This window comes from Catenuloplanes sp. NPDC051500 (assembly GCF_044454585.1).
Taxonomy (GTDB): domain Bacteria; phylum Actinomycetota; class Actinomycetes; order Mycobacteriales; family Micromonosporaceae; genus Catenuloplanes.
This window is the reverse complement of the sequence record NZ_JBITDX010000008.1, coordinates 1-55,260: the sequence shown is the minus strand read 5'-3', so window position 1 is coordinate 55,260 and position 55,260 is coordinate 1. Positions and strand designations below refer to the sequence as shown.

Sequence of the window (55,260 nt, the reverse complement as noted above, 5' to 3'; positions counted from 1 at the left end):
CGTCCGCTGCCGACGGCGTCGAGCGGGCGGTCCAGGCGAACATCAAGGCTCAGGCCGCGGCGATCGTGGCGCAGAGCGAGATCGTCCGCGAGCGCGTCGAGGCCGGGACGACGGCGGTGGTCGGCGCCCGCTACGACCTGGACGCCGGCGTGGTCTCGCTGGTCCACTAACCTTCCACCACCGAGGGTTGCAATGTAGACACTTTCTGCAATCCTCGGTGGGGGAGGTCTTCGATGCTCGAACGATCCGAACCGAGCGAATTCAGTAAGCCTGAGATGCGGGAAGGCGATGACGAGTGGCCCGACCGGTCCATCTTCACCAGTCTGGGCCACAACGGTGTGGTAGCCGACGAGCCCGAGGCCGGCGAACCTCGGGACCTGGACGATGAGCCCGGCCCTGCCGAGGGTGATGGAGGCGGCGGCGAGCCGGCCGGGGAGAGCGCCGCGCCACTCGAACACCCCGGCTTCCCTCCGGAACGGACTGCCGTGCAGGAGGCGCAGGAGCCCGGCCTCCCCCGTATCTCTGACGTTCCGGGGCTCGAGGAGCCGTGGTCGCCCCAATCCGAGATCTGCGATCTGCCCCTGACCACGTTCACCCGCGAGGCGTGGGAGTCCGAGCTTCTGGAGATCAGGGAGCAGCGCGATCTGATCGACCGGATCGACCGCCTCACCGAGGGCATCGACGCCCTGCGCTGGCTGCCGAGTCACCGCGACACGATTCGCGACCTGCGAAGCCTCGACCTCGGTGACCTGGACGGCCGCCTGCGCACGATCGGAACGGTGCTGAAGGAACTTCTTCCGGCGGCACACGTCATAGAGCGACCCTGGTCATCCGCGGAGGAGCGGATCACGCTCCTGGAAGCGGCACTTGCGGTCATCACGAAGCGCGGTGCACCCGAGGTGATCGTGCTACCGGCGCCGGACGGCCGCATCGACGGGCGGATGCCAAAAAGCCCGGTCGGCGCGGTAACGGTCGAGGACTCACGGGCGGTGATGTACGGCGCGGACGCGACGCTCATCGTCGTGCATGACTGCGAGATCAAGCGTCCGGTGATCGAGATCGCTTCGCTGATCGATTACGTGGATGAGGAGCGGCGCTGGACGTTCTGGAGTTTCGCGCCGCCACCCGCCCGGCCCGCTACTGCGCAGGGCACCGATGGCATGAAAGTCGAGATCACCGGCTGTCACGGTGTCTCGATCGGTGACGGAAATGTCCAGCGCACCGTGATCCGGCACCGACTCACCGGCTGCCCGGTCGACATGGCGTACCTGCTGGCGCAGCAAGAGATCCGGGATGCCCTGGCGATCTGCCGCGACACGTCACTGAGCGCCCCGGACACAGAGGCGGCGCGCCAGCAGCTGCGCCACGTCGTCACCGCGCTGGTACGGGATCTGACCGACATCGATGCGCTCCTGCCACCGAGCATGATCGCCGCCCACGCGGCCTCAGCGGCCCGCCGTCCGGCGGTGCGTGGCGGCCCGGCCTCACTGCGCGTCATCCATGGCGCAGGCGTGGCAGTGGGCTGGCGTCCCAGGGTCAGGAGCGAGACCCGGACCCGGGTCGGTCACTTCCACGTGCGCTGAGCCGGCTCGCCCAAGCCGCGTGCAGCGCCCATGACGCCGGGCCCTGGTCAGAGCGCATCTCCTGCCTCGGTGTCCGACCAGTGCACAGGGCCGGAGTGGTCGCGGAGGGTGGCGACGGCGGCGCCGGTGATCACGAAGAGCAGCAGGCAGAGCAGGTTCGCGAAGACCAGGTGTTTGATCAGGTCGGAAGCGCCCTCGGTAAGCATGACGGTCCAGAACTGGGCGATCACGGCGGACACCAGGAACAGGCCGGTGCCGCCGGTCGCACGACGCCGCCGGTCCGCGGAGAACGCGGTGAACGCGCAGATCCCGGCGCAGGCCAGCACCGCGAGCACGAGCAGCGCGGACGCCCTGCCGATCGTGCCCTTCCAGACCGTCTGCACCACGCAGACGCGGCATTCGGTCGCCTCCGGCCCGCGCCCGGCCGATTCCGGATAGGAGAAGACGTAGGTGGCACGCAGCTCACCCATGCCGTCCAGACCGCGCCCGAACATGCCGAACAGCCGCCCGGGGCTCGCCGCGTAGACGCCCAGCCGGTCGGCAAGCCCGGCGTGCGCGGTGAACGTGTAGAACTCGGGGTCGTGGGCGGCGCTGCCCTCCGCGTTGACAGGCAGCCCGGCGGACGACGTCCAGCGCTCCGGCAACCCGAGTCTGCGCAGGTCGGCGGCGGCGTCCGGGCTGTGCGGCAGCATCTCGACGAAGACGGCCGCGTAGTCGTTCTGCACGGTGAAGCGCTCCGGCTGCGCGCCCAGGAAGGTCACGGCGCCGATGGTCAGCGCCAGCGATACGACAATCCGGGCGACGAGCGGAACCCCACCCACCAGAAGCAGCAGGGGTACGACAGAGGCGAGCAACGAAACCGTCTGTGTCTTCGCACCCATCGTGAACGCGGCCGCGCACGCCACCAGCAGCAGTCCCCACAAGCGCGGTTTCCGCAGGTAGAGCAGGACGGCCGCGACAAGCGCAAGCAGGCCCACGAAGCCGGCCGGCTCGCTGTAGGCGGAGATCAGGTACCCGGCGAACGTGCCGTCCGCCATGATCAGGGTGAGCGCGCCGGCCACCACCACGCGGCCTCGCGGGACCGCCATCGCCACGCCCGCGATCGCGAGCCCGGTCAGCAGCGCGCAGACGACGCCCAGAATGCGCAGGTCCAGGCCCTGCGTGGCGGTGAGCGCGTGTGTGAGGGCCTTCGCGAGCCAGGCGAGCCACAGCTGCGTCGAGTGGTAGGTCTCGCCGGTGCCGGTCGCGCCGCAGTCCTCGCCATACCAGGTGTGGTCGTACCAGATGAGGTAGAGGTAGTCGGTCGTCGAGGAGTTGTAGGGGTTGCCCTGCCGCAGGCCCAGACTGCACAGTAGGCGGTTGCCGTCGCCCTGGTCAGAGAGCCCGATCGGGCCGCCGAGGAACAGGCGCGCCAGCAGCACCGTGGCCGCGGCCGCGGCGAGCACCGGAAAGAGCAGCCAGCCGGGGGTGGCCCGGTTCTGCACGCGCCGGGGCCTCGCGGGCGGTGGCGGGTCGAGGTGGATCATCTCGCTCCGGTGCCCCGCATGCCTGCCGGTGGAGGTGAAACGCTCGCTCACCTGGCCACCAGACCGGCGCGTACCGTGCCGGTGGTCGTGGTCTCGCCGGTGATCCAGCACTCGGCAGTGCCGCCGCGCAGCGTCACCGCGGCGGGGACCGGGCCGCCGGCGTAGGCACGGGCGGCGTCCTCGCAGCGGGCCGTGCGGTCCGGGTCCGCCCCGGAGGCGTCGACGTCGCCGGCCCGCTCCCCGTCGTGCGGCAGATCGCAGGTCACCATGGTGTCGCCCGCGCGGCACATCCGCAGCCGCGCCGAGTCGGTGTATCGCAGCGCGTCCCGCAGCGGCAGCACTGTGCGCGGCGGCCCGCCCGTGCCCACGGCGAGATCACACAGCACGGTACGGACGCCGGCCGTCCATTCCGCCCGGGTGGGGAATTTGACGAAGACCTCGATGCCCCAGGTCTGGTCCGGCGCGGTGGCGCCGAGGTAGGGCCGGATCGGGTCGTAGGAGCAGGCCTCGGCCGCCACGCCCGCCAGGATCTCCGGGCCGGGTCGCGCCGGCCCGAGCGCCTTGACCGCGTCCGGAAGCGTGCCGGTGCCGTAGGTCTCAAGCGTGTGCGGCTCCGTGCACGGCACGGCCGGTGCGCTGTCGCTGAACCCGGCCATCTCCTCCGCGAGCGTCTTGTCCTTGCACGTCCCGACCTGCACCTCACCGGTCGCCATGGCAGATGGCGCCGGTGAGGCACAGCCTGGCAGGACGGCGATTCCCGCGATCACGACAACCGCCAGACGCCGCATATCCGCCTAATCGGATCGCTTCGGCCGCGCCTTAGCGGTCCTGAGGGCTACTCAGGAGAAGTTCAGCTCGCCGGTACGGGTCCGCTTGATCTCGAAGAAGTTCGGGAAGCTCGCGAGCGCCACCGCGCCGTCGAACACGCGGAGCGCGTCGTCGCCGCGGGGGATGCTGTTGAGGACCGGGCCGAAGAAGGCGACGCCGTCGATGTGCAGCGTGGGCGTGCCGACGTCGTTGCCGACCGGGTCCATGCCCTCGTGGTGGGACTTGCGCAGCGCGGCGTCCCACCTGTCGCTGGTGCGGGCCTCGATCAGCGATGCGGGCAGGCCGACCTCGGCGAGCGCCTCCGGGATGACCGTGTCCAGGTCCTTCTTGCGGCCCTGGTTGTGGATGCGGGTGCCGAGCGCGGTGTAGAGCGGGCCGAGCACCGCGTCGCCGTGCTGCTGCCAGGCCGCCGTGACGACCCGGACCGTGCCGAGCGACCGGTTCGTCGTCTCACGGTAGTCGGCGTCGATGTCGCGGTCCTCGTTGAGCACGAACAGGCTCATCACGTGCCAGCGCAGGTCGACCTCCCGGTGCTTCTGCACCTCGAGGATCCACCGGGACGTGATCCAGGCGAACGGGCAGGCCGGGTCGAAATAGAAGTCAACGGTCGTCACCCCGGCAGACTATGACGTCATACCGATCATCAGAGATAGGAACAGTCGGTTTACCGTACTCTTCACACTCCGATCCCACCGGGAATGATCTCCGCCCGCCGGGAGTTGGACGCCCGCCGCACCTGTCAGTCCTGGGCGGTGGCGCGCACGGCGATGTCGTTGACGTCGACCGCGGGCGGCTGGGCGATGGCGTACGCGATGGCCTCACCGATGGACGCGGCCGGGATGGCGATGCGGTCCTTCACCGCGGCGAGGGAGGCGCGGAGCTCGGCGTTCGGAATGGTGTCGGTGAAGTCGGTCCGGACGAAGCCCGGCGAGACGACAGTGACGCGGTAGGCGCCGGCCGACTCCTGGCGCAGGCCCTCGGAGATGGTGCGGACCGCGTTCTTTGTGGCGCCGTAGACGGCCATGCCGGGACGGACCGCGAGCCCGGCGACGGAGACGACGTTGACGAAGTGGCCGGCCCCCTGTTCACGGAAGATCGGGAGCGCGGCGGCGATACCGTGCAGGACGCCCTTCAGGTTGACGTCGATCATCGCGTCCCACTCGTCGACGTGCAGGTCGGCGAAGGGCGAGATCGGGCCGATGCCCGCGTTGCTGACCAGCACATCAAGGCGGCCGAAGCGGGACCGGGCCAGCGCGGTCAGTGCGGCCAGCTCGTCGCGGCGGGTGACGTCGGTGGGAAGGAACGCCGCCTCACCTCCCGCACCTGTGATTCGGTGGGCGACCTGTGCGAGGCGGTCGGCGCGGCGGGCGCCGAGCACGACGCGGGCGCCGCGGGCGGCGAGCAGCTCGGCCGTGGCGGCGCCGATGCCGTCGCTGGCGCCGGTGATCGCGATGACCTTGCCGGTGATTCCGGACATGAGACACCCCTTAGAATCCAAGCGGACAGTTGTCCGCTGACGTCTCCGACACTAGCGGACAGTTGTCCGGTTAGCCAGCGAGAGGGGTGTGACCATGGCCCAGCGGTCGGACGCGGAGCAGAACCGGGCGCGGATCCTTGACGTCGCGCGGGAGGAGCTGTCCGCCGCGACCGACGTCAGCCTGCACGCGATCGCGAAACGGGCCGGCGTCGGGCAGGGAACGCTCTACCGGCACTTTCCCAGCCGGGAGGCGCTGCTGATGGCGGTCTACCGGGAGGACGTGACAGGGCTCGTCGACGCGGCCGGGACACTGCTGACCACGCACGACCCGATGGCGGCGCTCCGGCTGTGGCTGGACCGGCTGGCCGCGTTCGGCCGGGTCAAGCACGGGCTGGCGTCGGTGCTGCACGCCGCCACGTACGCGGACCTGAGCACCGAGCACTACCAGCCGGTGACCGCGGCGATCGACCAACTGTTGAGCGCCGGCCGCGACGCCGGCGTGGTGCGCGACGACGTCGAAGCCGGAGACCTGCTGTTACTTGTCGCCTTCCTGTGGCGCGGTGACCGGGGCGAGGAGTGGGAGCGCCGTTCCCGGCATCTGCTGGAGATCGTGCTGGACGGGTTGCGGCCGGCTCACGCGTGCGGCTGCGGGTAGTACGGCTCCTGCGGCACGGTGTACGACTGCGCACGGGCGGCAAGCGAGTCGCGCACGTTCTTCTGCACCGCGACGGCCGCGAACAGGCTCATGCCGAACGCGAGGCCGTAGAAGCCCTTCTCACTGAGCGTCATCCCGGCGCTCCACAGGCCCACCACGAGCATCACCACGCCCAGCGCCATCGCCACCCAGGACAGCCCGAGGTAGATCGCGGAGACCGGGAGGCCCTCGGCGCGGTCCCGGACCGACTTCTGCACCGACACCGCGGCGTAGACGCCGAGGACCAGAACCGCCGCGTAGAAGCCCTTCTCGCTCCGGGCCATGCCCGAGTTCCACAGGCCGGCCGCGAAGCAGACGATGCCGAGCAGCAGCGCCGCCCAGGACGCGCCGACGAACGCGGGAGTGGGCTTCGAGGTGTTCATGGCGACGTCTCCGAGGGGTGAGGTGGCCGGCCCCGTGCCGGCGCTTCACACAGCCTCCGTGAAAGCGCAGCTCAAGCCCATGAGTAGTGGTACTCAAACCTCGATCTCGGCCGCCACCCCGTAGTGGTCGGACAGGAACGCCGCACGCCCGCCCGCCAGCCGCACCGGATCCTGGAAGACCAACTCCGCGCTCGCGCGCAGCCCGGAGCCGACAAGCACGTGGTCGAACGCGGGCGGCCTCGGGAACTCCGCCGTGGGCCGGTAGGTCGGCCGGGTGTCACCGGCGAGCACGTCCCGCAGGCCGGTCGCCGCCAGGAAGTCCCGGAGAATCGGCTTCGTGCGCGGCACATTGAGATCGCCGACCACCACGACCGGCCGGTCCCGCACGATCCGCGACGCGAGAAACTCAAGCTCCACACGCTGCACCCGGGTGTAGCGGTTGCCGTCCGACCAGTCGTCGTCCCGATTCGCGGACAGGTGTGTGTTCACCACGACCAGCTCCCCGGCCGTCACCACCTGAAAGCCCTTGCGCATCAGCCATTCGCCGCGCACGTGACCGGCCACCGGGTACCGCACGAACCGCTGCGCCGCGATCGGCACCCGCGACAGCACCACAAGCCCACCGCGCAACAGCGGCGCCCCGGCGTAGACGTGATGGCGGTAGCTCGGCGCGATCCGGCGCAGCAGCCCCGCACTCCGCCGGAACATGACCTCCTGCAGGCACACGATGTCGTAGTCGGAGCGCTCCAACAGCCCGCCGAGCACCCGCAGCCGCGCCCGCACATCGCCCTTGAACAGCGTGTTGAAGGTCAATATCCGCATCGCCGCAGCGTACCCACGGCCCTCAAAGATCAAGATCTTGATCTTCCCACTCCCGCCGTGGCCCGGCCCGCACGCTCCCGCGGGCCCCGGCCCCGCGGGTGGCCGGGAAACCCATCGGTCTCCCGGTAGGCGCAGGAGCGCATGGTTTCGGGTGAGAATGGCGCCATGCGGATTTTGATCTCGGCCGATATGGAAGGGGTCTCCGGTGTGGTGCACCCGGCGGAGACCAACCCGGAGCGGTACGACTACGAGCGTGGCCGGGCGCTGATGACCGCCGAGGTGAACGCCGTGATCGAGGGCGTGCTGGCGGCGGCACCGAACGCGGACGTGCTTGTCGCGGACGCGCACGGGCCGTTCCGGAACATCATCACGGAGGAGTTGGACCGGCGGGTGCGGCTTGTGCGGGGGCGGCCCCGGCCGCTGGGCATGCTGGGTGGGCTGGACGAGCGGACGGACGCGGTGATGTTCGTCGGCTATCACGCACGGGCCGGGGCCGGGCCGGCAGTGCTGGCGCACACGATGAGCGACGGCGTGCTGTCCGCGCGGCTGAACGGCCGCACCTACGGCGAGATCGGCTTCAACGCCGCGATGGCCGGGCACCACGGCGCGCCGGTCGCGCTCATCGCCGGTGACGACGCGGCCTGTGCGGAGTTGGCCGAGCTGTCGCCGGGCACGGTGACCGTGGCGGTCAAGGAGGCGCTCGGGCAGGCCGCGGCCGTGACGCTGCATCCGGCCGTGGCGCGTGAGCGGCTGCGCGAGGGTGCGGCCGCTGCCGTGCGTTCGGTGGCGGAGATCGAGCCGTTCCGGATCGACGGGCAGGTGACGCTCGAGATGGACGTGTGGGGTGCGACAGTCGACCTGGCGACGTTGATCCCCGGCGTGGAACGGCTGCCGGGTGGGCGGACGATCTCGTTCCCGGCCCGGGACCTGCCGGAGGCGTACCGGATGATGCTGTTGATCGTGGCCTTGGGGCAGGTGCCGCGGTAACGCTTGACCTCAAGCGCTTGAGGGCTGGTTCGCTTGCCGCATGGACAACACGGAAACCCTTGTCACAGGCGGGTCCGGCTATCTGGCGGCGCATCTGATCGCCGCCTTGCTGCGGGACGGCCGGCGCGTGCGGACCACGGTCCGGTCGGCGGGCCGGGAGGCGGACGTGCGCGCGGCGGTCCGGCGCGGCGGCGCGGACGACGCCGGGCTCACAGTGGTCGTGGCGGACCTGCTTCACGACGACGGGTGGCCGGCCGCGCTGGACGGCTGCGCTGAGGTCCATCATGTGGCCTCACCGATCCCGGCCACGCAGCCGGCCGACCCGGACGACCTGATCGTCCCGGCGCGTGAGGGCACGCTCCGGGTGCTGCGGGCCGCGCGCGACGCGGGAGTCCGCCGGACCGTGCTGACCTCGTCGTTCGCGGCGGTCGGCTACTCGCCCAAGGCGGTCCCGGACTTCACCGAGGACGACTGGACCGATCCGGACACGCCGGGCCTGGCCCCCTACCCGCGGTCGAAGGCGATCGCGGAGCGGGCCGCGTGGGAGGTCGACGGCGTCGAGCTGGCGGTGGTCAACCCGACGTTCATGCTCGGTCCCACGCTCACCACCACGCTCGGCTCGTCGCTGCAACTGATCACGGCACTGCGCGACGGTACGATGCCTGTCGTGCCCCGGGCCCGGTTCGGCATCGTCGACGTGCGGGACGTGGCGGATCTGCACCTGCGCGTGATGGCCGCGCCCGAGGCCGCCGGTCGCCGGTTCCTTGCGGTCAGCGACGACCCGGCGACCAGCTATCTGGACGTCGCGGCCGTGCTGGGCCGCCGAGTCGAGGAGGCGCCAGGTGACGAGCCGCGGCGCCCGGTCATCCACAACGACCGGGCCAAGGCGCTCGGCTGGCGTCCCCGCGACGCGCGGACCACGATCCTGGAGAGCGTGGTCATGCCGGGCTGAGCGGCAGCGCCGCCTGGATCTCGCCGTGCGTGACCGTCACTGTCGCGCCGTGGCGCTGGAACATGCGGCGGGCGCGGTCGTTGCGGGCGCTCGCGTACGCGACGAGCGTCTGCGCGCCGTCCCGCACAGCGAGCCGCATCAGGTGCCCGACCAGCGCGGTGCCGACCCCCGCCTCCTGCCACAGATCCTCGACGAGCACGGCCAGCTCCAGTTCGCCCGGTTCGCCGGTGTGGGACAGCGTGGCGTATCCGATCGGGTCGTCGGCCGCCCACGGCGCGAACGCCAGCAGGCAGTGGCCGCGGGCCGGGTCGGTGAGCCGCTGCCATTCCCGCGGCAGCAGCCCGGTGCGGGCGGTCAGGTAGCGCGCCCGGCGACTCGCGGCCGAGCAGCGGGTGTGCAGCGCGTTCACGCCGTCGAGGTCGTCGGGGCGCGCGTCGCGCACCCGGATCTGCGACCCTTTCCGGGTCGCCGATGGGCCGGCGGTGATCGTCATGGTCGCCATGGTGACGTGCGTGTGTTGACAACGACTTGAAGCCTGTACCGCCCGGCAGATGATCCGGCGGCCCCGGACTGTCACAGCCGGTCGTTAGAGTTGCGCCGTTCCGGGTCCGATGTGGTGTCCGGCCCGACCGAAACCCGGGAGACGACGCATGATGCCGCTACCGACGCTGCCCGCCCAGGAGGCTCCGGCGGACGCCCTGCACGCGGTGCTTGTCAATCCACCGTGGACGGTGACTCGCCGGCCCGCCGCGCCGGTCGTGGTCACGGGCCTGCACGTGGATCTGCCCGCCGAGGCACGCTGGGCGCCCGGCGAGCGGGAGCGGTTCGCGGAGTCCGACGATCCCCGGTTCCGGCCGGGCCGGGTGATCGACGACCCGGCCACCCTGACAGCGCGCGTGCGGGCCGGTCAGGTCGGCTACGGGGAGGATCTGGACCTGCTGGCGTTCGGCCCGGCGGAGGCGGCCCTGCCCGTGCTCGTGGACTGGGATCCGTACCTGTACGCGCCGGACGGGTGGCTGCCGCCGATCGTGGCCAGGTGGGGTGCGGCCGCGCTGCCCGCTGTGCTGCGGATCGCGCGACGCGACCGGGCCGCGGCGCCCACGCTGATGCCGCTGGTCAGCCCCGAGGTGGCGACGCTGATGGCCGACTGGTTCACCCGGATGAAGTCGTTGCGCGGACTCGCCCGGACCTGGCTGCTGCGCCACCCGGACGCGGCGGCCCGCGCGCTGATCCCGGCCGCGCTCGGCAGACCGGGCCCGGCCCGCCTCGCCGCGCACACCGCGCTCCGGATCCTGGACCGGGCAACGATCACCCAGAGCGCCCGGGGGTACGGCCCGGAGGCGGCCGCCGCGATCGAGTCCATCCTGGACACTGATCCGCTGACGGTGCTGCCCACAAAGATCCCGCAGGTGGAGTGGGCCGATCCGGAGACGCTGCCGCGCGTGCGGTTGCGCGACGGCTCCGGCGTCCTTCCGGCCGCCTCGGCCCGGCACCTGCTCACCATGCTTGCCATCTCCCGGCCCGGCGTCTACCCGGGCGTGCCGATCGCCCGGGAGCTGCTTGACACCGGCGACCTGGCCGAGTTCGGCTGGGCGGTGTTCCGGCGGTGGCAGCAGGCCGGCACACCACCCGCGGACGACTGGGCGCTGACCGGCCTCGGCCTGATCGGCGACGACGAGACGGTCCGCCGGCTGTCCGCCGTGATCCGCGCCTGGCCCGGCCAGAACGGGCACACCAAGGCCGTCGCCGGGCTTGAGGTGCTCGCCACGATCGGCACCGACACCGCGCTGATCCACCTGAACGGCATCGCGCGGCGCGTCACGTTCAAGGGGCTGAAGGAGCGGGCCCGGCAGACGATCGCCGAGCTCGCCGACGCGCGGGGCCTCACCGAGGAGCAGCTGGCCGACCGGATCGTGCCGGATCTCGGCCTGTCCGCGGACGGTTCGCTCGACCTGGACGGCTACCTGGTCCGCTTCGACGAGCAGCTCCGGCCGTACGTGACGGATCCGGCCGGAAAGCGGCGGAAGACCGCGCCGTCCCCCCGGTTCGCCGCGTTGAAGAAGGACGCGCGGGTGCTTGCCGCCGACCAGATCGCCCGGCTGGAACGGGCGATGGTCGAGGACCGGCGCTGGACCGGCGCGGAGTTCGGCCGGTTCCTGGTCCGGCATCCGCTGCTGTGGGCAGTGGTCCACCGCCTGCTCTGGGGCGCCCACCACCCCGACGGCACCGTGCGGGTCTTCCGGGTCGCGGAGGATCGCACCTTCGCCACCCTCGACGACATGGCGCTGGCCGTCGCGGACGACGCCGTGATCGGCCTGCCCCACCCGGCCAGGACGGACCTGAGCGGGTGGGGCGAGGTGCTCGACGACTACGAGATCATCCAGCCGTTCCCGCAGGTGGCACGCGAGGTGTTCAGCACCGGCACCGAGGCGTTCGCGGGCGCCACGGTGGAGACCGCACGACTGCTCGGCCTGGAACGGCGCGGCTGGCGGCGCGGGGACCCCTTCGAGGGCGGCGTCCAGATCGACATCACACGCCCGCTGCCCGGCCGCCGGACCGTCGCGCTCACCATGGAGCCCGGCATCGTCATCGGCGATCCCACCCGGTTCCCGGTCCAGAAGATCGACGGCCCGTTCGTCACCGAGGCGCCCGGGGACCGGCACCTGCCGTTCGGCCGCCTGGACCCGGCCATCGCGTCAGAGGTGATCCGCGACCTGCGTGCGGTGATCGGCTAGCCGGCGCACGCCGCCAAGCGCAGGACAGACCTCGCACCCCGCTTTTCCCGGCCACCGCGGAACCGGAAGGGAGGCCCCCGGGGCCGACCGGGGCCCGCGGGAGCGTGCGGGCCGGACCACCCACAGAGTGGGAAGATGCCTCTGCTCTGGATTGTGGGGTGGGGTCAGCGGGTGGCGAGCGCGCCGGAGGCCTCGTGCAGGAGGTTCAGGAAGATGTCGGCCAGGGGGGTCAGGCGGGTGTCGGCGAGCGTAACGGCGTAGAGGGTGCGCTGGAGGCCGGCGCCGTCGAGTTCCCGGTGGGTGATGCCTGGGGTGTTGGTGAGCGCGAGGCGCGGGGCGAGCGTGACGCCGGCGCCGGTGGCGACGAAGGCCTGGGCCACGTCGTAGGAGGCGGCCTGGTAGCGGATGTCCGGGAGGTAGCCGGCGGCGGCGGTGACGCGGTCGAAGTGCTCGCGGGCGTCGGCGCCGGGGGCGATCGCGACCCAGGGCTCCGCGTGCAGCTGGTCAAGCGCGATCGGGTCGGCGGTGGCGGCGAGCGGATGGCTCTCCGGGAGGACGACCACGAGCGGGTCGGTGATCAGCGGGTGCAGGGCGATGTGCTCCGCGGCCTTGGGCGGGCCGTCCCAGGTGGCGATGACCGCCACGTCCAGCTCACCGTCCTCGATCACCGGTACGGCCTGCTCGGTGCGCAGGTCGGCGACGGACAGGTCCGCTTCCGGGTGGCGGTGGCGCAGGCCGGTAAGCGCGGGCGGCAGCAGGTGCGTGGCGGCGGTCTGGGACGCGCCGATCCGCAGCCGCATCGACATCAGGCCGAGCAGCTCCTCGAGGCCGGCCGTGGCCTGCGCGGTGTGCCTGTCGATCTCGGCGCCGTGCCGGGCGAGCAGGTGACCGGCCGCGGTGAGTGATTCGCCGCGCGGGCCGCGCCGGACCAGCGGCACACCGCAGTCGCGTTCCGCGCGGGCGAGCTGTTGCGCGACCTCGGCCGGCGTGATCCGCAGCTCGCTCGCGGCGGCCGACGTCGAGCTGTGCCGGCTGATCAGGGACAGCAGGCGCAGTTGTCCGGGCTCCAGATGCATTGAGAAATCTTAGTCCGTCCATTCGGGAGCCCTCACACCCCGTCACCGTTTTCGGGACGAGCCTGCCGGTTCTCGGTGCGGGAAGACAGGTCAGGAGGCGATCGGGAGGCCGGGCGAGGTGAAGGCCTGGCCGTCCTCGGTGACGGCGGCGGAGTGGTACCCCTCGGCGGCGAGTTTCTCCAGGTAGGGCAGGCCGTCGGCGTCCATGGCGAGCGCGGCCGTGGCGTAGGCGTCGGCGAGCGTGAGGTCAGGGCCGACGACGGTGACTGAGCGCAGATACGCCGCCGGGCGCCCGGTACGCGGGTTGATCACGTGACCGCCGCGTTCGTAGGTGCCGGACGTGGCGACCGCGCCGTCGGTGACCGAGAGTTTCCAGGCGAGCTTGTCCGCCTGCCACGGGTGCCGGATGCCGATCCGCCACGCACGGTCGCCACGGGCCCGGATGTCGCCGCCCGCGCCGATGTAGTGGGTCGGGCAGCCGGCGGCCGCGAGCCGCGCGGAGGCGACCTCCACGGACCAGCCCTTGACGTAGCCGGACGGGTCGAGCGTGCCGCCCGCGTAGGCGTCGAAGAACCCACCGGTCTCACGCCACAGGTCCGCGCACGCGCCGAGCACGTGCCGCAGATCCGGGTGGCAGCCGTCGTAGGTCAGCTCGCCGCGTCGCATGCGGCTGACCTCACTGTCCTCTTTGTACGTGCTGAACCGCGCGTCGACCTCGTGCAGCCATCCGCACACGTCCGCGATCAGGGTGCGCAGCTCGCCGGCGGGACGGTCGTCGGCCAGCTCGATGCTTACCGCCGTGCCCATGACCTGCTCGACGTGGCGCACCGGCTCAGACCTTCGCCTTGTCCAGCGCGGACTGCAGCGACTCACGGTAGGAGCCGGTGGTGAACGTGGCGCCGGAGACCGCGTCGACGTCGTCGCCGGTCTCGGCCTTGAGCGCTGACGCGTTCAGCTTCTTGACCGCGGCCGGGTTGATTGTGGCGCTGTTGCCGGCGGTCGGGTAGGTCGCGTCGGCCGCGCTGATCTTCCCGTTCTTCACGGTGATCGTGACCTGGATCGTGCCGTACGCGTTCTTCGCGCCGGCACCCTTGAACGTGCCGTCGGTCAGGCCGCCGGCGGCCGCGCCACCGCCGTCCCCGCCGTCCTCGTCCTCGTCACCGGCCGGGGCGGCGCCGTTCTTGTCATCGTTCTTCCCCGCCGCGGGAGCGTCGTTCGCGGGAGCGTCGTCCTCGGGAGCGTCGGCCGCCGCGTCCTCGGCCGGGGTCTCCGCGACGGGCACGATCTGCGTGGGCACTGTCATCCGGACGCCGGCGATCATGGCAACGCCGGTCAGGGTGCCGAGGACTGCTGCGGTACTGCGTCGCACCGGACGATCTCCTTAACGTCAAAACAAGGTCACCAGGGGGTACGGGAGGCGCGTCCACACGGTTCAACGGGCTCGGTGCTCAGCCGGGTCAGAATTCGAACGGGTCGAGGTGGATCTGGCCCTTCGGCACCTCGAGGTCGCGAAGCGTCTCCACAGCGGCCTCGACCAGGCCGGGCGGCCCGCACAGGTAGACGTCGCGGTTCGCCACGTCCGGCACCAGCTCGCGCAAGCCGTCGGTGGTGAAGAGCCGCCGCGGGCCGGGCTCGGTGCGCGAGCCGACCACGTAGAACACCTGGGCGTCGCGCTTGCGGGCCAGCTCCTCCAGCTCGTCGCGGAACACCACCTCGTCCGGGCGGCTGGCCCGGTAGATGACGATCGTCCCGGCCGGCATGTCCTCGAGGAGCGCACGGATCGGCGCGATGCCGCTGCCGCCCGCGATGAGCAGCCCGCGCTTCTGGGTACGCCGTTCCGCGGTGAACGTGCCGTACGGCCCCTGCAGCCACACGCGCGTGCCGGGCTGCAGCTCCTTCAGGTTCGCCGTGTAGCCCCCGACAGCGGTGATAGTGAGACGGAGCCACTGCGCGTTCGGCGCGGCGGAGAGCGAGAACGGGTGCGACTGCCACCACGCGCCGCCGGCCAGGAAGCGCCAGCGCATGAACTGGCCGCCCTGCGCACCGAGCCTCTCCAGGCCACGGCCGTCAACGTAGACGCTGAAGCTGTTGCGGCCCTCGTTGACCACCTCGACGACCTCGAAGCGGTGCCGCAGGTTCATCCAGAGCGGCTCGACGACCCGGCCCCAGACCACCGCGGAGATGACGAGCGCGGTCAGGCTCGGCCAGAAGACGGACGCGAACCGGCCGCTGAGATCCGCGCCGCTGGCGACCTGGTGGCCGTAGCCGAGCAGCAGGATCAGGTAGGCGCTGAGGTGCAGGCCGTGCCAGATCTCGTACGGCAGCAGCCGCCGCAGCCCACGGATCGAGATCAGGCTGATGAAGATCATGATCACGGTGGCGGCAAGCGCCTCGACCATCTTCGGGAACGTGGTGATGATCGTGAAGGTCTGCGACACCACGTCCGTCTCGGCCGTCAGCGCGTAGCCGTACACGATGAAGACGATGTGCGCGACCACTGACACACACAGCGACGTGCCGAGCCAGCGGTGCCAGCGCAGCAGGTCCCGGGCGCCGACCCAGTCCTCCAGCCACGAGGCACGGCTCATCATCAGCAGCTGGATGAAGAGCAGGTAGCCGCCGATAAGCCCGGTGACGCGGCCGACCGCGAGCATCAGCGTGGGCAGGTCGTTGATCGCGCCCGGCTGCGTGTCGAAGATCCAGAGCGAGACGCTGGCACCGAGCCCGGACAGGAACAGCAGGACGGTGAAGAGCCGGTTGCCACTGAAGGGGTTGGCAGGCTCGTCACCGGGCGCGTCCACGGTCCGGGCGTCGTTGCGGTAGCGCCCGGCGGCGGCCGCGTCCTCGTAGGCGTCCGGCGGCTGGCGGCGCCACGGCTGAGCGCCGCCGCCCTCGCCCTTGTCGTAGCCGCGGACCTGCTGGTAGCCGCCGGTCTGGTAGCCACCGGCCTGCCTGTCACCGGGCTGCTGGTACGCGCCGGACCCGGCCTCCCAGGCGGTGGTCGGCTGGTCGTACCGACGGTCGTCGCGGGCCTCGTAGCCGCCCCGGTCGTCGCGGGTCTCGTAGCCACCCCGGTCGTCGCGGGCGCCGCGACCGCCCCGGTCGTCGTAGCCAGTGCGGTCGTTGTAGCCGGTGCGGTCGTCATACCCGTCGCTGTCGCCGCCTCGGGAGCGGCGTGCGCCCCCTCCGGCGTCGTCGTACCGTACCCATGAGGTCGTCGGCGGTCCCTGCGCCACTGTTCCCTCTACCCCCAACAGTCGTCCGCGCCCGCTTCAGAAGGGGCCGTCTGCTGGAGATACGCGGCTCGGGTCCGGTGCGATCAACAAGATCCAGAAAATCACCTGCGGGTGGTCGACTTACCCATCAATGGGCGATTTTCCCGTCTTACCAAACGACCTCCTCGTCGCGGGAGACGAGCCGCCCGGACCGGTGCCCCGGTCCCTCCGTGGCCAGCGCGACGATCGCGTCCGTACCCTCGGTGACGGTCTGGTGCCCGCTGTGCCCGTTGAGGTCCGTGGCGGTGTAGCCCGGGTCGGCCGCGTTGATCCGGATGCCGGGCAGCGCCTTCGCGTACTGCGCGGTAAGCATGGTCAGCGCGGCCTTCGACGCGCAGTAGGTCGGCGCGATCGCGCCGGACTCGGGCCGGGACGGGTCGTGCGTAGCCCCGAGGTCGCCCATCCGGCTGGTCACATTGATGATCACCGGGTCGGGCGAACGCTTCAGCAGCGGCAGGAACGCGGTGCTGGCCCGCACCACGCCGGCCACGTTGACGTCAAGCACGGTCAGCACGTCCGCGCCGGTCAGCCCGCTCGGGTCGCCGAACTGACCGTGGATGCCGGCGTTGTTGATCAGGACGTCGAGCGCACCCTCGTGCGCCTCGACATCGGCGGCGGCCTTCGCCACTGACTCGTCGTCGGTGACGTCGATCTGGACGAAACGGGCACCGAGGTCGGCTGCCGCGGCCGCGCCGGCCTCCGGGTCACGCGCGCCGAGCAGCACCGTGTGTCCCGCCTCGATCAGTCGGCGGGCGGTCTCGCGGCCGAGGCCCTTGTTGGCCCCGGTGATGAAGGTGATGGTCATGCCACCATCGTTCGCGCAGTTCAGACCCCCAACCAGAGAAGATCCTTACCACCATGGGGTACGCCGTGCGCGGCACAATCGACTCATGACCGAACTCGGCGTGACGCTGCGATCGTGGCGCGACCGCCTCTCCCCCGCCGCCGTGGGCCTGCCGAACGGCCGGGTACGACGCGCGCGCGGCCTGCGGCGGGAGGAACTGGCCGAGCTGGCCGGCATCTCCGTCGACTACGTGGTACGGCTGGAGCAGGGCCGGTTCGCCACGCCGTCCGCGCAGGTGGTGAGCGCGCTGGCCCGGGCGCTGCAGCTCACCGGCGCCGAGCGCGACCACCTGCACCGGCTGGCCGGCCTGGTCCCGCCGTCCGGTGGGGAGATCTCCGACCGGGTTCCGGCCGGCCTGGCCCGCATGGTCGACCGGCTCGGCGGTGCCGCGGTGGCGATCTTCGCGGCGGACTGGCAGCTGATCCGGTGGAACGCCACCTGGGCGGCACTGCTCGGCGATCCGGCGCAGACCCCGCCCGAACTGCGCAATTTCGCCCGCGACACATTCCCGCCCGACGCGTTACCCGGCGGTCTGGCCGGCGGTTCGCCCGGCGGTTCGCCCAGCGGTCTAGCCGGCGGTTCGCCCGGCGGTCTAGCCGGCGGTTCGCCCAGTGGTTTGACCGGCAGTTCCCCCGGCGGTCTGGCCGGCGGTTCGCCCGGCGGTCTGGCCGGCGGTCTGGCCGGCGGTCTGGCCGGCGGTCTGGCCGGCGGTCTGGCCGGCGGTCTGCCTGACGCTTTGACCGGCGGTTCGCCTGACGCTTTGACCGGCGGTTTGACCGGCGCGGGGCCGCTTCGAGGCGGTGCGGGCTCGCTGGCCGGGTTGCCGGACGGTGAGTTCTCCGGCGGCGCGATCCCACCCGCCGCCGCCCCGGCCGCCCCGGCCGCCCTTGGCCGCCCGCGGATCTCGCACCGGCGGGTGATCTCCCTGACCGGCGGCTCGGTCGAGGCCGCGATCGTCTCCGACCTGCGCCGCGCGACCGGCCGGTTCCCGCACAGCCGCCGGCTGACCGCGCTGATCAGGGCGCTTTCCGAGAGCAACGCCCGGTTCGCCCCGCTCTGGGCGGAGGGCGGCGTGGCGGCGCACCGGGAGGAACACAAGATCGTCGACCACCCGGACGGTCCGATCCAGGTCGACTGCGACGTGGTGACGGACGGCGACGCGGAGCTGAAAGTCGTGATCCTGACCGCGGCGCCCGGCTCACCGGACGAGGCCATGTTGCAGCGACTTACCGAACCTGTGCGTTTGTGAGCCAGACCACAAGGTCTACCGGGGCGGCACCCGGCGTCGATTGACCGGCACTCGTGTTGGTCGATCGTGTCTGGAGGTTCCGGTGGCATCGCATACTTGGCTGCTGTCGGATGCCGACCGCACGGTCGTGGCCGCCCGGCCGGTCTCCGTGCCCGGCGGCAAGCGCACCCGGCGGGGCTGGCTGGTCGAGGTGACCATGCCAGCCGGCGACCGGCTCGGACGGCACGGCGGCCTGCTCACCACGCGGGTCGTCACCGTGCTGGGCCTGGGGCTGCTGTGCGCGGTCTTCACCGTCGCGGACCTGCTGGTCCCGGCGCGGGTCGCCTGCCTGGCGCTGCTCGCCGCGTTCGCCTGGACCGGCGTCGCCTACCACCGCACCAACCGGCTCGCGACCCTGGTCCGAGGCGGCACCGCAACCAGCCTGGGTGCGGGCACCGCGACCGGCCCTAGTGCGCGCGGCGCGTCCGGCCCACGCACGGGCACCTCGACCGTCCTGCGCACGGGCACCGCGACCGGCCCGGGTGCGCGCGACGCGTCCGCGCCCCGTCTCAATGCCCGCGCGATGCTCACGGCGATGACCAGCGCACTGCGCGGGCGGGCCGGAGAGCCTGCCGCGCACTCCCCGGCCGACGACGTGCACGTGCTGACCTCGGACGAGGACCGGCACGACCTCCACCGCGGGCTGCGGCTGGCGGAGCGGATCTGGGCCGACCGGGCCGTGCTGAATCTGGACGGCGACACCGAGCGGCTGCTCGGCACCGCGGTGCGGGATCTGGCCGGCGCGCTCGTACAGCGGCAGCGGCTCCGGGAGATCTGGAACGGCATCGACCGGCACGACGACGCCGGGCTGCCGCCCGACTCCCCCGCGGTGCTGGCCGCACGGCTGCAGGGCGACCGGGCCGACGCGCTCTGGGCCGAGCTGGACCGTGAGGTCCAGGCGCACCTCACGTCGCTGAAGGCCGCGGCGGAGTCCGGCGCGAGCCTGATCCGGGAGATCGAGCTGGGGGACGCGGCCCGCCGCACCCGGGTGGCGCTTGACTCACTCGGCGCGCCGACTGCCGCCACCCCGACCACCGGGCTGAGCGCGGAGACCTTCGCGAACGCCTACCGGGACCTGGCCGCGCGGTACGGCCACGACCTCTACAGCTGAAGGGTGGGGACGACATGACACGACGAAACAGTGGCGGTCTCGGCGCGGCCGGTGCCGTGGTGGCGGCGCTCTGTCTGGGCATCGTCATCCTGGGTTGGCCCTACCTGCTCGGCGGCTGGCTGGCCGGCTCGTTCGGGGCGGGGGCTCACCTCCGTGCCCTCGCGGCCTGGTCCCTTGAATTGTCCTATCTGGTGGGTCTGCCGCTGGTCGTGCTGCTGAGCCGCCGCCGCGAACTCGGCGTCGGGCTGGTCACACGGTTCGTCCTGCCGGTCGTCTACGCGGTCTTCGGCGCCGCGATCCTGGGTGTGGCCGCGGTGCTGTTCACGGCATGATGGCCCGCACCGCTCACCGGACGACGTCCACTGTGGGTGGTGCGGGTCGTCTCGCCGGTCAGCACCAGTTGTTGGAGGCGAACCGGTTGCCGGAGCCTCCGGACAGGTTGACGAGGGTGGCGCGCGGAATGTCCAACCTCGCCCCGACGTAGTTGGCCAGCGTGTACAGATGCGCCGTGCAGTTGATGCCGTTGTTGAACGCCGCCGAGAGCGGGCAGCCGGCCAGCATGCCGCCGGGGCAGGACGACACGATGATGACTGACCAGTCCGGCAGGCTGCCGCTGATCCTGACGGGACCGCTGCTCGTCCCGGACGGCCAGAGGCAGAGGTAGCCGGCCGTGCATCCGGGCGGCGCCGCGGACGCCGGTGCGGCAGAGGCCCCCGACGTGCCGCCGAGGACGACGGCGAGCATCGCCGCCGCGGCCAGGATCAGATTTCGGGTCCTGAACATGCGATTTCCTTTCCCCCGTGTTTCGTGGCGACCCCGTTCCGGGATCCACCGGACCCCATAGTGGCATTCCAATATGCCATTTCAAAAGTGTCCGAACGGTGACACGATCCATTAGTGCTTCATGCTCTATAAGCACAAATCGCTAGATTAAAAATGGCAGCAAAACGCCGTCAGCTGGTTTTTTAGACCACCTTCGAAAGTCATTGACGAATTGACGAACTCTGCTTTGATGAATCCGTCAGCCGTGACGGTCCACACCGCCGGCAATTCTTGGCACGGGGGTCGCCACGAAGATCGCTCTTCATGGGGAGAAAGGGAATCACATGTCCAAAATCCGGATCCGGATGCTGATCCTGGGCGCGGCAACAATGCTTGCCGTCGTCTTCGGCGGCACGTCTGCGGCCTCCGCCGCTCCCGCCGCGCAGGGGCTCTCGGTCGCACAGAGCGCGGCCGTCCTGGCCGAGTCAGCACCGGCCGCCGCAGCTGCCGCGGCACCGCCGAACTGCACCCCGACCAACCTCTGCTTCTGGAACTACATCAACTACAGCGACGGCCCGGGAAGGCTGTCCGGCAGTAATCCCAACTGGGGCGCGTTCTCGCACGCGAGCTGCCCGAGCGGGACCTGGAACGACTGCGCCTCGTCGCTCTTCAACAATGGCACCAGCTGCACGGCGCACGTCTACTACTACACGAATTACGGCACACCGGTACACAACATCGGAATCGGCGGCGCCCGGACGAACCTGGCGAACTACTCCACCGGGCTCGGCAACACCTGGGACAACAACATCCGATCGAACAACTGGTGCTGATCCCATCCTGACCTAATAGGACACGACATGCGTAACGCATCGACGTCCCGGCTGGCGTGTGTCGTCGCCCTGGTCACCGTCCTCGCCGGCTGCACCTCGCAGCCGGCGAGGATCCGGCCAGGTGCCACGACGCTGACGGCCGCGGCCGCAGCACTGATCACCCGGACCGGCACGTACTACCAGGATGAGCTGCTTTTCAAGCGAATCGAGAACCGGCTCTCGGACGCGTGCATGGCCGCTGCCGGCTTTACCGTCACCACCACCGACCTGCCCCGTGCCGACGAGGAGTGGCGGCCGATGCGGTCCGAGCGAGAGCGGGATGGCTATCGCCTGCGCTCCTCCGCCGACTCGGAGGACACCAGCCCGACCGCGGCATACCTGCGGTCCCTGCCACCCGGGCGGCAGGAGCAGTTCCACACCGCGCTGCTCGGCCCCGACGCCGACCGGGCCGCGATCACCCTGCGCGGCGGCACCGAGTACAGCTTTCCCGGCAGTGGATGCGTGGCGGACGCGCGCGGCCGGATCTTCGGCGATCCGATGCAGGCCGCCCGAATCGATCATCTGGCGCAGGACTACCACAACAACGGCTACCTCGAGGCCGTCAAGGACCCGGCGTACCAGCGGGCGCTGAGCGGCTGGGCCGGCTGCATGGCGGCGAAGGGCCACCCCTACGCCAGCCCGCAGAAGGCCAAGGAGAGTCTGGCCGCCGAGTACGGGCCGGACGCACCACCAACCGCCTCCCCGCACGAGATCGAGGTCGCACTCGCGGACGCGGACTGCGCGGCCCAGGCCCGCGTGGGCGAGACCGTGGAGGGGTTGTTGCGCACCTACGCGGAGCACCTGGACGCGACCGGCATCGCGGAGCTCAATGCGCTCGCCGTGCTGCGCCAGGACGCGGCCCGCCGCGCACAGGGGTTGTGAACCTCGGCGCCGCTCAACTCGTCTCCACTGTGCACGGTCACCGGTGGAGAGGATCACCCCATGTTCGTTGTTACCCCCGAGTTCAAGGCGGACTCCCCCAATCGGTACGCGGAGCTGCGGAAGCACGGCCCGGCGCATCGGGCGCGGCTGACCAGCGGGGTCGAGGCCTGGGTGGTGGTCGGCTACGAGGCGGCACGCACCGCGCTGACCCATCCGGCGCTGCGCAAGGACCCGGCGCCGGCGCAGGAGTCGCTGGCCGCGCTCGGGTTCACCGTGCACCAGGCCGGCGTCGGGCTCGGCGGCAACATGCTGGAGTCGGACCCGCCCTCGCACACCCGCCTGCGCCGCCTGGTCGCCGGCGCGTTCAGCCCGCGCCGCAGCCAGGACCTCGCGCCGCGCGTGCAGCAGATCGCGGACGAACTGCTTGACGCGATGGCCCCGCACGACACAGTCGACCTGGTCGAGGCGTTCACCGAGCCGCTGCCGGTCACAGTGATCTGCGAGCTGCTCGGGGTGCCGGAGGGCGCGGAGCGCGGCGAGTTCCGCACCTGGACCAGCCTGGCGCTGAGCCCGCCGTCCGAGGAGCAGCGCGCCGCCACCGCAAGCCTCACCGGATATCTTGCCGCGCTTGTCGACCGCAAGCGCGCGACGCCGGGCGGCGACCTGCTCTCCGCGCTCGCCGGGCAGTCCAATGAGGAGGACGGCCGGCTCTCCCGGGAGGAGCTGATCGGCACGGCCGCGCTGCTTGTCGTCGCCGGCCACGACACCACGGTCAATCTGATCGGCAACGCGGTGGTGGCACTGCTGCGCGCGCCGAAGCAGGCCGACCTGCTGCGCGAACGCCCCGAGCTGATCCAGAACGCGGTCGAGGAGTTCCTCCGCTACGACCCGTCAGTGGAACAGTCGACGTTCCGCTACGCGCACGAGGACGTGGATCTCGACGGCGTCACCATCAGCCGGGGCGACGTGGTGGTGGTCGCGCTCGGCTCCGCCAGCCGGGACGCGCCACAGCAGGGCGGGGCCGCCGCCGACACGCTCGACGTGACGCGTGCGGTGCCACGGCATCTCGCCTTCGGCCACGGCATCCACCACTGCCTGGGCGCGCCGCTGGCCCGGATCGAGGCCGCGACCGCGATCGGCTCGCTGCTGCGGCGCTTTCCTGACCTGCGCGCCACCGGCCCGCTCGCGGAGATCCCGTGGATCCCGGGCGGCATGATGCGCGGCCCGAGCAGCCTGAAGGTCCACCTCAAGGGCTGAGACGCCGGTCCTGCCGATCCCCCATGATCGATCCGGCACCTTCGATCATGGGGGATCGCGTCACGCGGGTCAGGCCGGCGTGCGCCTTACCCGGTAGCTCGCGTTCCGGTCGTCCGGCACGAGCACCACTGTCGCGGCACCGGCCGGGACCGGCCCGCGCCGCTGGTGACTCGGCCGCACCGCCCAGTGCGGGTGTTGATCGTGCCACCGCGGGGCGGGAGCCCGCGGGAGCGTGCGGGCAGTTAGTCCGACGAGAGTGGGAAGATCAAAGGCTTGTGCCGCCTGCGGCGTCTCTTCACCCCTGCCACGGTACGACTCGGCGCTGCTCAGGAGTACCTTGACCTTGTGTTCGGGGAGCGAGGGCAGGGCAGGTACCGGAGGGCGGCCGCCGCGACGCTGATCGTGGCCGGTCTGGCCGGGACGGCGGCGTGTGCCGGTGACGACCCGACGGCCGCGCCGATCGTCGTGTCCCCGCCCGCTTCCACCGGGCCGCCGCCCGCCTCCGCTGCCGCCTCGCCGTCGCCGGGTTTCCAGGCGGGCCTGGGCGCCGGGCCGTCGAAGAGCCCGAGCCGGAGCCCAAGCCCGAGCCCGCCGCCCGCGAAGGCGCCGGACGGCAGGACTGTGCTGGCCACGGACTTCGAGCGGGCCACCGCCGGAACGCCTTACGGCAAGGGCGAGTGGGCGGCCGACGGGTGGGCCGCCGAGTGGGAGCTGGGGATGAGCGGACGGGCGCGGGCCGATGCCACGGCCGCGCACTCCGGCTCGCGTGCGCTGCGGGTGGATTACCCGAAGGGCGAGATCGGCCCGGAGAAGTCGGGGGCGCAGGCGCCGTTCCCGCTGGATCCGCGGCGGGATTACTTCGTGTCGCAGTGGGTGCGGTTCGGGCCGGGCTTCAGCTTCGGGACGACGAATTTCGCGGGGAAGGTGGGCCTCGGGCTGGCCGGCGGTGACTCCTGCTCCGGCGGTCAGGCCTGTGACGGCACGAACGGGTTCAGCTCCCGCCTGATCTGGGGCCGCGACGGCAAGGCGTCGATCTACTACTACTCGATGGATCATGAGAGCCAGTACGGCGACGCGGCCGACATCAACCTGACCTGGCCGCAGGACCGCTGGGTGAACGTGGTACAGCGGCTGACGGTCAACACGGTCTCCGGCGGAGCGGCGAACCCGGACGGCGCGATCGAGGTGTGGGTGAACGGCGCCCGCACCGCCCACATCACCGGCCTGCGGTTCGTCAGCAACGGCGATCAGGTGGACAGCGCGTACTTCTCGTCGTTCGCGGGCGGCGGTGACACCACGTTCGCGCCGCGGGCGGACAGCCACATCCTCTACGACGACCTTGAGGTGTCCACCGGCTGGCCCGCGACGGCGGCGGCCCGCAGGTAACGCCTGGCGGGCGGCAGCCGGACCGCGAACGTCGCGCCGCCACCGGGCCGGGCGGTCGCCTCGATGCTGCCGCCGTGCTTCTCGACCACTTCGCGGACCAGCGCGAGGCCGAGCCCGAAGCCGGAGGCGCGGCCCCGGTGGAAGCGGTCGAAGATGCGGCCGGCCTCGGCCGGGTCGAAGCCGGCACCGGTGTCGGTCACGGTCAGCTCCACCCGGCCCGCCGGGCCGGCTGCCACCGTCACTGTGACGGTGCCGCCGGGCGGCGTGTGCGCGAGCGCGTTGTTGATCAGCTCACTCACCACCCGGCGCAGCGCGGACGGCACGCCGGGCACGATCAGCGGCGCGCCGGGGCCGGCCGCGGTGAGCGTGACGCCCCGGGCGGCCGCGCGGTCGGCGTCGATCGCGACCACGTCGCGGGCCAGCGCGGCCAGGTCGACGTCGGCCGAGGGCTGCGCGTTGCCGAACTGGGCGGAGAGCAGCAGATCGTCGACGATCTCGCCGAGCAGCCGGGTGTTGCCGATCAGCCGGTCGAGGTCGGTGCGCTGGTCCGGTGGGAGCGAGGCGCGGCGCGCCATCAGCTGGGCACGCGTGTGCACGCGGGCGATCGGGGTGCGCAGCTCGTGGCTGGCGTCCGCGACGAACCGGCGCTGGCGGCGCAGCGCGTCCGCGAGCGGCGCCACCGCGTGACCGCCGGCGAGCAGGCCGGCCAGCAGCGCGATCAGCAGGCCGAGCGCCTCCGCGAGGCCGAGCGCCTTGAGCAGCAGCAACCGGTCGGCGCGCTGGTACCGGGTGTCGAAGACGGCCTGCACCGTGGCGTCGCCGCGGCGCTCGGTGAGCACTGTGTAGACAGTGCCGTTGCGGGCGGTCTCGGTCAGCTCGACGCCGCCGGACGCCGCGACCGCGTCGAGCTGCTCGCGGAGCGGGAAGCCGGGTGGCGGCGGGAGCGCGCCGGTGTCAAGCACGCCGCCGGTGGAGATGATCAGCCAGGTGCAGCCGGGCGGGCCGCCGGGGTCGGCGCGTTGCGCGTTCCAGTGCAGCTCGCGGCGGATCTGGGTGGCCTGACCCTGTACCAGCACCGCGTGGGAGACGGCGCCGACAAGCGCGATCAGGCCGACCACGAGCAGGCCGACGACAAGCCCGATCTGCCGGCGGGCGCGGGCCACGGCGGCGCGGTCGGCCGCGTCGCCGGTCACAGCTCCCCCAGCCGGTAGCCGAGGCCGTGCACGGTACGGACGGCCGCGCGCCCGAGCTTGCGCCGCAGGTAGTAGACGTAGGTGTCCACGATGGACGCGGCGTGCGCCTCGTCGAAGACCCGGCGGCGCAGCTCGGACCGGGAGTGCACGGTGGCGGGCCGGGCGGCCAGCACCCGCAGCAGCTCGAACTCGCGCGCGGAGAGCGGCACCCGGTCCCCGGTCGGCAGCACGGCCTCGCGCATCGACAGGTCGAGCAGTCCGGCGCCGATCCGCAGCGCCTCGGTCGCGTCAGCGGTGCGGCGGCACAGCGCACGCAGCCGGGCGCTCAACTCGTCCAAGTCGAACGGCTTACCAAGGTAGTCGTCCGCGCCGGCGTCGAGGCCGGCGATCCGGTCGTCGACAGTGCCGAGCGCGGTCAGGATCAGCGCCCGGGCCGGGACCGCGCGCTGCCGCAGCCGGGTGAGCAGACCGAGGCCGTCGAGCGCGGGCAGGCCGCGGTCGATCACCAGCACGTCGTACGGGCGGCTGAGCCCGAGGTGGAGCCCGCGGTGTCCGTCCGCGGCGTGGTCGACGAGGTATCCCTCGCCGGCCAGCGCCTCGGTAAGCGTCTCCGTGAGGTCGGCGTCGTCTTCGACAAGCAGAAGGCGATGCGCGACAGAAGATCCGTTCCTGCGCATTTCCAGAGAATCGCACAGGTTGAATACCCAACGACAGTGGTAAATGTCTACGAATTCAGCGGGACCCGAGAACAACAGCCGGGGAGACAGGTACCGCGGTGACCTCCCGGCGGTCCAGCCAGGACAGCAGCGGCGTGGTCATCAGCGTGGTGACCAGCGCGACAAGCACCAGCGCGGTGAACATCGCCGGGCCGACGATCCCGGCCTCGAGCCCCACGTTCAGCGCGATGAGCTGCATCAGGCCGCGCGCGTTCATCAGCGCGCCGACGCGCAGCGCGACCGGCTGCGACTCGCCGCGCAACCGGGCCGCGGCCCAGCAGCCGCCGAACTTGCCGGCGACCGCGAGCGTGACGCAGGCGAGCGCGAAGAGCAGCACCGCCGGGTCGGAGAGCAACGCGAACTCGGTCCGCAGCCCGGAATAGGTGAAGAACAACGGCAGGAAGACGATCTGGCAGATCGGGGTAAGCGTGGCCACCACCGATTCCGTGCGCGCGGTACGCGGCATGATCACGCCGATCGAGAACGCGCCGAACACCGCGTAGAGGCCGATCTCGTCGGTGTACCAGGCGACCAGGAACAGCAGCGCCACCATGCCGAGCAGGCGCGCGGTCTCGCTGATCCGGTCGCTTTCCATCAGCCTGCGGGTGAGCGGGCGGGCGACGTACCAGATCAGCACCGCGAAGAGCGCGGCGCCGCCGATCGTGATCAGGGCGGGCAGGACCGCGCCGGACGCGGCCGCGAGCACGCAGGCGAGCAGGATCCAGGCCACCACATCGTCGATCGCGCCGCTGGCAAGCGACACCGAGCCGTGCCGGGTGCCGGCGTGCCCGCGTTCGGTGATGATCCTGGCCAGCATCGGGAACGCGGTGATCGCCAGCGCCACGCCCACGAACGCGGCGGAGACACCGATCGGCACGCCGTCCTTGAGCACCGGCGCGCGGTCGCCGGCGGCAAGCACCAGCAGCACGCCGAGCGCGAGCGGCGCGGTCACGCCCGCGGCCGAGACCGCGCCCGCGGTGCCGGCCAGGCCGTCGATGCGGTGCGAGCGGAACGCGTACCCGGCCTGGAACATGAAGATGACAAGCCCGACCTGACCGACCACGTAGAGCACCGGGTACAGCTCGCGCGGGAAGAGCGCGGCCTGCACGTCCGGCAGCAGCAGTCCGAGCAGCGACGGGCCGAGCAGGACGCCGGCAAGCATCTCGCTTACCACGGCCGGCTGACCCACCCGGCCGAGCAGCCAGGACACGAGTCGGCAGAAGAGCAGGATGACTGCCACGGCGATGAAGAACCGTGGCGCCAGGTCGACGGGACTCACAGGCCTCCCCCTTCGAAGTAGGTGGTGCACAACCGCTGCCGCCGCGCGTCGACGACCATCCAGCTCCCCAGCAGCAGCTGGGTGAGGCTGCGGCCCACGTCCGCCCACCGGTCCCGGAAGCGCATGGCGGCCAGCCGCGCCCGGCCCGGCGGGCGCACTCCGGCCGGCGTCAGGTAGCAGGGGCCGCGCGACGGCAGCGACCGGCTGTGCGCCACGGACGAGGCGAGCGTGAAGCGGCGCAGCACCTCGCGGGTGACCGCGCGCAGCATCACCGGCGCGGAGCCGCGGGCCGGGCAGGCGCGGTTCGCGGTCACGCCGAACGGGATGAAGTGCGCGTCCCGCCGCCGGACGCTCAGCCACCGGCCGGGGTCGAACGTGTCGTCCGCGGCCGGGCCGGTGCGCTGGTAGGCGAGGTAGTTGAAGAGCAGCACGGACCCGGCCGGGAGCGTCACCGCCGGGGACACCTCGATCGGCGCGGACGTGATCCGGTGCGCGACGCCGAAGAGCGGGTGCACGCGAAGCGTCTCGTCGATGATCCGGTCGAGCTCGTCGTCGTCCGGCTCGGCGCCGACCAGGCCTGGATGCCGCGCGATCGCCAGCAGCACGTGCGCGGCCGCCTCGGACATCTGCACGACCGCGGTGTTGAAGAACGCGCCCTGCAGGTACCAGGCGGTCTCCTGCGCGGTGAACGGCGGCGGCAGCACGACCGGGCAGCTGCCGTCCTCGATCCGGGCCCGGAGATAGCGGGTCAGGCGGTCGCGGCGGTCCAGGTGCCGAAGCCCGCAGCCCTTGAGCGCGGTCACCACGTCGTGCGCGTTCGCGACGATCATCGCGCGTGCGCCGGGCGGGCAGGGCTCCGCGAAGACCAGCTCGTAGTAGACCTCGGCCCAGACCGGCATCATCGCGTCCCGCAGCCTCAGGTGGCTTGAGCTGTGCGCGGGCAGGCGGTCGAGCGCGTTCCGGATCGCGTCGGTCGCCAGCTGATCGGAGCGGGCGTGCGGCACGGCAAGCACCCGCCTGCTGACGCGCGCCACCGCGGCGTACCGCTCCCCCGGCTCCAGATGCTCCTGGTGCATCTGCGGCCCCGGGGCCAGCCAGTACCAGAACAGGTCGGACAGTCCGGCGCCGCGGCTGCGCCCGTCCGCGGCCGGATCCTCGTAGACGCGCAGGAAATGCTCCGCGCCCACGCGCGGGCCCGGCACCGGAATGCCCACCGTCCCGTTCACCCGCGTGAAGATCCATTCACGCAGCCGCACCACCGCCGGCGGCAGAAACCGGGGCAGCAACCACAGACCCACAAGCAGCGGGGGTACGGCGTAGAGGCGCATCATGTCGTCAGCAGGTCCGGGGTCAGATCTGCAAGGGTCGCAGCACCGCACAGCGCCATCACGCTCAGCACGTCCTCGTGCAGCAGCTCAAGCACCTGCCGCACACCCCGCTCGCCGTCATAAGCCAGCCCCCAGAGCACCGGCCGTCCGATGAGGACCGCGGCCGCGCCGAGCGCCAGCGCGGTCACCACGTCCGTGCCGCGCCGCACGCCGCCGTCGAGCAGCACCGGGATCCGGCCCTGCACCGCGTCCACCACGCCCGGCAGCGCGTCGAGCGTGGCGACCGCGTTGTCCAACTGACGGCCGCCGTGGTTGGACACGATGATCCCGTCCGCGCCGCGTTCGACCGCCTCACGCGCGTCCGCCGGGTGCACGATGCCCTTGAGCAGGATCGGCGTGCTCGTGCTCTCGCGCAGCCGGGAGATGTCGTCCCAGCCCAGCGCCGGGTCCATCACGATGTCCCGGACAACGCCGGTGGCGGGATCACGCATGTTCTCGCAGGCGAAGCCGTCCGGCAGGTCGAGGAAGCTGTTGCGCAGGTCGCGGTCGCGGTGACCGAAGACCGGCGAGTCCACGGTCACCACGAGCGCGGCACAGCCCGCCGCCCGCTTCACCAGGTGTGCGGTGAAGTCCCGGTCCGGCTGCAGGTAGAGCTGGAACCACAGCGGGCCGCCGGCCGCCGAGATCTCCTCAAGCGACTGGGTGGCCGCCATGCTTACCGCCATCACGGTGCCGGCGTCCCGGGCCGCGCGCGCCGTGCCGGCCTCGCCGTCCGGGTGCGCCAGCCGGTGGAACGCGGTCGGCGCGATCAGGACCGGGCCGCGCGTGCGTACGCCGAACAGCTCCAGGCCAGGGTCCGGCGTGCCCGTCGCACGCAGCACCCGGGGAAGCAGCCTCCGGCGGTCGAACGCGTCCGTGTTGTGCCGGATCGTGCGCTCCTCACCGGCACCTCCGGCGAAGAAGTCGTAGCGGGGCGGTGCGAGGCGTCGGCGGGCGTGCTCGGCCACATCGTTCAACGTCACTACGGTCATGGCGTGACCCTAGAGGCGATGAAGGCACACAGAGGTTTCCGGTGGACGTCCGGCCGGTCCCACTGGTTCTCCAGATTCTCCGCCAGGTGGTGCGTGCCGGTGAGGACGCCGTCCCGGTAGTGACGGACGACCGGGTGCAGATAGGCGGCGTCGTGCGCCTGGCCCGGTGTGTCCTGCGCGATCCGGGAGACCTCGATGTCGAACGGGTCCACCGCGTCGTGCTCCGGGCCGTACTCGAGCGTCACCACGAACGCATGCCGGTGCGCGCCCAGCCCGCCCTCCGCGTGGAAGGCGACCGGCACCTCCTCGTGGTACGCGGCCGTCCCGCCGTCGACGGTGACCACGTCGCCGAGCACGCCGAACTGCTGCCAGAGGCCGGACGAGCGGTTGACCCGGGCGATGATCGCGTCCGCGACGTCATCCGGGCCGAGCGGCGTGGACGGCCAGGGCGCATTCTCGTACCGCTGGCGCAGGATCTTGTGCAGTGCCTGCACCGTGTACCGGAAGCCGTGGATGAAGCCGTTCGTGGACTTCTTGAAGTCGCGCTGCTGGCTGAGCGTGCCCGCCACATAGAGGCCGGGGACGTCTGCCGACTCGAACGCCGCGGTCTGTGCCGGGAACCGGTCCCTGATGGTCAGCGCGGGCCGGGCCGTGCCGGTGAAGATGCCCGCGTCGAACGCGAACCCGGTACACGCGATGACCCGGTCGTAGTGCAGCTCCTTGACCAACTCGTTCACCCGGGAGAACGCGAACGCGACGCGGAAACCGTCCCCGTCCCGCTCGATGCTGCGGACCGCGCCGTCAAGCACCGCGTTCGCGGACTTGAGCTGGTACGTGTCCAGGAAGTTGTTGTTCACCGCCCGCAGATGCCCGACGTAGTGCGTGCGCCACGCGAACCGCACCGGACTCGGCCCCGCCACATGGATCACCGCGGTCGTCTCCATCAGCGCGTCAGCGGTCTCGAACGCCGAGTTCCCCTTCCCGATGATCAGCACCCGCTGGTCCCAGTAGTCCTTCGGGTCGGTGGAGATGTCCGCGTAGTTCTCCGCCAGCTCGATGCCGGGAATCGGCGCCCGGTAGGGCTTCGAGACGCCGGTCGCCACGATCAGCCGCCGGCCCCGGTACTCCCTGCCTGAGCTGTCAGTCAGCGTGAACACGTCGTCGGCGCGCGCGACCCGTACCACCTCGGTCTGGTATCGGATCCGGTCCTTCAGCGGCTCGGCGAAGTCCGCGAGGTAGCGCACCAGGTCGTCCGCGTCCGGGAAGTACCTGTCGCTGTACCGGGTGAACCGCAGCGCCGGATCGCCGGACAGCAGCGAGTTCCAGTCCAGCCGCAGGTTCAGCTCCGGATCCGCCGACCCGGTCCGCGGCTTGTTGATCGAGATCAGCGTCCGGTGCCGCGGATAGCGGGCGAAGAACGCGCCGGGCACTGACGCCCGCTCCAGCACCAGAAAGTCCTCGCCGGACGCCTCCATCAGCGCCGCCAACTGCAGCCCCGCCGGCCCCGCCCCGAGAATCAGGTAATCCCGCGTCACATCCATCACCCCGGCGACGCTAGGCGCCCGGTTTCAGAAAAAACTCAAACGCCTCTACCTATGGATAGAGGCGGGATCGGCCGTCGGGGCGAGGGAAGGGCGGGGTGCGGGGCATAGCGTCGTTGTCGAGGGCGGGATCGGCGAGTGAGGGGACGACGATGGCGGACGAGGTTGCGGTCGGGGACAGGCTGTCGACGACGCTCGCGCGGGCGCGAGGCCTGGCCGGGGGTGGGGCGATCGGGACCGGGCATCTGCTGTACTCGGCGGCGCACGACAAGGAGACCGGGGCGCTGCTTGACGCGTTCGAGGTCACGCCGATCGTGGTCCGGACCGTGCTGGCCATGCCGGGGCGGGTCGCGGCCGAGCCGGGCGCTGAGCTGGTGGTCAGCGCGGACACCGAGCCCGTCGAGCGCGACTTCGAGGGTTTTCCGGCCGCACGGGACGTGTACGACCACGTCTATCCGATCTCGACTGCCGCATATGCCGCATTGAGTGCGGTCACCAACGACTCACGGATGGCGCTGCTTGCCGCGCTGCTCAGCGATCCCACCGCCGAGGCGCCCGCGATCCTCCGGGACGCCGGCGTGGATCCGGCGGAGGTGCGGCGGGCGGCGGGGACCGGTACCGTGCCGGAGCGCGCGGACCGGCTGGACCCGGAGCTGCGCCCGGCCCGCGACGCGCTGCTGTGCCGTGTCCGCTACCGGGGGCGCGGGCTGCGGGACCGGCTGTTGTTCTCCGTGTTCGCCCGGGAGATCAACCATGCGGCGCACCCGGTGATGTGGGTGCGGGTGGAGGCGGACCGGCTCGCGAGGGAGCAGAACCGGGCCACCCGGACCGACGACGTGCTGCTGGCCATGCTGATCACGCACGAGGTCGCGGCCGCCTATCCGCACCTGACCGCCGCGTTCCGGGAGAACTTCGGCGGCGGCGCGGCGCTTCACGCCCGGAACATAGACCACCGGCGGGTACGCGCGGCCGCGCTCGCCGAGACCGGCCGGGACGAGGTGCCGCCCGGCAGGATCCTCGTCCCGGGCCCGGACTGGACCGACGACACCCGCGTCCTGCTCGACCGTCTCGCCGCCCACCCGGGCAACCGCTCCTCGCACATCGTGGCGGCGCTGAGCTGAGCGGGGCTTACCGGGCCCGATGACACCTGGGCGATTTCTCGGAGCCCGCGGTCGCCGGAGACCCGGGTGACCGTGCCGGCGACACGATCGCGCCCACGGCCTCACCGCTCGCCCTCGCCACGGCGTTTCAGGCCGCGACGTTTCAGCCGCGACGACTCAGGGCGCAGCGACTCAGGCCGCGACGAGTTAGGCCGCACCAAATCAGACTGCGACGTTTCAGGCCGCGGCGGCGACGAGCGTTGCGGCCCGCCGGACGTCCGCGTCGAGCGGGCGGTCCGGGTCAACCGGCGGGATGACGGCCTCGAGCTGGTCGAGCAGCGCCGCGCAGGCCGGTGCGGTGGGATTACGCGCGCCGACGTGCGCGGCCTGGCGCAGGCCGAGCGCGAGCGATCCGCAGAGCAGATGAAGCAACTCCGCCTGGTCATAGGCGCGAAGCGCGGCCTGCGTGCCGAACGGGACCACGTCCTGGTTGTGCAGGTTCGTGGGCAGGCTCTGCATGCTCGCCGGCGTGGCATCGCGGCGGAGGTGCGCGGCGAACGCGGTGGTGGCCAGCTGGACGCCCTGGAGCCCGTGCTGCTGTCCCGGCCCGGCCGCGAGCATCGGCGGCAGGCCTGTGTTGCGGGCCGGGTCGACGAGCAGGTCGAGCTGCCGTTCCGCGAGGTTGCCGAGTTGCGCGAGGACGAGTGCGAGGTGGTCGGCGGCGAACGCGGCGGGCTGGCCGAAGAAGTTGCCGCCGTGCAGCACCGCGCCGTCCGGGCCGGGGAACAGCAGCGGGTTGTCGCTTACCGAGGTGAGGTCGGCCGCGAGCACACCGTCGATGTAGGACAGCGCGTCGGACGCGGCGCCGAGCAGCTGGGGCGCGCAGCGGATGCTGTACGGCTCCTGGAGCGGCCGGTCACCTGAGGGTGTCACGCCGGCGAGCCGTTCGCGCAGGAACGACGCCACCCGTGCGGCGCCGGGGTGCGAGTAGGCAGCGATCAGCCGGGCGTCGAGGAACTGCGGGTCGCAGCCGAGCAGGTCGGCGAGCAGCGCGGTGAGCAGCTGCAGCGCGCGGTGTGAGCGGTGGGCCGAGCGCTGGGCCAGGCCGAGCGCCGCGGTGGTCACTGACACGCCGTTGACAAGGGCGAGCGCGTCCCGTCCGTCGAGGGTGAGCGGGGTGAGCCCGGCCTTGTCAAGCGCGTCGCCGGCCGGTAGCCGGGTCCCGTCGAGGTAGGCGTGGCCACGTCCGCGCAACGCCTGGGCGGCGTAGGCGAGCGGGATCAGGTCGCCTGACGCGCCGACCGAGCCGTACCGGGGCACCGCGGGTGTGAACGTGGTGCCGAGCGCCGCGGTGAGCGCGTCGATGACGTGCGGGGAGACGCCGGAGAGGCCGCGCGCGAGCGAGCCGGCCCGGACCAGCAGCGCGGCGCGCACGATCGGCAGCGGCAGGTCCGGGCCCTGGCCGGCGCCGAGGTGGGCGAGCGTGTTGTCGGCCTGGTCCGCACCGGTCGCGCGCCCGGCGTAGCCGACAAGCGCACCGAAGCCGGTGGTGGAGCCGTAGATCGGGCCGCGCGCCTCGGACAGGAATTCGCGGCCCGCGTGCACGGCCGCACGGGCCGGGGCGGGCAGGTCGACGGCGATGGGGTTCGCGGCCGCGTGCAGGTCGTCGAGGTGCAGCGGGCCGGGCAGGTCGAGCGCCATGTCCGGCGAGGTTAGGCCGCGATTCTCAGAGTCGCTTTGAAAAGCCCCGAATAGCCTCGCCTGGCATGACGCGCGACTATCTGATCATCGGTGCCGGGCCCGCCGGATTGCAGCTCGCCGCGCTGCTGGAGCGGGACGGCCGTGACTTCGCGGTGCTCGAGGCGGGTCCGGCGCCCGGCACGTTCTTCCGCACCTATCCGCGCCACCGGCAGCTCATCTCGATCAACAAGGTCTACACCGGACAGTCGGATCCGGAGCGCGCGATGAGGATGGACTGGAACTCGCTGCTTACCGACGATCCGGCGCTGCGCTTCGCCAATTACAGCCGCCGCTACTTCCCGGGTGCGGACGATCTGCTGCGCTACCTCGCCGACTTCGCCGCGCCACTCAAGGGCAGGATCCACTACCACACCGCTGTGGTACGGGTGGAGCGCGCCGACGGCGTCTTCACACTCACAGACGCTTCGGGCGAGGTGCACAGTTGCCGGCGGCTGATCGTCGCGACAGGCGTCTCGCAGCTCTACGTGCCGTCGATTCCGGGTGTGGAGCTGGCCGAGCGCTACGACACCGTGAGCGTGGACCCTGCGGACTTCACCGACCAGCGGGTGCTGATCATCGGCAAGGGCAACTCCGCGTTCGAGACCGCGGACGCGCTCGTGGAGACCACCGCGGCCGTGCATGTGGCCGGTCCGCACTCGATCCGGTTCGCGTGGCAGACGCACTACGTCGGGCATCTGCGGGCGGTGAACAACACCTTCCTCGACACCTACCAGCTGAAGTCCGGCAACGCGGTGCTCGACGGGACCGTGGAGAAGATCGAGCGGCGGCCGGAGGGCGGGTTCCGGGTCGAGTTCCGCTACGCGCGCACGGTCGAGGCTATCCGCGTGCTGCACTACGACCGCATCATCCTGTGCACGGGCTTCCGGTTCGACGCCTCGATCTTCGGCGCGAGCGCGCGTCCCGGGCTGGCGATCAACGACCGGTTCCCGGCGCAGACCCCGGCGTTCGAGTCGGCCGACGTCCCCGGGCTGTACGTGGCGGGCACGCTCAGCCAGCAGCGCGACTTCAAGAAGTCCACGAACGGTTTCATCCACGGCTTCCGTTATGCGGTGCGGGCACTGCACAAGATCCTGATGCAGCGGTACGAGGACGTGCCCTGGCCCTCGGTGGAGCTCGGCCAGTCCGCGATCGCCGGCGCGATCATCACCCGGGTCAACAGTTCCTCGGGGCTGTGGCAGCAGTTCGGCGTGCTCGGCGACGTCGTCACAGTGGACGGCGAGCGGGCCGCGTACCACGAGGAGGTGCCGGTCTCGTTCTTCAGGGAGGGCGGGCTTGGCGCACACCGGCACGCGTTCGTGGTGACGCTCGAGTACGGCCCGGACCACGACACCGTGGATCCGTTCGACGTCTCCGTCCCGCGGATCGCGGAGAACGACCCGTTCGCCGCGCACGACGCCAGTTATCTGCATCCGGTGGTGCGGCACTACGTCGACGGCGCACCCCGCGGCGAGCATCACCTGGCGGAGAACCTGGAGAACGAGTGGGATCTGCCCGCGGTGCACCGGCTGCCGCTGGAGATCTTCGTGAAGGCGGCGCTGGCCGATGACTGACCGGCCGTACCCACAGGTGATTCTGGATCTGCTCCTGGCGGCCGGCGACCGGACGGTGTTCGAGGAGGGCGACCGGCACACCGGCGGCGCGGAGCTGCTCGCGCTCATCGGCCGGATCAGCGGCGGCCTGGCCCGGGCCGGTATCGGGCCGGGTGACGGGGTGGCGCTCGCGGTCGGCGTCACGGCCGAGGCGTTCGCGGCGATCGTGGCGGCGCACGTGGCCGGCGCGCGCGTCACCGGCCTCCGGCCCGGCCTGCCCGCGTCACACCTCGCCCACCTGCTGCGCAACGGCGACGCGGCAGTGATCGTGGATCCCGCGCGCGCCGCCGAGCTGTCCGGCGCACCTCACGTGCTGTCGCTGCCCGAGCTGCTTGACGGGCCGGTGTCGGAACTCCGGCCGGCCGCGCGGCCCGGTGACATCGCCCGGGTCATCCACACCAGCGGCAGCACCGGCCTTCCCAAGGGCTGCCTGCAGACCTATGCGGCGCTCGGCGCGGGATGGGCGCCGCACCCCGAGCGGTGGCCGGGCGTGATCCGGCGGCTCGCCCCCCGGTTGCGCCGCCACCTGGTGTTCGGCACGCTTGCCAGCCAGGTCATGTTCGAGTACGGCGTGATGGCGCTCGCGGCCGGTGGCACGCTCGTCGCCGCACGCCCGGACCTGCCCGGCGCGATCGTCAGGCACCACGCCACCTCCACCGTGATCACCGTGCCGAAGCTGCGCGCACTGGTCGCGGCCGGCGGTCCCGGGCCTGATTCGCTACGCGCGCTGATGGTCTCCGGCTCGCCGCTCGACCCGGCGCTGCTCGCGGACGCGATCGACAGGCTCGGCCCGGTGGTCTTCCACGGTTACGGGCAGACCGAGACCGGGATGATCACCATGCTGTCGCCGGAGGAGATGACGACCTCGCGGGTACGGTCCTCGGTCGGCCGCCCGCCCGGGTCCGTCGACGTCGAGGTCCGCGGCGAGGACGGCCGGGTGTGCCGGGTGGGCGCGATCGGCGAGGTGTTCGCGCGGACGCCGGCGCAGGCGTGCGGCTACCTGGACGACCCGGCGGAGAGCGCGGCCGTGTTCGTGGACGGCTGGGTGCGTACCCGCGACCTGGGAAGCATCGACGAGGACGGATATCTGCACCTGGCCGGCCGCACCCGCGACGTGATCATTGTGAACGCGAACGTGCAGTACGCCGTGCCGATCGAGCGTGCGCTCGCCGGGCACCCGTCGGTGGCGGAGGCGCACGTGGTCGGCGTGCCGTCGGAGCAGTCCGGGGAGGCGGTGCGCGCGTTTGTCGTACCCGCGGCCGGGTCTGTGGATTGTGATCTTCTGCGGGCCGTGGTCCGTGCCGAGCTGGGCGAGGCGGCCGTGCCCAGCCGGATCACCGTGATCGCGCGGACGCCGCTCACACCCGCGGGCAAGCCGGACAAGGCGGCGCTGCTCGCATCGGGCTGACGACCCCGCCGGCCCGGCTCGGCGTCGAGACGCACGGCGGTGGCTCCCGGGACGCGAGTCGAGACGCACGGCGGTGACTCCCCGGGACGCGACAGGCCGGGCCGGGCCGTCGAGGCGACATGGTCATTTAGGGGTTTATGCCCTATTTTGTCTAGGTGATCTTCCGCCTGGGGTCTGCCGTCGCGCTCGTCGTGGCGGCCACCCCGCTCGTCCTGCCCAGCCCGTCCGCCGCCGCACCGGCCTCGGTGCCGGATCCACCGGTCAATGTGGTCGCCGTCCCCGGCGTGGAGTCGATCCGGGTGAGCTGGCAGAACCCGCCGATGGAGCTTGGCGTGGCGAACTACGTCGCCTACGCGGAGCCGGGCGGCGCGACCTGCGAGACGCTCGACTGGCGGTCGTTCGGATGCGTGCTCACCGTCCCGGCCGGAGTGTCCTATCGGGTCTCGGTGCGCAGCAACGGCACGAGCGCGCCCGCCTACGCCCCGGACCGGATCACGCCGATCGCGGCGGCCGGGAAGCCGCCCGGTCGCGGGCTGCCGGCCACCGGACAGCGCGTGCTGATCCCGGTCGCGGCCGGCATCCTGCTGCTCGTGCTCGGCGCGGCCGCGTCGCTCGCCGGGCGCGGCCGGCTCAGCGTGCGGCGGGAGCCCCCTTCACCGACTCGGGGATCGGCGGCCGCCCCACATCGTCCCTTCGGCCAGTTCTTCACAGTTCCCGCCATGCCGGAGGCGGAACAGGGCTGGGCTGTGAGGGCCTGGCGCACCGCCCGGCACATCACGACAGGGGGACGAGATGTCAGTCATGACGGGGATCGCCGTGGCCGCGCTTGCCGCGACGCTTGGCGCGGGCGACACGTCGAGCGCCGGGACGATCAAGGCGAAGTTCGTGCCGCCACCCACCGCCACCATCACCACGCCCGCCAGCCCGCTGGCGCTGCAGTCGTTGCACGGCAAGCCGGTGAAGATCTCCTTCGCCGGGAAGGGCAGGGACGCGGCGAAGCAGGCCGTGCCGGGCACCCGCTTCCGGTGGACCGCGTACGGCACCGGCGGCGCGAAGAAGGTGCTCTGCACGGGCAGCGCCGTGCCGCATCCGGGCCCGGTCAACGGGATCACCATCTACCGCAACTGCGCGTCGTTCACGGCCGAGCTGGGCATGCTGCCGCAGGACGTGGCCTCGACGACCTGGTGGGTGACGCTTGAGGTCTTCAGCTTCGGGGACACGGCCGGCGAGGACACCGAGTCGGTCCGGCTCGACTATGTGGCACTCTGACCCGGCACGGACGGGAAACGTGCTTCTCGCGCTCGGTCTGTAGGACAAAACCACCTGCACGACCGACAATGGGCCAGGTGAACGACGCGCGAAGGCCGTGGTGGCTGCTGCTCGCAGGGCTGCCGCCGGCCGCTGTCGCACCGCTGCTGCCGGCCGCCGTGCACGAGGCGGTCTACGCCGTGCTCGGCACGGTGGCGGCCGGCACCGCGCTGCGCCGGGCGCGCGTTGTAGCGCGACCGCTGCCGTGGCGTCTGCTCGGCGCGGGCGCCGCGATCGGCGCGGTGTGCAGCGCCGTGTGGGGTGTGGGATTCCTGCTTGACTCGGCGCCGTCCGCCCCGATCGACCTCGCCTACTTCGCCATGTACCTGCTGATCGGCGCCGCGCTGTTCGCGCTCCCGGCGGAGCACGGACCGGCGGGCGGCGGCGTGGTGGAGGCGGGCGTCGTGACCTGCACCGTCGCGCTGCTTGGCTGGTTCCTGCTCTACGATCCGATGATCCACGACCGGGGCTCGTGGGACCTGACCGACGCCGCCATGGCGTACCCCCTGTTCGATCTGGTGTTGATCGCCGCCTCGGTGCGGCTGGTCACGGTCGCCGCCCGGCTGACCGCGACCCACGTGTTCCTGCTGCTGGCGGTCGTCTCGGTGAGCGTCGCCGACACCGCCCACTTCCTGTCGGTGCACGCGGGCGGCGACTGGGCCGGCGAGGGCCTCAGCGTGACCGGCTGGTCGCTGCTCTACCTGTTCCTGGCCATGGCCGGCCGATGGCCCACCACGCGTGACGACGAGCCCGGGCGGATCAGGTCCCGCCGGAGTGCCGGCCTGATCTACGCGGTACTGGTCGCGGTCAACCCGGTCGTCACGGCCGTCGCCTTCCTGCTCGACCTCAAGGAGCAGGAGTACGACGTGGTGGACGTGGTGCTGCCGCTGACCATCACGTCAGTGGTCGGCATGCTGCTGGTGCTGCGGCTCGACCACACCCAGCGGCGCCTGGCCCGGCTGGCGCTGCACGACGAGCTGACCGGCCTGCCGAACCGCACCGAGCTTGAACTGCGGCTGGCCAGGGCGCTCGGCGGCGACCGGCCGGGCAGCCTGCTCGTGCTCGACCTGGACGACTTCAAGCACGTCAACGACTCGCTCGGCCACCCGGCCGGGGACGCGCTGCTGTCGGCCGTGACCACCCGGCTGCGCGCCACCACCGGCGGGCAGGGCCTGGCCCGGCTCGGCGGCGACGAGTTCGCGGTGCTGACCGGCACGCCGGACCCGGCCGCGCTCGGCGCCCGCATCCTGTCCGCGCTGCGCGACCCGTTCGAGGTCCGCGGCCACCGGCTGCACGTCACCGCGAGCGCCGGCCTGCGGCCGCTGACCGGCGTGCGCGACGCCGCGGAGGCGCTCGGCGACGCGGACCTCGCGCTCTACGCGGCGAAGGCCGAGGGCAAGGACCGGATCACCGTGTACGAGGCCGCGCTCCGCGAGACCCGGCTGCGGCGGATCGCCATCGTGGAGCGCCTGCGCGCCGCACTGTTCACCGACGAGATCACCGTGCACTACCAGCCGATCGTGGCGCTCCGCACCGGCCGCTTCGACGCGGTCGAGGCGCTGGTCCGGTGGTACCCGCCCGGCCGGGACCCACTCCCGCCGGACGCGTTCATCCCGGCCGCCGAGGACAGCGGCCTGATCGTGCCGCTCGGCGACCTGGTGCTGCGCCAGGCGTGCCGCGCGGCCGAGCCCTGGCACCGGCGGCACGGCACGCTCGTCACAGTGAACGTCTCCCCGCGCCAGCTTCGCGAGCCGGACTTCGCGGTCACGGTACGGCGCGCCCTTCTCGACTCCGGCCTGCCCGCCACCGCGCTGGTCCTGGAGATCACCGAGGGTGTGCTTGTCGGCTCCGCCCACGCCGCGCTGGCCAACGAGCATCTGAGCGAACTGCGCCGGGACGGGGTACGGGTGGCAGTCGACGACTTCGGCACCGGCTACTCGTCGCTCGCGTACCTGCGCGACCTCCCGATCGACATCCTCAAGATCGACCGCTCGTTCCTTGCCGATCCCGGCTCCGCCCCGATGATCCGCGCGATCGTCGACCTCGCGCACGGCCTCGGGCTGACCACTGTCGGGGAGGGCGTGGAGACCGCGGAGCAGGCCGCGCTGCTCCGCGAGCTGGACTGCGACAAGGGGCAGGGCTGGCACTACGGCCGGCCGGCGTCGGCGGACCTGACGACTGTGGTGCTGAGCACGCCGCTGAGGAGCGGGCTGGCCGGTCCGGTCTGACCGTCCTACATCGGCCCTGCACGCCTGCCGGGGTATTCCGCCGGGATCAGCCCGTAAGCACCTCACGCAGCCGCGCGGCGAACTCCGCGGGCTTGCCGGCATAGCCGAACCCGCCGCCCAGGAAACCCCCGTGGTGGCTCGGGAACACCACGACCTCCTGGCCGAGCAGCCGCGCGGTGCCCTCCGCCGTGCGTGCCGTGTACGTCCCCGCGGACTCCTCGCCCACCGCGATCACGATCCGGGTCGGCGCGGCGGAGAGCACTGCCGCATCCGGCCGGTAGTCGGTGATCGGCCACGAGTGCTTCGACAGCAGCGGGTCGTCGCGGTCGCCGTCGTCCTCGGCCGGCATGCCGAACATCGCCGGATCCGGCGCGGGCTGGGCGAAGTACTCCTCGGTGAACTCGCCCTGCCACCCGGTCATCGCGATGAACTGCGCCATGCCCGCGCCCCGCCCACCCTTCTCGTAGGCCTCGTGGAAGCCGGCCCGGGCCCGCACCGCGTTCGCCTCGTCCGGCAGCACCGCGTTGATCGGCGGTTCGTGCGCGACAAGCGTGATCACGTCGTGCGGGTGCCGGGCCACAAGCGCCAGCCCGGTCACCGCGCCGCCGCTGCTTGCGAACACCTCGACCGGCCCCGCACCAAGCGCCTCGATCAGCGCGTGCAGGTCGTCGGCCTGGCGCTCCGGCGTGTGGTCCCGCCGGCCGTCCGAGCGGGTGCTGCGCCCGAGGCCACGCGGGTCGTACGTGACGACCGTACGGTCCGCGAAGTGCCCGGCGAGCTCCGTGAACCCGTCTGCGGTCATCGGCTGGCCGATCATCAACAGCAACGGCGCGGCGATCGGGCCGCGCACGTCGTACACCAGCTCGGCCCCGTCGACGCTCAGCGTCTGTGTCGTCATGCCCGAGAGGGTACGTCCGCGCCCAGGCCCCGTGTGCCGGTTCCGGCGGGCGCTACTCTTTCCGGGTGCCGACCCCGTCCCCGCTGCTGCTCGTGCTGGACGGGAACAGCCTGATCCACCGGACCTACCACGCGGGTGCGCCCGACGCCGAGCAGGACGCGTGGGCGCTTCGCGGTTTCGCCAGATACGCCGCTCGCGCCGTCTCCCGGCTGCGCCCGGACGCGATAGTTGTCGGCTTCGACTGCCCCGAGCACTCGACCCGGCGCGCCGACTTCGCCGGCTACAAGGCCCACCGGCCGCCGAAGCCCGGCGAGCTGGTCACGCAGCTCGCCGCCGCGCCCGGCCTGCTCCGGGCCGCCGGCCTCTGCACCGTGGTCCCGGGCGGCTACGAGGCCGACGACGTGCTGGCCAGCGCCGCCGCGCACGCCCGCCGCTCCGGCTGGCGCTCCATCCTGATGACAAGCGACCGCGACGCGTTCGCCCTGATCGACGAGCACACCTCGGTGCTGCGCATCCGCAACGGCGGCTTCGACGAGGCTGTGCTCATCGACCCGGCCGGACTGCACGAGCTCTGCGGCGTACACCCGTGGCAATATCTGGATTATGCCGCTCTTCGCGGCGACCCCTCGGACAATCTGCCGGGGGTACGCGGTTTCGGCGCCGCCACCTCCGCCCGCCTGCTGAACGCGCTCGGCACCGTCGACGCCGCCTACGCGGACCTCGACGCGGGCGGCCACGCGGTCCGGGACGCGGTCGGCGCCCCCTGCGCGGACCGGCTCGCCGACCCTGCCTCCCGCGCGGCCGTCGACCGCAACCGGCGCCTGATGCGCATGCGCACCGACCTGCCGATCCCGGCGCTTGACGGCGCCCGGCTGCCGCTCGCCTCCGCCGTCGTCCGGGCCGCGCTCGCCGCCGTCGGCCCGCTGACGCTCGGCCCCGCGCTCTGGTCCCTCACCGCCGGCCGCACCGTGCCCCGCCCCACCGAACCGCACCCGCCGGTCTTCCGCCGTCCCCAACGCCACCGCCGCGAACCGACCCCGGGCCAGATGTCCCTCTTCTGACCCGTGCCGTACCAGCACCTCAGCCAGCACTTCTGCACCCGCGACGCCCGGGGCACACCGAAGGCTGAGGTTGTGCTCAATTACCGCGGCGTTCTGCGCCCTTGTCGAGCTGCCGGACTCGAGGCTGCCCAATATCAAATAGCAGAACCTACGCGAACAAATCTTCCAGCATGGCTTGGGATCTCGGCGGCAACGGCTCGGATGGGAAAAATCGCTCGCATATCTCGAGCGCCGCCCCCACCGACGAGATACCGATAATCTCAGCAAGGGCTCGCAGGTCTTCTTCGTCCCGGCTCCGCGCAGCGAACGCTTTCATGGCGAAGACATGCTCCGGGGAAGCCGCCAGAACCCGAATCCCGGGATGATCGAAGACCTTTCGCTTACCGTCATCGTTGCGTGTCGACACGTAGGCGCTAGCCTGCTCGTTGAGCCACCACCGCGGCAGGCCCATCGCGTCCGCGACGTTTCGCGCCTCCTCCAGGACTACCCCGTGGGGGATGAACGTCGCGTCGACGTCACGAGTCACTCGCTCGGCGTCGTATGCCAGCGCCATCGCAGCACCACCGACGACGAAGATGTCGGCAACGACGCCCCTACGCACCAGTCGATCGCCGAGAGCCGCGAAGACGCGCTCCAGCTCTGCCCGGTCGAGCAGTCTGCCGTCGCTCATGCGGCTTCTAGATCTCGTGCCGACAGGTAAACACCGTGCTTACGGAACGCGGCAGGCGCCCACACAAAGGCCTCCATGCGCTTGGACCTCAGCGACGAAGGAAACCATGGGGTCCGCAGCACACGTGCCTGCGTCCACGCGGGCGGGCCGAGGTCGAGTTGCGCGGCAAGATGCTCAGCCATCGCGGCCAGCAACGCGTCCCACTGCTCATGACCGGTCGAGGGCGGCGCCTCACGAAGCAGGCCAGGCTTGGCCTCTACCGGCTCCCACCGATATTCCTCAAGGAACTCCCACACGTACTTCCAGCGGGCCTTCTCATCGCCTTCACCGGCCAGATGTCCGGCGAGGCCGGCCAGCGTCATTGCCGCATACGCCATGTTCACCCCATTCTGACTCCGCCGAAGGCATCCCTGAACGAGGAACCGTCCTCGGGAAGGCTACCTGCCGCCGAACCACCCACCTATCGGCATCACCGCGGACAGGCTCTCGGCATCCCTGCGCGGCCGGCGCTCAGGCCAATGACGTCAAGGCCTTGGTCAGGGTGGTGAAGACGGTGTCGGAGCCGCCCTCCCAGGAGGGCGCCGGATCCGCCTGACCGGGTGCCGGCTGGTAGAGCCACCAGAGCGTCTGCCAGGGGTCGAGCATCCGGGCGAGCGTCGTCTCGCCGTAGAACGGGGTCGGGTCGGTCACCGTGGTGGCGCCGCGGGCGCGGGCCCGGTCGAGGACCGCCGCCGCGTCGGTCACCCACACCTGCAGCAGGCCGGGCCGGGCCGGCCACCCGTCCATCCGGTCGGCGACCATCAGGTCGACAGTGCCGAGCCGGAGTTGGGCGTGGATGAGCGTGCCGTCCGGCATCGACGTCCGCGCCTCGACGGTCTCGGCCGCGCCGAACACGTGGGCCACGAAGTCCACGAATCGCGCGGCGTCATCGACGACCACGAACGGATTGAGGACGGCGCCGCCGTACGGGACGGCGTCCGGAGAGAGCAGAATATCGTCGGTCACACCAAGGATCATGCAGTCGATTGCGGTCAGTTCCTGACCTGAATCGCAGCGGGCCGCGAGAAACGGCTGTGCCGACCCCGCGTACCGCCGCTTAGGATGCGCCGGTGCAGCAGATCGAGGTGAGCGGCGACGGCATCACTGTGACGCTTGTGACCGAGCCGCTGCTGTCGGCGTTCGGCACGGAGATGCGGCCCGGCCGCACCGACGTGTACACGCTGCCGTGGTCTGAGATCTCGCATATTGATCTCTCCGCGATGAGTGTCGAGCACGGTGACGCCCGCGTGATTCACCTGACCGTGGACACTGTCTACGGCGAGTACCTCGAGGTGTTCGAGCAGGCCGGCGGCTTCGCGGACGCCGTAAGCGACCTGTGCCGGCTGTCGGGCCTCCCGGTGCCGGACGTCGCGGCGACTCCGGAGACGGGTGTGTCGATCTGGCGGAGTGCGCTCAGTCCCACTCGACAAGCAGGCGGTCCAGGCCACGAAAGTTGAGGCTGGGGTGCCACGCGAGGGCGGTGTCGGCCAGGCGGAGGCCGGGGAGACGGTCCAGGAGCGCGCGGAACACGATCTCACCTTCCAGGCGGGCGAGGCTTGAGCCCAGGCAGAAGTGCGGACCGTGACCGAACGCCACGTGCCGGGCCCCGCCGGTGCGGCCCAGGTCCAGGACGTGCGGCGACGGGAACGCGGCCGGGTCCCGGTTCGCGGCGCCGCAGACAAGCAGGATCGCCTGGCCGGCCGCGATGTCCTTGCCGCCGAAGCTGAGGCCGGTGGTGGCGCGGCGGAGCATGAGCTGCAGCGGGCTGTCCCAGCGCAGCAGCTCCTCGACCGCGGTGGCCATCAGCGCGGGCTCGGTGGCCAGGCGTTTCGCCTGGTCCGGGTGTTGCAGGAGGGCGAGCACGGCGTTGCCGAGGTAGTGCGTGGTGGTCTCGTGGCCGGCGAGCAGCAACAGCACCGTGTTCGCGATCGTCTCGTCGCGGCTGAGCGCGCCGGGCTGCAGCAGCGCCTCGGGGCGGTCGATGAGCGAGTCGAAATACTCCACCATGCCGGACATGCCGCGATCGGCAGCGGCCTTCTCCTCCGGGGTCAGGCGCGCGTTGCCGAACGCGACCGCCACGTCGTCCGACCAGACGAGCATCTGTTCGCGGTCCGGCTCCGGCACGTGGATAAGCGCGCAGATCGCGTTGAACGGCAGCGGCACGGCCAGGTCGTGGACCACGTCCATCCGGCCGGACGGCAGCAACCGGTCGAGGGTCGCGTCGACGGCCGCGGTGAGCGGCGCGCGCAGCGCCTCCACGGAGCGGGCGGTGAACGTACGGCTCGCGGCCTTGCGCAGCCGGGAGTGTTCAAGCGCGTCCCGGTAGAGCATGGTGCGGCTGAGCACGGCGGCGACCTGGCGCAGCTCGTCCTCGACGTCGTCCGGGTCGGTCCAGCGCACTGACGACAGGCGCGGGTCGGACGCGGCCGCGCTCACCAGCTCGTGGCTTGTCACCACCCAGGCGTTGAGCCCGCGGTCCCAGAGGCACGGGTCCGCGTCGCGCAACTGATCGAAGAAGTCGTAGAGGTGGCGCTGGGTCTCCGGCCGGACCGCGGTGAGCAGCGTCCGGGGTCGGGCGGTCACCACACGGTCCTCCACGGGTCGAAAGTCGACGAATGGTACCAACGTTCAGCCGGGCTTCAGGAGGCGTGCGGGACAATGCGGACCGTGCGTGTCCTGCTCGTCGATGACGAAAAACGATTCACCGGTACGCTCCGGGCCGGTCTGACGGCCGAGGGGTTCACAGTCGACGTGGCGCACGACGGCGTCGACGGTCTCTGGCTGGCCAGGGAGAACACCTACGACGCGATCGTGCTGGACCTGATGCTGCCGAAGCTGAACGGCTATCGGGTCTGTGCCACGCTGCGCGAGGAGCGGAACTGGACGCCGATCCTGATGCTCACCGCGAAGGACGGCGAGTGGGACCAGGTCGAAGGGCTGGACACCGGCGCGGACGACTACCTCACCAAGCCGTTCTCGTTCCCGGTGCTTGTGGCCCGGCTGCGCGCGATCGCCCGGCGTGGCGCGCGGGAGCGCCCGGCCCAGATCACCGCCGGTGACCTGCGGCTGGACCCGGCCGCCCGGCGGGTCTGGCGCGGCGAGGCCGAGGTGGAACTGACCGCGCGGGAGTTTGCGCTGCTCAGCCACCTGGCGCGGCATCGCGGGGACGTGGTCGCCAAGCGGGACATCCTGGACACGGTCTGGGGTTTCGACTTCGACGGCGACCCGAACATCGTGGAGGTCTACATCCGCCATCTCAGAAACAAGATCGACCGGCCCTTCGGCCGGGAGGCGATCGAGACGGTACGGGGTGCCGGCTACCGGCTGGAGAGCGACGGTGGATGACCAGCGCCCGGACGTGACAGTGGACCGGGACCGGGCAGCGCTCACCAACGGCGACGGCGGGCCGGGCTCGGGCGGCTTCCGGCGGCGAACTCGCGCGACCGCGAAGGCCGGGGATGGCGGCCGGTGGCTCGGGCGCTCCTCGGTGAAGGTGCGGGCCACCGCCGGTGCGACAGCTGTGGTCGCGGCCGCGCTGGCGATCGGCGCCACCGGCCTGGTTCTCATGGTCCGCGACTCGCTGCGGGACGGGCTGGAGGCGCAGGCCGACCAGCGCGCGTCCGCGATCGCGGCACAGATCACCGCCTCCGGCCCGCCCACGCCCACCCCGACCGAGCCGGGTGCGGCAACACCGCCGGACGACGAGAGCGACGGTGACGACGACGGTCCGGACGACGTGGTCTGGCAGGTGCTCGACGACCACGGCCGGGTCGTCGCCGCCTCCGAGCCGCTCGGCGTGGTGCTGCCCGGCCCGACGCTCCTCCCCGGCGCCGAACACCGCTACGTCATGGCCACCGAACGGGCCGCCGGCTACACGATCACTGTCGGCGTATCGCTTGAGGACGTGGACGATGCCACGTCCGCCCTGGTCACCCCGCTGGCGCTCGGGCTGCCGCTGATCCTGCTGCTTGTCGCGGGCGTCACCTGGACCGTGGTGGCCCGCGCGCTGGCGCCGATCGAGCGGATCCGCCGCGAGGCCGAGGAGATCACAGGTGACCGCCTGGACCGCCGGGTGCCGGAGCCCGCGTCGCGCGACGAGGTGCACCGGATGGCCCGCACCATGAACCGGATGCTGGCCCGGCTGCAGACCTCACGCGACCGGCAGCAGCAGTTCGTCGCGGACGCGTCGCACGAGCTGCGGTCGCCGCTGACGAGCATCCGGCAGGCGGCGGAGGTGTCCCGCGCGCATCCGGGCGCGCTGCCGGACGGTGAGCTGACGGAGACCGTGCTCGAGGAGTCCGCGCGCATGCAACGGCTCGTCGACCAGTTGCTGCTGCTCACCAGGGCCGGGGACGGGGCTCTCACCCGTACCCGCGAGGAGGTGGATTGTGATGATCTTGTTCTTGCCGAGGCGGGCCGTCTGCGCCGTGCCGGAGTAACCGTGGACACCACGGGCGTGCTTGCCGGGCGGGTCCGGGCCGATCCGGCCGCACTCGCCCAGGTGGTGCGGAACCTGGCGGACAACGCGGCCCGGCACGCGACCTCGACAGTGGCCGTCGCGGTGCGCCCGGTGCGGAACGGCGTCGAGCTGACTGTCGACGACGACGGGCACGGCATCGCGGCCGACCAGCGGGAACGCGTGTTCGAGCGGTTCGTGCGGCTGGACGAGGCGCGCGCCCGGGACGACGGGGGCAGCGGGCTCGGGCTGGCGATCGTTGCGGAGCTGGTCGGCGCGCACGGCGGCACCGTGACGATCGCGGAGTCGGCGCTCGGCGGGGCGCGGTTCACGGTGCGGCTGCCGGCCTGACGCATTTTCAGCGAGGATTCAGGCGGCGTCGCGCAGGCTGTGCCCATCACCCGACGAGAAGGGCACCACACCATGAAGAACAGCAAGCGCATCATCATCAGCTCCGCCGCCGTGGTGGCCGCGCTCGGCGTCGGCGGCGGCGTGTGGGCCTCCACGGCCGGTGCCGACGTCGGCAGCGGCGACCGCGACCGTGCCGGGAACGCCGCGGTCCAGGCGGTGGGCGGCGGCACCGTGCTTGACGTGGAGGCCGACGACGACAACGCCTACGAGGTCGAGGTCCGCAAGCCGGACGGCACCGAGGTGGAGGTCGCGCTCGACAAGAACTTCGCGGTGGTGTCCCAGAAGAACGACACCGAGGAGACCGGCGAGGAGACCGGCGCCGAGGCCCGCGCTCTCACCGACGCCGAGCGCGTCTCCGTCGAGCAGGCGGCCCGCACCGCGACCGGCGGCGGCACCGTCACCGACATCGAGGCGAGCGACAAGCCCGGCGTCGCCTTCGAGGCCGAGGTCCGCGACCAGGCCGGGGCCGACTGGGACGTCGACCTCGACGCCGCCTTCACGGTCCTCACCAAGACCGCCGACAGCTGAGTCAGTGACGCGGCCCGTGGATCTGCTGGTGCAGCCGTTCCATCCGCACGTCCAGCCGGGCCGCGTCCTCGGCCGTCGCCATCAGCTCCGCCCGCAACGGCGCCGGGATGTCCTGCCCGTGCTTGTAGTAGATCTTGTGTTCGAGGCTCGCCCAGAAGTCCATCGCGACCGTGCGCAGCTGCACCTCGACCGGCACCGAGATGACCCGCTCGGACATGAAGACCGGGATCTCGACGATCAGGTGCAGGCTGCGGTACCCGTTCGGCTTCGGCTCCGCGATGTAGTCCTTGGTCTGCACGAGCGTGACGTCCGGCTGGCGGGTGAGCATGCCCGCGACCGTGTACACGTCCGAGGCGAAGCTGCAGACGATCCGGATGCCGGCGATGTCGCGGATGCGGTCCCGCAGGTCGTCGAAGTTGAGCGGGCAGTCGATGCGCTGGGCCTTCGCGGTGAGGCTGGCCGGCGTCTTCAGCCGCGTGCTGACGTGCTCGATCGGGTTCCCGGCCGTACGGTGGGACAGCTCCTCGGCCAGGATGCTGACCTTGGTGCTCATCTCCGCGAGCCCGAACCGGTAGACCATCATGAACCGGTTGAACTCGGCCATCAGCTCATGAAGCGTCTCCGGCTGCGTGTCCGGCAACGCGAGCGCCGAGCCCGCATAGCGGTCAAAGCTCACCTTCTGGCCGTCTGCTCCGGAACCGGACTCCGTCGTCACGATGCTGCTTCTCCAGGGTCGTCGGACACACTCAGTGTCCTCGTCCACCCGCGGAGGCCACACGGCAGGTAACACTCTAGGTAACGCACGCCACCGGTTTCTCATCGAGTTCACATCCCGCCGTGATCTGATGCCTGTCACATGAGCGCCCGCATCCTCGTCGTCGATGATCAGCCCAACCTGGTGGACCTGCTCCGGACGGTCCTCGAGTTCCACGGGTTCGCGGTGAGCACGGCCGGGACCGCGGCGGACGCGGTGGCCACGGCGCGGCACGACCAGCCGGACCTGATCCTGCTCGACGTGATGCTCCCGGACGGCGACGGCGTGGACGTGTGCCGCCGGCTGCGCGCGGCCGGGTCAACCGCCGCAGTCGTCTTCCTGACCGCACGGGACGCACGGGCGGACGAGATCGCCGGGCTCGCCCACGGTGGCGACGACTGGATCACCAAGCCGTTCGACATGGACGTGCTGCTGGCGCGCGTGCGTGCGGTGCTGCGGCGCACCGCCCCGCCCGGCAAGGACCTGCTCCGCTACGCGGACCTGGAAATGGATCAAGACACTCTGGAGGTACGCCGCGGGGGCGAGACGATCCGGCTGTCCCCCACTGAGCTGCGGCTGCTCCGCTACTTCCTGGAGAATCCGGGCCGGGTGCTGTCCCGGGCGCAGATCTACCGCGCGGTCTGGGAGTTCGAGCTCGGCGCGAGTTCGAACGTCGTGGACACCTACGTCGGCTACCTGCGCCGCAAGCTGGACCCGCTCGGCCCGCCGCTGCTCGTCACCCACCGTGGCTTCGGCTACGCGCTGCGAAGGATCACGCCGTGACACTGCGCCGCTCGCTGCTGCTGGCGTTCGCCGGTCTGACCGCGCTCGGCCTGGTGATCGTGACCGGCACCGCCGCGTTCATGCTCCGCGCCTACCTGATCGACCGCACCGACGACCAGCTGCGGGCCGCCGCGGAGCTGGCCCGTCACCGCTACCGGCTGCAGGTGGTCAGCGCGGAGGAGCGCCCGCAGACGATCCGCGACGTCGTCTCCGTCACCGAACTGCTGATCGAGGTCCGCGGCCCGCAGGTCGGCACGCTGCGCCTGGTCGGCACGGTCCCGCTTCCGTCCCACCCGCTGCTCGACCGCGCGGACCTTGACGACCCGGACCCGCAGGACGTCGGCGGCTACCGCGCCGTGGTGGTCCGGGACGCGGAGATGACAGTGCTCGTCGCGCTGTCACTTGAACCGGTGGACGCGACCGTGCGCCGCCTCGCCACCGTCGCGTCCGTGACGTCGCTGCTCGCACTCGCCGGCCTGACACTGTTCGGCAGATGGCTGGTCGCGGCCCGGCTGCGCCCGCTCGACGACATCGCAGCGGCCGCGACCGAGCTGGCCGACGGGCACCTGGACCGCCGGGTGCCGGATCCGCCGCACGGGCCGCACACGGAGGTCGGGCGGCTGACGTCCGCGGTCAACGGGATGCTGTCCCGGATCCAGGAGGCGCTTGCCGCCCGGGAACGCTCGGAACGCCGGATGCGGGACTTCGTGGCGGACGCGTCGCACGAGCTGCGCACGCCGGTGACCGCGATCCTGGGCTACCTGCAGCTGGTCCGTACCGGCGTGGTGGATCTGGGAACCCGCCCGGACGTGCTGCGCCGCCTGGAGCAGGAGGCGACCCGGATGGCAGCACTCGTCACCTCGCTGCTCTATCTCGCCCGCCTGGACGCGGAGCCGCCCACCCGGCACCGGCCGGTGGACCTCGCCGCGCTGGTCCGGGACGCGGTCGCGGACGCCACAGCGATCGCGCCGGACCGGCCGCTGACCACGAACGGCCCGGAGAGCTGCGTGGTCACCGGCGACGAGGACGCGTTACGGCAGGTGATGGCGAATCTGCTGAGCAACGTGCGGGCGCACACGCCACCGGGCACGGCCGCGCACGTACGCCTCACCGACGAGCGTTCCCTGGTACGCGTGGAGGTCAGCGACGAGGGCCCCGGCCTCGACGCGGAGGCTGCGGCACACGCGTTCGACAGGTTCTGGCGCGCCGGAGCGGCCCGGTCCGCGGCGGACGGGGCCGGGCTGGGGCTCGCGATCGTCGCCGAGGTGGTCCGCGCGCACGGCGGCGACGTGGGCATCTCCGGCGCGACCGTCCGGTTCACGCTGCCCCGCTAGCGCCTGACGTCACCACTTCACCTCCAACTCTCATCGTGCTCGCACGAGCCCGGCACCCGCGGCTGGTGACATGTCGCGGTGTCCAGAAAACATCCACCGGGGCGCCGGACGGTCCTCACGGCCGCGGCGGCCGGCGCGGTCCTGGTCGTGCCGATCGTGGCCGATCGCACCGCCGCCGCGATCGCCGAGCACCGCCTCACCACCCGCCTGAGCTGCGCGGTCACCCTCACCGACCCGGAGGTGTCCGTCGGCGGCTTCCCGTTCCTGACCCAGCTCGCCGGCGGCACGTTCGCCGACGTCCGACTGCGCGCCGATGCGGCCACGGTCCACGACATCGCCCTGACGAAGATCGACATCAGGGCCACGGGGGTACGCGGCAGCGGCGCGGACTCGATCACCGCGAGCGCGATGATCGACTACTCCGGTCTGAGCACGCTCCTGGCCGGCCGGGACACCACGCTCAGCGGGGCCCGGCTCGGCGGCGACGACGCCGGCCGCCTGATGATCGCCACCTCTATCCCGCTGCGGGGCCTGACCATGGCCGTCACCGTCTACGCCGATCTCACCGTGACCGGCGACCAGCTGACCATCACCCCCGGCGAGGTCGAACTGGCCGACCTCGGGCTTCGCCTGCCCGCGTCCCGGCTCCCCGGCGAACGGGCGGACCCACGCACGGTCCCGCTGCCCGCGCTCCCGGACGGCTTCACCTACCAGCGGATCTCCGCCACTCCGGCCGGCCTGCTCCTGGCCGTCACCGGTGGCGCCGTGACAACCGACAGATCAACAACCTGCGAGGGTACGGAATGAGCACCATCGAATCGGGCGCGATGCACCGCCTGATGGTCCGCTGTGGACGCTTCACCACCCGCCGTCCCTGGCCGGTGATCGCCGCCTGGCTGCTGCTCACCGCCGTGGTCGCCACGCTTGTCGCGGTCGGCGGACGTCCGGTCGACGAGGACGCCACGCTCCCGGGCAGCAGCGGCCAGCACGGCCGTGACGTGCTTGAGGCGCACTTCCCGGCCTCGGACAACGCGGTCGGCCAGGTCATCTTCAGCGCGGGCGGCACGCCGCTCGACGACGCCATCATCGGGGACCTGGCCACCCGGCTCGCCTCGGCCCCGCACGTCAGCGAGGTCGGCACGCCGGTCCTCAGCCCGGACCGCACGACCGGCTACCTCGACGTCACCCTCGACGTAGGCCCCCAGGACGTGACCAAGGCGATGACGGCCGAGGTGATGAAGGCAGCGGAGACGCCCGGCGGTGGAGTGGCGGAGACGCCCGGCGGTGCGGCGGCAGAGACCCCCGGGTCGGACGCGGTGCTCGCGTTGGAGGTGTTGCCCGGTGGGGCGCTCACCCGGGCGCAGGGCAGCACCGGCCACAGCGAGACGATCGGCATCGTGGTCGCGCTTGCCGTGCTCGTGGTCGCGTTCGGTGGTCTGGTCGCGGCCGCGCTGCCGCTGGTCACGGCCGCGATCGTGCTTGTCATCGGCGTCGGCGGGATCGGGCTGGCCGGTCACCTCACCGGCATCCCGTCCGTGGCGACCACGCTTGCCACGATGATCGGGCTCGGTGTCGGCATCGACTACGCGTTGTTCCTGATCACCCGGTACCGTGCGCTGCTGAACCGTGGCCACGACGTCCGGGCCGCGGTCACCGAAACTGTCGCATCGTCCGGAAGCGCGATCGTGTTCGCCGGCGGGACAGTGGTGGTCGCGCTGGCCGGCCTGGGCGTCGCCGGGGTGCCGATCCTGGCCACGCTTGGCTGGACGTCCGGTGTGGTGGTCATCGTCGCGGTCGCGGCCGCCACCACACTACTGCCCGCGCTGCTCACGCTGCTCGGCCCGCGCATCGCCGCGCTTCCGGTGCGCCGGACCCGTACCGGCGGCGTCTCGCTCTGGGGTCGTCTCGCCGACCGGGTGATCCGCCGGCCGTGGCGTTACGCGCTGGCCAGCGGCCTGCTGCTGCTCGTGCTTGCCGCGCCGTTGACAGCGATGACGCTCGGCCAGACCGACGCGGGCGACCGTCCCGCATCGTCGGCGGAGCGGGCCGGTTACGACGCGATGGCCGCCGCGTTCGGCCCCGGCGCGAACGGCCCGCTCACCCTGGTCGTGGAGCTGTCCCCGGCCGCGACGTCGCGCACCGATCCCCGGCTCGCGTCACTGTCCAGCGCGGTCACCGCCGTGCCCGGCGTCGCGCAGGCCGCCCCCGCCCGGCTGGCCGAGGACGGCCTGGTCGCCTCCGTGCGGGTCACGCCGGACACCGCGCCGAGCGACCCGGCCACGCTCGACACAGTGGACCGCCTGGCCGCGCTGGAGATCGACGGCGTGGACGTGTCGGTCACCGGCCAGACCGCCGTGCGCGGCGAGCTGGCCGGGCGGGTCGGCGAGCGGATGCCGTACGTCATCGTGGTCGTGGTCCTGCTCAGCGGCCTGCTGGTCCTGGTGGCGTTCCGGGCGCCGGTGATCGCCGTGAAGGCCGCCGTGATGAACCTGCTCTCCGTCGCCGCCGCCTACGGCGCGCTCACCGCCGTCTTCCAGTGGGGCTGGGGCGCGCGGCTGATCGGCCTGGACGGCCCGGTGCCGATCGAGGCCTACGTCCCGACGATGCTGTTCGCCCTGCTCTTCGGCCTTTCGATGGACTACGAGGTCTTCCTGCTGACCGCCGTCCGCGAGTCCTGGGACCGCACCCACGACAACCGCCGCTCGGTCCGCGACGGCCTCGCCGAGACCGGCGTGGTGATCACCTCGGCCGCCCTGATCATGGTCTGCGTCTTCGCCAGCTTCGTCCTCAGCGACGAGCCGATCATCAAGATGATGGGCTTCGGCCTGGCCGTCGCGATCGCCGTCGACGCCACAGTGATCCGCGGCCTGCTGGTCCCCGCCGTGATGACGCTGCTCGGCGACGCCAACTGGTGGACGCCCCGCTCCCGGCGTCGGCGGTCACCCGGCACGTCGGAGCCGCCGCAGCCGCAGCCCGCCGAGCAGCCTCCGGCGACGGTGCCGTGACCCCCTAGTGTTCTGTCTCAGTTTTGAGTAGTCGTTTGTTGGAGGGCGACGCGTCCACGTCGGACTTTTGCGAGGATCGATTCGGTGGTGGCGGTCCAG

Annotated in this window: 53 protein-coding genes (1 of these 53 only partly in view); 27 read left to right on the top strand and 26 right to left on the bottom strand. The window is 71.8% G+C overall.

The window, feature by feature from the left end; genetic code table 11:
• Nucleotides 1–170: the final stretch of a carbonic anhydrase gene (locus ACIA8K_RS17875; protein WP_396060091.1), read on the top strand. The gene continues 529 nt to the left of window position 1, outside the view; only the last 170 of its 699 coding nucleotides appear in the window; the start codon falls outside the window, past its left edge; the stop codon is at nt 168–170.
• 105 nt (nt 171–275) lie between these two features.
• The gene (locus ACIA8K_RS17870) at nt 276–1,583 is read left to right on the top strand and encodes a hypothetical protein (RefSeq protein WP_396060089.1); all 1,308 of its coding nucleotides are present in this window, start codon (nt 276–278) and stop codon (nt 1,581–1,583) included.
• Between the two features lie 47 nt (nt 1,584–1,630).
• Here ACIA8K_RS17870 and ACIA8K_RS17865 read toward each other — a convergent pair whose 3' ends face one another.
• The 4 genes from ACIA8K_RS17865 to ACIA8K_RS17850 all read right to left on the bottom strand — a co-directional run bounded on the left by ACIA8K_RS17865 (nt 1,631) and on the right by ACIA8K_RS17850 (nt 5,414).
• A complete protein-coding gene (locus ACIA8K_RS17865; RefSeq protein WP_396060087.1) occupies nt 1,631–3,160 on the bottom strand; it encodes a hypothetical protein in 1,530 nt (509 codons plus the stop codon).
• Entirely contained in the window at nt 3,157–3,822 is a 666-nt protein-coding gene (locus tag ACIA8K_RS17860) for a septum formation family protein (protein ID WP_396060085.1), read from the bottom strand. Before ACIA8K_RS17860 ends, ACIA8K_RS17865 begins: the two co-directional genes overlap by 4 nt.
• Nucleotides 3,823–3,948: 126 nt before the next feature.
• Nucleotides 3,949–4,551: a DsbA family protein gene (locus ACIA8K_RS17855; RefSeq protein ID WP_396060083.1), complete on the bottom strand. Its 603-nt coding sequence runs from the start codon at nt 4,549–4,551 to the stop codon at nt 3,949–3,951.
• 125 nt (nt 4,552–4,676) lie between these two features.
• Nucleotides 4,677–5,414, bottom strand: coding sequence for an SDR family oxidoreductase (locus ACIA8K_RS17850; protein ID WP_396060081.1), 738 nt, complete (start codon nt 5,412–5,414; stop codon nt 4,677–4,679).
• A gap of 94 nt (nt 5,415–5,508) precedes the next feature.
• Between ACIA8K_RS17850 and ACIA8K_RS17845 the strand changes: the two genes are divergently transcribed.
• Nucleotides 5,509–6,069: a TetR/AcrR family transcriptional regulator gene (locus ACIA8K_RS17845; protein WP_396060079.1), complete on the top strand. Its 561-nt coding sequence runs from the start codon at nt 5,509–5,511 to the stop codon at nt 6,067–6,069.
• Here the strand turns inward: ACIA8K_RS17845 and yiaA are convergent.
• Together yiaA and ACIA8K_RS17835 are read right to left on the bottom strand one after the other, a co-directional pair.
• Nucleotides 6,048–6,491: an inner membrane protein YiaA gene (gene yiaA / locus ACIA8K_RS17840; protein WP_396060077.1), complete on the bottom strand. Its 444-nt coding sequence runs from the start codon at nt 6,489–6,491 to the stop codon at nt 6,048–6,050. The genes ACIA8K_RS17845 and yiaA overlap by 22 nt on opposite strands.
• Before the next feature lie 93 nt (nt 6,492–6,584).
• Nucleotides 6,585–7,313: an endonuclease/exonuclease/phosphatase family protein gene (locus ACIA8K_RS17835; protein WP_396060075.1), complete on the bottom strand. Its 729-nt coding sequence runs from the start codon at nt 7,311–7,313 to the stop codon at nt 6,585–6,587.
• 165 nt (nt 7,314–7,478) lie between these two features.
• Between ACIA8K_RS17835 and ACIA8K_RS17830 the strand changes: the two genes are divergently transcribed.
• On the top strand, nt 7,479–8,300 hold the full coding sequence (locus tag ACIA8K_RS17830) for a M55 family metallopeptidase (protein WP_396060073.1): 822 nt from the start codon (nt 7,479–7,481) through the stop codon (nt 8,298–8,300).
• Nucleotides 8,301–8,340: 40 nt separating this feature from the next.
• Nucleotides 8,341–9,252, top strand: coding sequence for an NAD-dependent epimerase/dehydratase family protein (locus ACIA8K_RS17825; RefSeq protein ID WP_396060071.1), 912 nt, complete (start codon nt 8,341–8,343; stop codon nt 9,250–9,252).
• On the opposite strand, the gene ACIA8K_RS17820 is transcribed toward ACIA8K_RS17825, so the two are convergent.
• Nucleotides 9,239–9,745 (bottom strand): GNAT family N-acetyltransferase, encoded by a 507-nt coding sequence (locus ACIA8K_RS17820; RefSeq protein WP_396060069.1) that lies wholly within the window; start codon nt 9,743–9,745, stop codon nt 9,239–9,241. The genes ACIA8K_RS17825 and ACIA8K_RS17820 overlap by 14 nt on opposite strands.
• A gap of 157 nt (nt 9,746–9,902) precedes the next feature.
• On the opposite strand from ACIA8K_RS17820, the gene ACIA8K_RS17815 reads away from it, so the two are divergent.
• Nucleotides 9,903–11,987, top strand: coding sequence for a DUF4132 domain-containing protein (locus ACIA8K_RS17815; protein ID WP_396060067.1), 2,085 nt, complete (start codon nt 9,903–9,905; stop codon nt 11,985–11,987).
• Between the two features lie 164 nt (nt 11,988–12,151).
• Here the strand turns inward: ACIA8K_RS17815 and ACIA8K_RS17810 are convergent, their stop codons facing one another.
• From ACIA8K_RS17810 to ACIA8K_RS17790, 5 genes are all read right to left on the bottom strand, one after another.
• On the bottom strand, nt 12,152–13,063 hold the full coding sequence (locus ACIA8K_RS17810; protein WP_396060065.1) for a LysR family transcriptional regulator: 912 nt from the start codon (nt 13,061–13,063) through the stop codon (nt 12,152–12,154).
• Nucleotides 13,064–13,153: 90 nt separating this feature from the next.
• A complete protein-coding gene (locus ACIA8K_RS17805; RefSeq protein WP_396060758.1) occupies nt 13,154–13,870 on the bottom strand; it encodes an FAD:protein FMN transferase in 717 nt (238 codons plus the stop codon).
• A gap of 25 nt (nt 13,871–13,895) precedes the next feature.
• Nucleotides 13,896–14,432, bottom strand: a complete 537-nt coding sequence (locus tag ACIA8K_RS17800) for an FMN-binding protein (RefSeq protein WP_396060063.1) — start codon at nt 14,430–14,432, stop codon at nt 13,896–13,898.
• 88 nt (nt 14,433–14,520) lie between these two features.
• Entirely contained in the window at nt 14,521–16,299 is a 1,779-nt protein-coding gene (locus ACIA8K_RS17795; RefSeq protein WP_396060061.1) for a ferric reductase-like transmembrane domain-containing protein, read from the bottom strand.
• A gap of 148 nt (nt 16,300–16,447) precedes the next feature.
• A complete protein-coding gene (locus ACIA8K_RS17790; protein WP_396060059.1) occupies nt 16,448–17,143 on the bottom strand; it encodes an SDR family NAD(P)-dependent oxidoreductase in 696 nt (231 codons plus the stop codon).
• Nucleotides 17,144–17,228: 85 nt separating this feature from the next.
• Between ACIA8K_RS17790 and ACIA8K_RS17785 the strand changes: the two genes are divergently transcribed.
• The 3 genes from ACIA8K_RS17785 (at nt 17,229) to ACIA8K_RS17775 (ending at nt 19,913) form a co-directional block, all read left to right on the top strand.
• Nucleotides 17,229–18,431: a helix-turn-helix transcriptional regulator gene (locus ACIA8K_RS17785; protein ID WP_396060057.1), complete on the top strand. Its 1,203-nt coding sequence runs from the start codon at nt 17,229–17,231 to the stop codon at nt 18,429–18,431.
• Between the two features lie 82 nt (nt 18,432–18,513).
• Entirely contained in the window at nt 18,514–19,581 is a 1,068-nt protein-coding gene (locus ACIA8K_RS17780; RefSeq protein WP_396060056.1) for a hypothetical protein, read from the top strand.
• A gap of 14 nt (nt 19,582–19,595) precedes the next feature.
• Nucleotides 19,596–19,913: a hypothetical protein gene (locus ACIA8K_RS17775; protein WP_396060054.1), complete on the top strand. Its 318-nt coding sequence runs from the start codon at nt 19,596–19,598 to the stop codon at nt 19,911–19,913.
• Nucleotides 19,914–19,971: 58 nt separating this feature from the next.
• Here ACIA8K_RS17775 and ACIA8K_RS17770 read toward each other — a convergent pair whose 3' ends face one another.
• Nucleotides 19,972–20,364 carry a hypothetical protein gene (locus ACIA8K_RS17770; RefSeq protein ID WP_396060052.1) on the bottom strand — a complete coding sequence of 131 codons (393 nt, stop codon included), beginning with the start codon at nt 20,362–20,364 and terminating at the stop codon, nt 19,972–19,974.
• A 323-nt stretch (nt 20,365–20,687) separates the two neighbouring features.
• Between ACIA8K_RS17770 and ACIA8K_RS17765 the strand changes: the two genes are divergently transcribed.
• From ACIA8K_RS17765 to ACIA8K_RS17750, 4 genes are all read left to right on the top strand, one after another.
• Nucleotides 20,688–21,176 carry a peptidase inhibitor family I36 protein gene (locus ACIA8K_RS17765; RefSeq protein ID WP_396060050.1) on the top strand — a complete coding sequence of 163 codons (489 nt, stop codon included), beginning with the start codon at nt 20,688–20,690 and terminating at the stop codon, nt 21,174–21,176.
• Between the two features lie 27 nt (nt 21,177–21,203).
• Nucleotides 21,204–22,097: a hypothetical protein gene (locus ACIA8K_RS17760; RefSeq protein ID WP_396060048.1), complete on the top strand. Its 894-nt coding sequence runs from the start codon at nt 21,204–21,206 to the stop codon at nt 22,095–22,097.
• A gap of 60 nt (nt 22,098–22,157) precedes the next feature.
• A complete protein-coding gene (locus tag ACIA8K_RS17755) occupies nt 22,158–23,354 on the top strand; it encodes a cytochrome P450 (RefSeq protein ID WP_396060046.1) in 1,197 nt (398 codons plus the stop codon).
• 345 nt (nt 23,355–23,699) lie between these two features.
• The gene (locus tag ACIA8K_RS17750; RefSeq protein ID WP_396060044.1) at nt 23,700–24,740 is read left to right on the top strand and encodes a polysaccharide lyase; all 1,041 of its coding nucleotides are present in this window, start codon (nt 23,700–23,702) and stop codon (nt 24,738–24,740) included.
• Here ACIA8K_RS17750 and ACIA8K_RS17745 read toward each other — a convergent pair.
• Genes ACIA8K_RS17745 through ACIA8K_RS17720 form a run of 6 tightly spaced genes read right to left on the bottom strand, consistent with a single transcriptional unit; the run spans nt 24,683 to nt 31,828 of the window.
• Nucleotides 24,683–25,933 (bottom strand): sensor histidine kinase, encoded by a 1,251-nt coding sequence (locus ACIA8K_RS17745; RefSeq protein WP_396060042.1) that lies wholly within the window; start codon nt 25,931–25,933, stop codon nt 24,683–24,685. The genes ACIA8K_RS17750 and ACIA8K_RS17745 overlap by 58 nt on opposite strands.
• Entirely contained in the window at nt 25,930–26,610 is a 681-nt protein-coding gene (locus ACIA8K_RS17740; RefSeq protein ID WP_396060040.1) for a response regulator transcription factor, read from the bottom strand. The genes ACIA8K_RS17745 and ACIA8K_RS17740 overlap by 4 nt, the downstream gene beginning before the upstream one ends.
• 55 nt (nt 26,611–26,665) lie before the next feature.
• Nucleotides 26,666–27,928: a cation:proton antiporter gene (locus tag ACIA8K_RS17735; RefSeq protein ID WP_396060038.1), complete on the bottom strand. Its 1,263-nt coding sequence runs from the start codon at nt 27,926–27,928 to the stop codon at nt 26,666–26,668.
• Nucleotides 27,925–29,259 (bottom strand): cytochrome P450, encoded by a 1,335-nt coding sequence (locus ACIA8K_RS17730; RefSeq protein ID WP_396060036.1) that lies wholly within the window; start codon nt 29,257–29,259, stop codon nt 27,925–27,927. Before ACIA8K_RS17730 ends, ACIA8K_RS17735 begins: the two co-directional genes overlap by 4 nt.
• Nucleotides 29,256–30,287: an alpha-hydroxy acid oxidase gene (locus tag ACIA8K_RS17725; RefSeq protein ID WP_396060034.1), complete on the bottom strand. Its 1,032-nt coding sequence runs from the start codon at nt 30,285–30,287 to the stop codon at nt 29,256–29,258. Before ACIA8K_RS17725 ends, ACIA8K_RS17730 begins: the two co-directional genes overlap by 4 nt.
• On the bottom strand, nt 30,284–31,828 hold the full coding sequence (locus ACIA8K_RS17720) for an NAD(P)-binding domain-containing protein (RefSeq protein ID WP_396060756.1): 1,545 nt from the start codon (nt 31,826–31,828) through the stop codon (nt 30,284–30,286). The genes ACIA8K_RS17725 and ACIA8K_RS17720 overlap by 4 nt, the downstream gene beginning before the upstream one ends.
• A 152-nt stretch (nt 31,829–31,980) precedes the next feature.
• Between ACIA8K_RS17720 and ACIA8K_RS17715 the strand changes: the two genes are divergently transcribed.
• Complete coding sequence (locus ACIA8K_RS17715) at nt 31,981–32,949, top strand: Clp protease N-terminal domain-containing protein (RefSeq protein ID WP_396060032.1); 969 nt, start codon at nt 31,981–31,983, stop codon at nt 32,947–32,949.
• A gap of 216 nt (nt 32,950–33,165) precedes the next feature.
• On the opposite strand, the gene ACIA8K_RS17710 is transcribed toward ACIA8K_RS17715, so the two are convergent.
• Complete coding sequence (locus ACIA8K_RS17710; RefSeq protein ID WP_396060030.1) at nt 33,166–34,629, bottom strand: aromatic amino acid ammonia-lyase; 1,464 nt, start codon at nt 34,627–34,629, stop codon at nt 33,166–33,168.
• 65 nt (nt 34,630–34,694) lie between these two features.
• Here ACIA8K_RS17710 and ACIA8K_RS17705 point away from each other — a divergent pair, with 65 nt between their 5' ends.
• The 4 genes from ACIA8K_RS17705 (at nt 34,695) to ACIA8K_RS17690 (ending at nt 41,222) form a co-directional block, all read left to right on the top strand.
• A complete protein-coding gene (locus ACIA8K_RS17705) occupies nt 34,695–36,239 on the top strand; it encodes an NAD(P)-binding domain-containing protein (protein ID WP_396060028.1) in 1,545 nt (514 codons plus the stop codon).
• Nucleotides 36,232–37,686: a class I adenylate-forming enzyme family protein gene (locus ACIA8K_RS17700; RefSeq protein ID WP_396060026.1), complete on the top strand. Its 1,455-nt coding sequence runs from the start codon at nt 36,232–36,234 to the stop codon at nt 37,684–37,686. The genes ACIA8K_RS17705 and ACIA8K_RS17700 overlap by 8 nt, the downstream gene beginning before the upstream one ends.
• An 801-nt stretch (nt 37,687–38,487) precedes the next feature.
• A complete protein-coding gene (locus tag ACIA8K_RS17695; RefSeq protein WP_396060024.1) occupies nt 38,488–38,955 on the top strand; it encodes a hypothetical protein in 468 nt (155 codons plus the stop codon).
• 77 nt (nt 38,956–39,032) lie between these two features.
• Nucleotides 39,033–41,222 carry a putative bifunctional diguanylate cyclase/phosphodiesterase gene (locus ACIA8K_RS17690; protein ID WP_396060022.1) on the top strand — a complete coding sequence of 730 codons (2,190 nt, stop codon included), beginning with the start codon at nt 39,033–39,035 and terminating at the stop codon, nt 41,220–41,222.
• 46 nt (nt 41,223–41,268) lie between these two features.
• Here the strand turns inward: ACIA8K_RS17690 and ACIA8K_RS17685 are convergent, their stop codons facing one another.
• Complete coding sequence (locus tag ACIA8K_RS17685) at nt 41,269–42,120, bottom strand: alpha/beta fold hydrolase (RefSeq protein ID WP_396060020.1); 852 nt, start codon at nt 42,118–42,120, stop codon at nt 41,269–41,271.
• Nucleotides 42,121–42,185: 65 nt separating this feature from the next.
• Here ACIA8K_RS17685 and ACIA8K_RS17680 point away from each other — a divergent pair, with 65 nt between their 5' ends.
• Complete coding sequence (locus ACIA8K_RS17680; RefSeq protein ID WP_396060018.1) at nt 42,186–43,181, top strand: 5'-3' exonuclease H3TH domain-containing protein; 996 nt, start codon at nt 42,186–42,188, stop codon at nt 43,179–43,181.
• 148 nt (nt 43,182–43,329) lie between these two features.
• Here ACIA8K_RS17680 and ACIA8K_RS17675 read toward each other — a convergent pair whose 3' ends face one another.
• The 3 genes from ACIA8K_RS17675 to ACIA8K_RS17665 form a co-directional block, all read right to left on the bottom strand.
• Nucleotides 43,330–43,851, bottom strand: a complete 522-nt coding sequence (locus tag ACIA8K_RS17675) for a DUF6036 family nucleotidyltransferase (protein ID WP_396060016.1) — start codon at nt 43,849–43,851, stop codon at nt 43,330–43,332.
• Nucleotides 43,848–44,228, bottom strand: coding sequence for a hypothetical protein (locus ACIA8K_RS17670; RefSeq protein WP_396060014.1), 381 nt, complete (start codon nt 44,226–44,228; stop codon nt 43,848–43,850). Before ACIA8K_RS17670 ends, ACIA8K_RS17675 begins: the two co-directional genes overlap by 4 nt.
• Before the next feature lie 133 nt (nt 44,229–44,361).
• Nucleotides 44,362–44,856: a VOC family protein gene (locus ACIA8K_RS17665; protein WP_396060012.1), complete on the bottom strand. Its 495-nt coding sequence runs from the start codon at nt 44,854–44,856 to the stop codon at nt 44,362–44,364.
• A gap of 104 nt (nt 44,857–44,960) precedes the next feature.
• Here ACIA8K_RS17665 and ACIA8K_RS17660 point away from each other — a divergent pair, with 104 nt between their 5' ends.
• On the top strand, nt 44,961–45,347 hold the full coding sequence (locus tag ACIA8K_RS17660; protein ID WP_396060010.1) for a hypothetical protein: 387 nt from the start codon (nt 44,961–44,963) through the stop codon (nt 45,345–45,347).
• On the opposite strand, the gene ACIA8K_RS17655 is transcribed toward ACIA8K_RS17660, so the two are convergent.
• Entirely contained in the window at nt 45,304–46,473 is a 1,170-nt protein-coding gene (locus ACIA8K_RS17655) for a cytochrome P450 (RefSeq protein WP_396060008.1), read from the bottom strand. The two genes, ACIA8K_RS17660 and ACIA8K_RS17655, sit on opposite strands and share 44 nt — an antisense overlap.
• A gap of 84 nt (nt 46,474–46,557) precedes the next feature.
• On the opposite strand from ACIA8K_RS17655, the gene ACIA8K_RS17650 reads away from it, so the two are divergent.
• The 3 genes from ACIA8K_RS17650 to ACIA8K_RS17640 all read left to right on the top strand — a co-directional run bounded on the left by ACIA8K_RS17650 (nt 46,558) and on the right by ACIA8K_RS17640 (nt 49,285).
• On the top strand, nt 46,558–47,235 hold the full coding sequence (locus ACIA8K_RS17650) for a response regulator transcription factor (protein WP_396060006.1): 678 nt from the start codon (nt 46,558–46,560) through the stop codon (nt 47,233–47,235).
• Nucleotides 47,228–48,697 (top strand): sensor histidine kinase, encoded by a 1,470-nt coding sequence (locus ACIA8K_RS17645; protein WP_396060004.1) that lies wholly within the window; start codon nt 47,228–47,230, stop codon nt 48,695–48,697. Before ACIA8K_RS17650 ends, ACIA8K_RS17645 begins: the two co-directional genes overlap by 8 nt.
• 72 nt (nt 48,698–48,769) lie before the next feature.
• Complete coding sequence (locus ACIA8K_RS17640; RefSeq protein WP_396060002.1) at nt 48,770–49,285, top strand: PepSY domain-containing protein; 516 nt, start codon at nt 48,770–48,772, stop codon at nt 49,283–49,285.
• A 1-nt stretch (nt 49,286) separates the two neighbouring features.
• Here ACIA8K_RS17640 and ACIA8K_RS17635 read toward each other — a convergent pair whose 3' ends face one another.
• On the bottom strand, nt 49,287–50,000 hold the full coding sequence (locus ACIA8K_RS17635; protein WP_396060000.1) for a GTP pyrophosphokinase family protein: 714 nt from the start codon (nt 49,998–50,000) through the stop codon (nt 49,287–49,289).
• A gap of 141 nt (nt 50,001–50,141) precedes the next feature.
• Between ACIA8K_RS17635 and ACIA8K_RS17630 the strand changes: the two genes are divergently transcribed.
• The 4 genes from ACIA8K_RS17630 (at nt 50,142) to ACIA8K_RS17615 (ending at nt 55,161) form a co-directional block, all read left to right on the top strand.
• On the top strand, nt 50,142–50,822 hold the full coding sequence (locus tag ACIA8K_RS17630) for a response regulator transcription factor (RefSeq protein ID WP_396059998.1): 681 nt from the start codon (nt 50,142–50,144) through the stop codon (nt 50,820–50,822).
• A complete protein-coding gene (locus tag ACIA8K_RS17625; protein ID WP_396059996.1) occupies nt 50,819–52,156 on the top strand; it encodes a sensor histidine kinase in 1,338 nt (445 codons plus the stop codon). The genes ACIA8K_RS17630 and ACIA8K_RS17625 overlap by 4 nt, the downstream gene beginning before the upstream one ends.
• A 78-nt stretch (nt 52,157–52,234) precedes the next feature.
• Complete coding sequence (locus tag ACIA8K_RS17620; protein ID WP_396059994.1) at nt 52,235–52,963, top strand: DUF2993 domain-containing protein; 729 nt, start codon at nt 52,235–52,237, stop codon at nt 52,961–52,963.
• Nucleotides 52,960–55,161: an MMPL family transporter gene (locus tag ACIA8K_RS17615; protein WP_396059992.1), complete on the top strand. Its 2,202-nt coding sequence runs from the start codon at nt 52,960–52,962 to the stop codon at nt 55,159–55,161. Before ACIA8K_RS17620 ends, ACIA8K_RS17615 begins: the two co-directional genes overlap by 4 nt.
• Nucleotides 55,162–55,260 lie beyond the last annotated feature (99 nt).

Bases quoted from the DNA above. Each gene is read 5' to 3' on its own strand.
- ACIA8K_RS17815 (WP_396060067.1), top strand. From the start codon at position 9,903: ATGATGCCGCTACCGACGCTGCCCGCCCAGGAGGCTCCGGCGGACGCC.
- ACIA8K_RS17720 (WP_396060756.1), bottom strand. From the start codon at position 31,828: ATGGATGTGACGCGGGATTACCTGATTCTCGGGGCGGGGCCGGCGGGG.
- ACIA8K_RS17760 (WP_396060048.1), top strand. From the start codon at position 21,204: ATGCGTAACGCATCGACGTCCCGGCTGGCGTGTGTCGTCGCCCTGGTC.
- ACIA8K_RS17790 (WP_396060059.1), bottom strand. From the start codon at position 17,143: ATGACCATCACCTTCATCACCGGGGCCAACAAGGGCCTCGGCCGCGAG.
- ACIA8K_RS17770 (WP_396060052.1), bottom strand. From the start codon at position 20,364: ATGTTCAGGACCCGAAATCTGATCCTGGCCGCGGCGGCGATGCTCGCC.
- ACIA8K_RS17740 (WP_396060040.1), bottom strand. From the start codon at position 26,610: ATGCGCAGGAACGGATCTTCTGTCGCGCATCGCCTTCTGCTTGTCGAA.
- ACIA8K_RS17695 (WP_396060024.1), top strand. From the start codon at position 38,488: ATGACGGGGATCGCCGTGGCCGCGCTTGCCGCGACGCTTGGCGCGGGC.
- ACIA8K_RS17725 (WP_396060034.1), bottom strand. From the start codon at position 30,287: ATGACCGTAGTGACGTTGAACGATGTGGCCGAGCACGCCCGCCGACGC.
- ACIA8K_RS17715 (WP_396060032.1), top strand. From the start codon at position 31,981: ATGGCGGACGAGGTTGCGGTCGGGGACAGGCTGTCGACGACGCTCGCG.
- ACIA8K_RS17820 (WP_396060069.1), bottom strand. From the start codon at position 9,745: ATGACGATCACCGCCGGCCCATCGGCGACCCGGAAAGGGTCGCAGATC.
- ACIA8K_RS17860 (WP_396060085.1), bottom strand. From the start codon at position 3,822: ATGGCGACCGGTGAGGTGCAGGTCGGGACGTGCAAGGACAAGACGCTC.
- yiaA (WP_396060077.1), bottom strand. From the start codon at position 6,491: ATGAACACCTCGAAGCCCACTCCCGCGTTCGTCGGCGCGTCCTGGGCG.
- ACIA8K_RS17805 (WP_396060758.1), bottom strand. From the start codon at position 13,870: ATGGGCACGGCGGTAAGCATCGAGCTGGCCGACGACCGTCCCGCCGGC.
- ACIA8K_RS17845 (WP_396060079.1), top strand. From the start codon at position 5,509: ATGGCCCAGCGGTCGGACGCGGAGCAGAACCGGGCGCGGATCCTTGAC.
- ACIA8K_RS17640 (WP_396060002.1), top strand. From the start codon at position 48,770: ATGAAGAACAGCAAGCGCATCATCATCAGCTCCGCCGCCGTGGTGGCC.
- ACIA8K_RS17700 (WP_396060026.1), top strand. From the start codon at position 36,232: ATGACTGACCGGCCGTACCCACAGGTGATTCTGGATCTGCTCCTGGCG.
- ACIA8K_RS17705 (WP_396060028.1), top strand. From the start codon at position 34,695: ATGACGCGCGACTATCTGATCATCGGTGCCGGGCCCGCCGGATTGCAG.
- ACIA8K_RS17870 (WP_396060089.1), top strand. From the start codon at position 276: ATGCGGGAAGGCGATGACGAGTGGCCCGACCGGTCCATCTTCACCAGT.
- ACIA8K_RS17730 (WP_396060036.1), bottom strand. From the start codon at position 29,259: ATGATGCGCCTCTACGCCGTACCCCCGCTGCTTGTGGGTCTGTGGTTG.
- ACIA8K_RS17765 (WP_396060050.1), top strand. From the start codon at position 20,688: ATGTCCAAAATCCGGATCCGGATGCTGATCCTGGGCGCGGCAACAATG.
- ACIA8K_RS17755 (WP_396060046.1), top strand. From the start codon at position 22,158: ATGTTCGTTGTTACCCCCGAGTTCAAGGCGGACTCCCCCAATCGGTAC.
- ACIA8K_RS17835 (WP_396060075.1), bottom strand. From the start codon at position 7,313: ATGCGGATATTGACCTTCAACACGCTGTTCAAGGGCGATGTGCGGGCG.
- ACIA8K_RS17685 (WP_396060020.1), bottom strand. From the start codon at position 42,120: ATGACGACACAGACGCTGAGCGTCGACGGGGCCGAGCTGGTGTACGAC.
- ACIA8K_RS17630 (WP_396059998.1), top strand. From the start codon at position 50,142: ATGAGCGCCCGCATCCTCGTCGTCGATGATCAGCCCAACCTGGTGGAC.
- ACIA8K_RS17670 (WP_396060014.1), bottom strand. From the start codon at position 44,228: ATGGCGTATGCGGCAATGACGCTGGCCGGCCTCGCCGGACATCTGGCC.
- ACIA8K_RS17675 (WP_396060016.1), bottom strand. From the start codon at position 43,851: ATGAGCGACGGCAGACTGCTCGACCGGGCAGAGCTGGAGCGCGTCTTC.
- ACIA8K_RS17850 (WP_396060081.1), bottom strand. From the start codon at position 5,414: ATGTCCGGAATCACCGGCAAGGTCATCGCGATCACCGGCGCCAGCGAC.
- ACIA8K_RS17775 (WP_396060054.1), top strand. From the start codon at position 19,596: ATGACACGACGAAACAGTGGCGGTCTCGGCGCGGCCGGTGCCGTGGTG.
- ACIA8K_RS17785 (WP_396060057.1), top strand. From the start codon at position 17,229: ATGACCGAACTCGGCGTGACGCTGCGATCGTGGCGCGACCGCCTCTCC.
- ACIA8K_RS17830 (WP_396060073.1), top strand. From the start codon at position 7,479: ATGCGGATTTTGATCTCGGCCGATATGGAAGGGGTCTCCGGTGTGGTG.
- ACIA8K_RS17810 (WP_396060065.1), bottom strand. From the start codon at position 13,063: ATGCATCTGGAGCCCGGACAACTGCGCCTGCTGTCCCTGATCAGCCGG.
- ACIA8K_RS17615 (WP_396059992.1), top strand. From the start codon at position 52,960: ATGAGCACCATCGAATCGGGCGCGATGCACCGCCTGATGGTCCGCTGT.
- ACIA8K_RS17825 (WP_396060071.1), top strand. From the start codon at position 8,341: ATGGACAACACGGAAACCCTTGTCACAGGCGGGTCCGGCTATCTGGCG.
- ACIA8K_RS17710 (WP_396060030.1), bottom strand. From the start codon at position 34,629: ATGGCGCTCGACCTGCCCGGCCCGCTGCACCTCGACGACCTGCACGCG.